The organism is Roseofilum halophilum BLCC-M91 (assembly GCF_030068445.1).
GTDB lineage: Bacteria > Cyanobacteriota > Cyanobacteriia > Cyanobacteriales > Desertifilaceae > Roseofilum > Roseofilum halophilum.
This window is the reverse complement of record NZ_JAQPOK010000141.1, coordinates 1-45419: the sequence shown is the minus strand read 5'-3', so window position 1 is coordinate 45419 and position 45419 is coordinate 1. Positions and strand designations below refer to the sequence as shown.

42 protein-coding genes are annotated in these 45419 nt (G+C 46.6%); 21 read left to right on the top strand and 21 right to left on the bottom strand.

The window, feature by feature from the left end:
- Positions 1 to 227 precede the first annotated feature (227 nt).
- Positions 228 to 512, top strand: coding sequence for a hypothetical protein (locus PJF56_RS18290; protein WP_283764142.1), 285 nt, complete (start codon positions 228 to 230; stop codon positions 510 to 512).
- Positions 509 to 733, top strand: coding sequence for a hypothetical protein (locus PJF56_RS18285; protein ID WP_283764141.1), 225 nt, complete (start codon positions 509 to 511; stop codon positions 731 to 733). The genes PJF56_RS18290 and PJF56_RS18285 overlap by 4 nt, the downstream gene beginning before the upstream one ends.
- A 6-nt stretch (positions 734 to 739) precedes the next feature.
- On the opposite strand, the gene PJF56_RS18280 is transcribed toward PJF56_RS18285, so the two are convergent.
- The 4 genes from PJF56_RS18280 to PJF56_RS18265 form a co-directional block, all read right to left on the bottom strand.
- Positions 740 to 1561: a DUF29 domain-containing protein gene (locus PJF56_RS18280; protein WP_283764140.1), complete on the bottom strand. Its 822-nt coding sequence runs from the start codon at positions 1559 to 1561 to the stop codon at positions 740 to 742.
- 67 nt (positions 1562 to 1628) lie between these two features.
- The gene (locus tag PJF56_RS18275; protein WP_283764139.1) at positions 1629 to 2270 is read right to left on the bottom strand and encodes a Uma2 family endonuclease; all 642 of its coding nucleotides are present in this window, start codon (positions 2268 to 2270) and stop codon (positions 1629 to 1631) included.
- Between the two features lie 83 nt (positions 2271 to 2353).
- A complete protein-coding gene (locus PJF56_RS18270) occupies positions 2354 to 4069 on the bottom strand; it encodes a serine protease (protein ID WP_283764138.1) in 1716 nt (571 codons plus the stop codon).
- Positions 4070 to 4111: 42 nt separating this feature from the next.
- Positions 4112 to 5584 (bottom strand): WD40 repeat domain-containing protein, encoded by a 1473-nt coding sequence (locus PJF56_RS18265; protein ID WP_283764137.1) that lies wholly within the window; start codon positions 5582 to 5584, stop codon positions 4112 to 4114.
- A 231-nt stretch (positions 5585 to 5815) separates the two neighbouring features.
- On the opposite strand from PJF56_RS18265, the gene PJF56_RS18260 reads away from it, so the two are divergent.
- Positions 5816 to 6580 carry a pentapeptide repeat-containing protein gene (locus PJF56_RS18260; RefSeq protein WP_283764136.1) on the top strand — a complete coding sequence of 255 codons (765 nt, stop codon included), beginning with the start codon at positions 5816 to 5818 and terminating at the stop codon, positions 6578 to 6580.
- A gap of 7 nt (positions 6581 to 6587) precedes the next feature.
- Here PJF56_RS18260 and ccmO read toward each other — a convergent pair whose 3' ends face one another.
- The 6 genes from ccmO to PJF56_RS18230 all read right to left on the bottom strand — a co-directional run bounded on the left by ccmO (position 6588) and on the right by PJF56_RS18230 (position 11234).
- Positions 6588 to 7328, bottom strand: a complete 741-nt coding sequence (ccmO, locus tag PJF56_RS18255) for a beta-carboxysome assembly protein CcmO (RefSeq protein WP_283764135.1) — start codon at positions 7326 to 7328, stop codon at positions 6588 to 6590.
- Between the two features lie 99 nt (positions 7329 to 7427).
- A complete protein-coding gene (gene ccmN, locus PJF56_RS18250) occupies positions 7428 to 8228 on the bottom strand; it encodes a beta-carboxysome scaffolding protein CcmN (protein WP_283764134.1) in 801 nt (266 codons plus the stop codon).
- 112 nt (positions 8229 to 8340) lie between these two features.
- Positions 8341 to 9990 (bottom strand): beta-carboxysome scaffolding protein CcmM, encoded by a 1650-nt coding sequence (gene ccmM, locus PJF56_RS18245; RefSeq protein ID WP_283764133.1) that lies wholly within the window; start codon positions 9988 to 9990, stop codon positions 8341 to 8343.
- A gap of 162 nt (positions 9991 to 10152) precedes the next feature.
- Positions 10153 to 10455 (bottom strand): beta-carboxysome shell vertex protein CcmL, encoded by a 303-nt coding sequence (ccmL, locus tag PJF56_RS18240; RefSeq protein ID WP_283764132.1) that lies wholly within the window; start codon positions 10453 to 10455, stop codon positions 10153 to 10155.
- Positions 10456 to 10479: 24 nt separating this feature from the next.
- The gene (locus PJF56_RS18235; protein ID WP_283764131.1) at positions 10480 to 10821 is read right to left on the bottom strand and encodes a carbon dioxide-concentrating mechanism protein CcmK; all 342 of its coding nucleotides are present in this window, start codon (positions 10819 to 10821) and stop codon (positions 10480 to 10482) included.
- A 101-nt stretch (positions 10822 to 10922) separates the two neighbouring features.
- Positions 10923 to 11234, bottom strand: coding sequence for a carbon dioxide-concentrating mechanism protein CcmK (locus PJF56_RS18230; protein WP_283764130.1), 312 nt, complete (start codon positions 11232 to 11234; stop codon positions 10923 to 10925).
- A gap of 457 nt (positions 11235 to 11691) precedes the next feature.
- On the opposite strand from PJF56_RS18230, the gene PJF56_RS18225 reads away from it, so the two are divergent.
- A complete protein-coding gene (locus PJF56_RS18225; protein ID WP_283764129.1) occupies positions 11692 to 13536 on the top strand; it encodes an NAD(P)H-quinone oxidoreductase subunit F in 1845 nt (614 codons plus the stop codon).
- Between the two features lie 148 nt (positions 13537 to 13684).
- On the opposite strand, the gene pdhA is transcribed toward PJF56_RS18225, so the two are convergent.
- Positions 13685 to 14716: a pyruvate dehydrogenase (acetyl-transferring) E1 component subunit alpha gene (gene pdhA, locus PJF56_RS18220; protein WP_283764128.1), complete on the bottom strand. Its 1032-nt coding sequence runs from the start codon at positions 14714 to 14716 to the stop codon at positions 13685 to 13687.
- A 221-nt stretch (positions 14717 to 14937) separates the two neighbouring features.
- Between pdhA and PJF56_RS18215 the strand changes: the two genes are divergently transcribed.
- The 5 genes from PJF56_RS18215 to accD are packed head-to-tail and all read left to right on the top strand — an operon-like array spanning position 14938 to position 19445.
- Complete coding sequence (locus tag PJF56_RS18215; protein WP_283764127.1) at positions 14938 to 17082, top strand: IMS domain-containing protein; 2145 nt, start codon at positions 14938 to 14940, stop codon at positions 17080 to 17082.
- Between the two features lie 29 nt (positions 17083 to 17111).
- Entirely contained in the window at positions 17112 to 17405 is a 294-nt protein-coding gene (locus PJF56_RS18210) for a hypothetical protein (protein ID WP_283764126.1), read from the top strand.
- Between the two features lie 33 nt (positions 17406 to 17438).
- On the top strand, positions 17439 to 18221 hold the full coding sequence (locus PJF56_RS18205; RefSeq protein WP_347179584.1) for a prepilin peptidase: 783 nt from the start codon (positions 17439 to 17441) through the stop codon (positions 18219 to 18221).
- Between the two features lie 4 nt (positions 18222 to 18225).
- Positions 18226 to 18441: a hypothetical protein gene (locus PJF56_RS18200; protein WP_283764124.1), complete on the top strand. Its 216-nt coding sequence runs from the start codon at positions 18226 to 18228 to the stop codon at positions 18439 to 18441.
- 35 nt (positions 18442 to 18476) lie between these two features.
- Positions 18477 to 19445, top strand: coding sequence for an acetyl-CoA carboxylase, carboxyltransferase subunit beta (gene accD, locus PJF56_RS18195; RefSeq protein ID WP_283764123.1), 969 nt, complete (start codon positions 18477 to 18479; stop codon positions 19443 to 19445).
- Between the two features lie 127 nt (positions 19446 to 19572).
- On the opposite strand, the gene PJF56_RS18190 is transcribed toward accD, so the two are convergent.
- A complete protein-coding gene (locus PJF56_RS18190; protein WP_283764122.1) occupies positions 19573 to 19968 on the bottom strand; it encodes a PadR family transcriptional regulator in 396 nt (131 codons plus the stop codon).
- Positions 19969 to 20454: 486 nt separating this feature from the next.
- On the opposite strand from PJF56_RS18190, the gene PJF56_RS18185 reads away from it, so the two are divergent.
- Positions 20455 to 21039, top strand: a complete 585-nt coding sequence (locus tag PJF56_RS18185) for a DUF3611 family protein (RefSeq protein WP_283764121.1) — start codon at positions 20455 to 20457, stop codon at positions 21037 to 21039.
- Between the two features lie 88 nt (positions 21040 to 21127).
- On the opposite strand, the gene PJF56_RS18180 is transcribed toward PJF56_RS18185, so the two are convergent.
- The 3 genes from PJF56_RS18180 to PJF56_RS18170 form a co-directional block, all read right to left on the bottom strand.
- Positions 21128 to 22021: an EthD domain-containing protein gene (locus tag PJF56_RS18180; RefSeq protein ID WP_283764120.1), complete on the bottom strand. Its 894-nt coding sequence runs from the start codon at positions 22019 to 22021 to the stop codon at positions 21128 to 21130.
- A 162-nt stretch (positions 22022 to 22183) separates the two neighbouring features.
- Positions 22184 to 22948 (bottom strand): HEAT repeat domain-containing protein, encoded by a 765-nt coding sequence (locus PJF56_RS18175; RefSeq protein ID WP_283764119.1) that lies wholly within the window; start codon positions 22946 to 22948, stop codon positions 22184 to 22186.
- 119 nt (positions 22949 to 23067) lie between these two features.
- The gene (locus PJF56_RS18170; protein WP_347179583.1) at positions 23068 to 24075 is read right to left on the bottom strand and encodes a potassium channel family protein; all 1008 of its coding nucleotides are present in this window, start codon (positions 24073 to 24075) and stop codon (positions 23068 to 23070) included.
- Between the two features lie 156 nt (positions 24076 to 24231).
- Here PJF56_RS18170 and PJF56_RS18165 point away from each other — a divergent pair, with 156 nt between their 5' ends.
- Positions 24232 to 25014 carry an HAD-IA family hydrolase gene (locus tag PJF56_RS18165; RefSeq protein ID WP_283764117.1) on the top strand — a complete coding sequence of 261 codons (783 nt, stop codon included), beginning with the start codon at positions 24232 to 24234 and terminating at the stop codon, positions 25012 to 25014.
- A 54-nt stretch (positions 25015 to 25068) separates the two neighbouring features.
- On the opposite strand, the gene PJF56_RS18160 is transcribed toward PJF56_RS18165, so the two are convergent.
- Complete coding sequence (locus PJF56_RS18160; protein WP_283764116.1) at positions 25069 to 26490, bottom strand: glycosyltransferase family 2 protein; 1422 nt, start codon at positions 26488 to 26490, stop codon at positions 25069 to 25071.
- A gap of 208 nt (positions 26491 to 26698) precedes the next feature.
- Between PJF56_RS18160 and ebsA the strand changes: the two genes are divergently transcribed.
- From ebsA to PJF56_RS18135, 5 genes are all read left to right on the top strand, one after another.
- Positions 26699 to 27082, top strand: coding sequence for a type IV pilus biogenesis protein EbsA (gene ebsA, locus PJF56_RS18155; protein WP_283764115.1), 384 nt, complete (start codon positions 26699 to 26701; stop codon positions 27080 to 27082).
- Positions 27083 to 27114: 32 nt separating this feature from the next.
- Positions 27115 to 28200, top strand: coding sequence for a phosphotransacetylase family protein (locus PJF56_RS18150; protein WP_283764114.1), 1086 nt, complete (start codon positions 27115 to 27117; stop codon positions 28198 to 28200).
- Between the two features lie 99 nt (positions 28201 to 28299).
- The gene (locus tag PJF56_RS18145) at positions 28300 to 28803 is read left to right on the top strand and encodes a DNA-processing protein DprA (RefSeq protein WP_283764113.1); all 504 of its coding nucleotides are present in this window, start codon (positions 28300 to 28302) and stop codon (positions 28801 to 28803) included.
- A 20-nt stretch (positions 28804 to 28823) separates the two neighbouring features.
- On the top strand, positions 28824 to 29237 hold the full coding sequence (locus PJF56_RS18140) for an MAPEG family protein (protein ID WP_347179582.1): 414 nt from the start codon (positions 28824 to 28826) through the stop codon (positions 29235 to 29237).
- A gap of 65 nt (positions 29238 to 29302) precedes the next feature.
- A complete protein-coding gene (locus PJF56_RS18135) occupies positions 29303 to 29794 on the top strand; it encodes a YajQ family cyclic di-GMP-binding protein (protein WP_283764111.1) in 492 nt (163 codons plus the stop codon).
- Positions 29795 to 29851: 57 nt separating this feature from the next.
- Here the strand turns inward: PJF56_RS18135 and PJF56_RS18130 are convergent, their stop codons facing one another.
- Complete coding sequence (locus tag PJF56_RS18130; protein WP_283764110.1) at positions 29852 to 30646, bottom strand: OmpA family protein; 795 nt, start codon at positions 30644 to 30646, stop codon at positions 29852 to 29854.
- Between the two features lie 244 nt (positions 30647 to 30890).
- Here PJF56_RS18130 and PJF56_RS18125 point away from each other — a divergent pair, with 244 nt between their 5' ends.
- Positions 30891 to 31742, top strand: a complete 852-nt coding sequence (locus tag PJF56_RS18125; protein WP_283764109.1) for a hypothetical protein — start codon at positions 30891 to 30893, stop codon at positions 31740 to 31742.
- 191 nt (positions 31743 to 31933) lie between these two features.
- Here the strand turns inward: PJF56_RS18125 and PJF56_RS18120 are convergent, their stop codons facing one another.
- The gene (locus PJF56_RS18120; protein WP_283764143.1) at positions 31934 to 34720 is read right to left on the bottom strand and encodes a CHAT domain-containing protein; all 2787 of its coding nucleotides are present in this window, start codon (positions 34718 to 34720) and stop codon (positions 31934 to 31936) included.
- A gap of 312 nt (positions 34721 to 35032) precedes the next feature.
- On the opposite strand from PJF56_RS18120, the gene PJF56_RS18115 reads away from it, so the two are divergent.
- Positions 35033 to 35779 carry a DUF4114 domain-containing protein gene (locus PJF56_RS18115; protein ID WP_283764108.1) on the top strand — a complete coding sequence of 249 codons (747 nt, stop codon included), beginning with the start codon at positions 35033 to 35035 and terminating at the stop codon, positions 35777 to 35779.
- Positions 35780 to 35948: 169 nt separating this feature from the next.
- Positions 35949 to 39212: a SpoIIE family protein phosphatase gene (locus PJF56_RS18110; protein ID WP_283764107.1), complete on the top strand. Its 3264-nt coding sequence runs from the start codon at positions 35949 to 35951 to the stop codon at positions 39210 to 39212.
- A gap of 68 nt (positions 39213 to 39280) precedes the next feature.
- On the opposite strand, the gene PJF56_RS18105 is transcribed toward PJF56_RS18110, so the two are convergent.
- The 3 genes from PJF56_RS18105 to PJF56_RS18095 form a co-directional block, all read right to left on the bottom strand.
- On the bottom strand, positions 39281 to 40948 hold the full coding sequence (locus PJF56_RS18105; protein ID WP_283764106.1) for a mechanosensitive ion channel family protein: 1668 nt from the start codon (positions 40946 to 40948) through the stop codon (positions 39281 to 39283).
- A 193-nt stretch (positions 40949 to 41141) separates the two neighbouring features.
- On the bottom strand, positions 41142 to 41969 hold the full coding sequence (gene psbO, locus PJF56_RS18100) for a photosystem II manganese-stabilizing polypeptide (protein WP_283764105.1): 828 nt from the start codon (positions 41967 to 41969) through the stop codon (positions 41142 to 41144).
- Positions 41970 to 42121: 152 nt separating this feature from the next.
- Entirely contained in the window at positions 42122 to 43453 is a 1332-nt protein-coding gene (locus tag PJF56_RS18095; protein WP_283764104.1) for a four-carbon acid sugar kinase family protein, read from the bottom strand.
- Between the two features lie 104 nt (positions 43454 to 43557).
- On the opposite strand from PJF56_RS18095, the gene PJF56_RS18090 reads away from it, so the two are divergent.
- Both PJF56_RS18090 and PJF56_RS18085 read left to right on the top strand, forming a co-directional pair.
- Complete coding sequence (locus PJF56_RS18090; RefSeq protein WP_283764103.1) at positions 43558 to 44709, top strand: AAA family ATPase; 1152 nt, start codon at positions 43558 to 43560, stop codon at positions 44707 to 44709.
- A 2-nt stretch (positions 44710 to 44711) separates the two neighbouring features.
- Positions 44712 to 45314, top strand: coding sequence for a DUF3226 domain-containing protein (locus PJF56_RS18085; protein ID WP_283764102.1), 603 nt, complete (start codon positions 44712 to 44714; stop codon positions 45312 to 45314).
- Positions 45315 to 45419 lie beyond the last annotated feature (105 nt).

Below are 45419 nucleotides of genomic sequence, written 5' to 3'. Positions count from 1 at the left end.
GATGTTATGAGGTACAGTAATCGAAATGTTCCTTGAGAGTGTTGTCCCATGAAAAGCCTGAAGAATGGGCACTCTAGCGTAAAAAATGGTTTTCCCATTACCCATTACCCATTACCCATTACCGCGCGAAGCGCTGTATCTTCTAATTTGTGCATCTATTTTCTTGATTGGATGTAACAGCGATGTACAAAGCGATACGCAAAAAGCAATAAGAGCTAGGGGAGAGCATGGCAGAGCAAAACGGGACAGATCCGAGTCATACAGAGGATCGGGGCAAATGTCTGATGGGTTTGAGTCTCAATGAACTGAGGGCGTTAGCCAGTTGTCAACTCGCACAGAGGGAGAGCGATCGCTTACAGGATTTAGTCACAAAAAATGCAGAATCCTTGCTCTGTGAGGAGGAAGTGAGTGAGTTAGATGAATTATTGGCTAAAGCTGATGGACTAATGCTGTTGAAAACTCGTGCCCGATATACCCTAAAACGTTTACAAGAAGGCGAAACAGCAGCATGAGTGCTTATATTCCGGTAGAGTTGCGACAGCAGATTCGCGATCGCTTTGGCAACTGTTGCGCCTATTGCCACACCGCAGAGTTTTTAACAGAAATGATAGGTTTAACTGAAGTCGGTAGAGCGGCGATCGCTACATTACAAATGAATCGCCCAGCATTAGTCCGTGCTAGAGAAATGTGGGTTGAATTAGGTGAACATCCACCAGTAACCGATGACTATTAATCAAATCTATGCCTCATTCTCTGGCCAATAGTCGCTATCTAAGGTTTCGGCGATCGCAAAGGGACACAGTTCTGGAAACTCATCCCTGTTCATTCCGGTTTCTAGAGCTGCCATGGTTCGCGCTTCTGTATAACAGGAGTCAAAAACTTGCTCAAAATATCCGCGTAAACTGGGGCTATCTTTGAAGGCTTTCTTGAGTCGTTTTCGATGTTCGTAAATGGTGTAGCGCCAGCTATTCGTCTGTTTTTCCGGTTGATATTGATATTTGAGTAAGTGCATCAGCAGGATTTCCAGGTTACTCTCGATCGCCCGTTTTTCTCTTTTCCCCATGTCTTCCAGTTCTTCTGCCAGATGCGACCCATCGATGCGCTCCAGTTGGCGATTGTGCAAGCGGACATGCACGCGCAACAACTGTGATGTCGTTTCCAACCACAGGTAATAGTCGCGATCGTAGAGATCGGGTAGAAGAAAGCGATCGGTTAAGGTTTCCATATTAAATTCGCGATCGATAGTGGCAAGCTCTTGTTGAATTTCCGGGTCATATGCCATGATCTCCAGTTGCTGTTGAATCATCGCTTTATCGGAAAACTTGCTATCATTTTGCGTCTGATAACCCAGAGTTTGATACTCTCCCGTTCGGTAAGCCATTCTAGCTCCTTCGATTTCCTCAAGAACTGTTGGATCATCTTCTAATTCGTCTTTTTCTAACTGAGATATTTCGGTTTCTAGAAGATTAAAAAGTTTAACTTTTTCTTCAATTTCCAGGGCGGTAATCGCATTCACTAAGGAATCAAAGGGAATTTTTAATTGAATGGTTCGTTGTGTCATTGGAGAATTAATGAATTGCTCTTATTTTATTATACATTGAAAATCTATTCGTCAGCGATGAGTCGCATTATCGCACTTCCTCTTCAAATTCCCGGATCGCCACACTCGACCCCATTTCCCAACCGCGCTCGATATATTTAGGAATGAGAGATTTTAGATCGCGATCGCCAAACCACCGACTGTTTTCGACTTCTTGATGACCTTCAGAACTAAAGTGATAAAAACGCAACGTATTGTCTCGATAAATCCATAATTCTGAGGGCGCAATCGCCTCATAATTTTCCGGTTCTGTCATAGATGTTAAATCGACTTCAATGACTAAATCTGGAGCCGGATCGGTTTCTAGATCGATCCGCTCCTTACCTAAAACGGCTAACCGATTATCGATATAAAAACAGTGGTCGGGTTCAATACCCTGGCGATCGATTCGTTTCAATGTTATGGGAGTAAAAGATTGCCAATCTTTGCCAGAATTGCGAAGTAAAATCTTTACAAAATCAGCCAGCAAGTCTACTTGATTTCCATGTCGGGGCAAGGGTGACATGATTCTAATTTCTTGAGTGTTACTATTATAGTCAATTCTTAATCCAGCCTTATCTTCGCGACGAGTTAATAATTCTTCGTAATCTTCCCAAGTCCGAAAGCGCAGAATTAATTCATCTCCCGGTTCCAGAGCAATACTATCTTCTGTGATTGTGGGTAATCTCATGATTTTTTTGTTATTTTTGGATATTGGGGTTTACCCGTTAAAATGATGTCAAGACCTTAAAGGATAGCTATTTTATTTTACTATCACTTTCCGGCGATGTCCTTTCCCAAAATGCCCCAAGCTTCGAGTTGTTCCTGAATTAATGCCATGGGATAAACCACACCGGTTTCTGTAATAGCTGGAGTAAAGGGGGTCTCGGTTTCTGGGTTAACGGCTCCCACATGGCCTAAGATGGCGATCGCCTGTTGGTCTTGATTCAATATTGGGCTACCTGCATATCCTTGGGCTAAATTAGCAGTAATTTTAACCGGTTGAGCATCTGTATCTAGGTTGCCGCTCACGGTTTGCCAAGGGTCAGTATTAAAAGGATGGCCAATTAATTCTACTTCCCGATCGCCTAATTCGGTACTGATCTCTAGGGGTTGAATGGTTTCCGGAAGTCCAGTAACTTGTAATACGACTAAATTGGTGGGGGCTTCTTCTGGGGTAATGTGCATCAGTTGGGCGCTATAGCGGGGTAAAATCCCCGTTTCTGAGGGCTGGAAAAATTCCACCTGAATCTGGTCATTTTCTAAGGAGGAGGCATGGGCGATCGCCTCCCGACTGGTCAGCACCAAGGCCCGATCTTCCGTGTTTTCCAATAACCAACCCGTACCAATATTCACTCCATTCGCTACGGGGGTAATAATGCGGGCGATGGGAGCTAAAGGAGAAGGAGTTTCAGGATCTTCTGAATTGACTTCATTTTTGTCATCTGAAGGGCTAGAGGTCTCTTCATTATCTGAGGGGTCATCTGAAGCGTTAGAGATGTTTTCGTCATTTTCGGCGTTAGAGGCATCTTCTAGAGCCAATAAGCGTTGGGATTCGAGCAAATTGTAGTGGGCCAGAACCCCATTGGGGTCTTCATTAATAGCACCTTCATAGGCAGCGATCGCCCGCTCCAGATTCCCCAACTGTTGCCAAGCGTAGCCCAAAGCCGTATACACGCGGTAATCTTCTTGGAGATTCACCCCCGCTTGGTACACTTCCACCACTTGCTGCCAATCTTGTTGTTGATAGTAAATATCCCCCAAGGCAACATAGGCAGAAGCATCAAAAGCATTGAATTGGATGGCACTTTTATAAGCTTCGATCGCCTGCTCGAGTTGATTATTTTCCCGCAGGGCATTTCCTAATCCCACATAACTGGAAACATACTGCGATCCCAGATCGATCGCCTCATTGTAAATGGCGATCGCCTCTTCCACATTCCCTAATTTCAGCAGCACATCGCCCAAATCATTGTAAACGGGCACAGAATCAGGCTTGAGCTTCAGGGCGATCCGAAATTGGGCGATCGCCTCCTCTAAATTCCCCAACTCAGCCCACACATTGCCCAAATTCCAATATACTCCCGGCAAATTGGGATTGAGTTCAATGGCTTGTTCATATTGGGTTTTAGCCGCTTCCAACTGATTGGCTGAACGCAGGACATTCCCCAACCCCACATAAGCAAAGGCATAATTGGGATCGAGTTCGATCGCCTTCTCATAGGCGGCGATCGCCTCTTCTAATTTATTCTGATCCCGCAAACGATTCCCCAACCCCAAATAGGCCGGGGCATTATCGGGATCTTGTTCAATCACCTGTCGCCAAATTTCCTCAGCGCCTCGATAATTTCCCGCTTGCCGTGCTTCTTCTGCTTGGCGAAATAAGTCCTGTAATCCTTGTCCCCAAGCCAACTGGGGACTCAACACCATGCCAAAGCTCAACAGCATTGCCCCAATTTTGATTAAACCCCGCTCCTTTTGTTTACTCATGATTGTTATTCCCTCATTTCAATTGCCAATTGTCTCCACTTTTTAAGCCACCACCCGCCAAATTTTCACCGTATGATCGAAACTTCCCGTGGCCATGGTGGCACCATTGGCACTGATGGCTACCCCAACCACATAATTCAGATGATCGGTAAAGGTTTGCAACAACTCGCCGGTCTGCAAATTCCATAACTTCACTGTACAATCATCGCTGGCACTAGCGAGAACCTTATTATCTGCCGTAATGATCACTGACGTTACGGCCGCTGCATGATCGCAAAGCACTTGTTCAGCTTCTCCGGTTTCCAAATTCCATAAGCGAATGGTTTGGTCACTACTACCACTAGCTAACCGTTGACCATCCGCACTAATGGCTACAGAGCGCACGCGATCGCTATGGCCGGTTAAGGTATAGAGTAACTCCTTACGGTCTAAATTCCACAACTTAATGGTTTGATCGTTACTCCCCCCAGTAATTTTATCTCCTTGGCCACTCATGGCGATCGATCGCACGCCTCCGGCATAGCCCGCTAAGGTACTGGTTAACTCTCCCGTTTTCCAATTCCAGAGCTTGATCGTCTTATCCTCACTGCCTCCAGCCACAATTTGATTGTCCGGAGTAATGGCCACCGTCCACACTTCCCCAGCATACCCAGCCAGGGTACTCATTAACTCACCCGTTTTCAGATTCCAGACCTTAATCGAGCCATCGCTGCTGCCACTGGCTAAAATTTCTCCGTCGGTAGAAATAGCCACGGATAAGACTGAACCACTATGGCCGGTCAGGGTTTGGTGCAGTTCCCCAGTTTCTCCGTGCCAAATTTTAATCGTTTGGTCATTACTTCCACTGGCTATCCATTGACCATCGGCAGAAACGGCGATCGCCCGTACCGGGCCATCATGGTTCCCGGTATACATACAGGAGAAAAGCTGATAACTCTGCAACTTAAAAGCTTCTATTGCTCTCTGAGCCTTGATCGAACCACTGCGTTGGAGTAATAAATAGGCCACTCGTTGCACTTGAACCGATGGATCTTGTAGGGCTTCAATGATTAAATCCAAGCCATCCGAACCAATTTGAGATTGGGCTAATTCCAGTAATTCCTGGGTTTGACTCAGTTCCTGTTGGAGTCGAGTTTGGGTTTGTTGCAACTCCACCAGGGTTTCTCCCCCATCCGTTTGATTCATGAGTAGGGCCTGGAGTTGGGCTGGGCTGATTTCCTCCATTTGCGAATATACTTGAGACAGTTGGCTTTGTAGTAGCGATCGCTCTTGGGTCGCCAACTCTAACTGAGACTGTAGATCCCCCAATGTTGACTGTAACCTCACCCGCGAAGCCAACTCCCTGGCCCTAGCCCAAACCCCTTTAGCCCAAGCCAAACGCAACCGTTCTCGTTGGAGGAGGACTTGTAGCACTTGGTCGGGGATCGACTCCGGGGTTAAATCCCAACCACAGGTTTTACACAGTTTCGTGGTTCCTTCAATATACTCTGTACCACAAACAGGACAATTAGTCACAGACCCTCCCTAGGCGATCGGCAACGAGACACAATTGAATCTTAAATTGGGGGGCCATAAACCCCACCTTTAAGACGTTAGCTTAAAGGCCAACCTCTTCTCATTTAAGATAAAGACTTCCAATCTGGCAAGCCTTTATGTTCCTATACAAGCCGAAATTCTAATAATCCGCAGGAAAAGACACCTTAAAAAATTGTAATCGACTCCTTACCTCTGTCTGTCATCTCAGTTATGGCTAATCAAGAACATTTAGATTTACTTCATGAAGGAATAGACACTTGGAACGCTTGGCGCAAGAGTCATCCTGAAATTCTACCGGATCTCAGAGGGGCAAGCTTGAAAGAGGGAAATTTCAATGGCATTAATTGGAGTGCAACCGATTTAGAAAAGAGCAATTTAAGTGGCGCTTTTTTGAGCAAAGCAGATTTAACTGGCGCGATTCTTCGCCATGCTTGTCTGAGTGGCATTAATTTAAGTGATTCCAATTTAAGTCATGCCCATTTGAGTGGGGCCTTAATTAATCAAGCCAATCTCAGACGAGTCAAGTTGAGCCATGGTATTTTACGCCGCACGAATTTAAGTCAATCTTTTTTGACTCAATCCAATTTATCCCATGCTAATTTGTTTCAGAGTAATTTAATGGGTGCGTTCTTGAATCAAGTCGATTTTTCCCATGCGAACTTAGTTGGGGTCGATTTAAATCAAGCCTTCTTAAATCAGGCCAATTTGACCGCCGCCGAGTTATTTCAAGGGGACTTAGAACGAGCCTTTTTAAGTGAGGCTCTCCTGTGTCGCGCTAATCTTTCTAAAGCTAATCTTTACCGGGCAGATTTAAGTGATGCGAATTTACGGGAAGCAGATTTGACTGGCGCTAATGTGCAGGATGTCACCTGGAAAGATACCATATTAACCCATACGGAGTTTAATCACACCAAGGGAATTCCGGCCCATTTGCGCTTTCAGTTTAAGAATTTAGGCGCTTTATTTTTCGATTAGGTGAATCTTATTTTTCTTCAATTTTCAGGGGCACTTTTTCCAGATCCGGTAACTTAATCAATTCTTCCTCCATCTCTTCCTGCTCGATGCTTATGGGTAACTTCAAGGGTTCTGATTCTTCTGTCATCAAAACACTGGCTACCGGTAGAATTTGTTCTAAGTCGTCTTGAGGTCTGGGGATAATATAAATGGCATTGAGTTCTCCAATGCGTTGGGCTTCATACACTCCCGATTCGATCGCCATGGCTACATCGGCAACTGAACCGCGAATAATGGCCGTACAGAGTCCAGAACCGATGGTTTCAAAAGACATTAATTCTACATTGGCCGATTTCAGCATCGCATCGGCCGCCCCAACCATGGGCGGAAAGCCAATGGTTTCGAGCAATCCTACCGCTTGACGGCTATAGCGATTTTCCTGGTTATAAGCCGCGACTTCCATAAACTGGGGATTAATGGGGAAGATGACTTCTAAATTCGGTAATGGTCTGGGAATTACGCTACTACTGACGAGTTGCTCCGGGCCAAAGTCGCGGGCCGTTTGCGAGCCATATTCCACCGCTAACCGAATATCGGCAATCCTCCCCCTGGCGATCGCCGTACAATAGCCATTACCAATTTTTTCAATGCCCACCAAGGTCACTTCCGCTGCCTTAATCATGGCATCTGCTACCGCAATCACTGCGGGAAAGCTCCGGGTTGACACCAAACCTAACGAACTTCCATGGAGAGTATCGGGTCTACTCATGCTTTTGACTTCAGAGGGCTATCGATCATCTTCACTCCTCTATATTTACGCTATCTTTCTTAAGTATAAAGGTTCGATCGCCAAACCTGACGGAATCTCTTAATCGGAATCCTCAGAAACGGGGGCATCCTGTATCTCCCCATTCAAGGCCTGACGATGGGGAAACAACGTCGCCATTAACCGTTGCAGATGTTGATGTCCATACACCGACGGGTTGAGTGCATCAGACCCCTGAGCTTCTTGGGGTTCAGTGGCTTGAGCTGGCTCATTGGCTAAAGGTTCCTCTGAGTTGGGAGTTTCCGGATCGGGCTTGGTTCGGGTCGGGGGGGGATTGGCGATTAAATTACGGGCGATCGCCGCCTGAGCCGCATGAATCGAAGATTGCATCGCCGAAGGATTCGATGGAGGGTTATAGGTCTCAACCTGAGAGTCTTGCGTTTGAGGCTCTAGCTCTTTTGGAGCCTCTTCCACAGGCTCCACTGTCGCCACAGACTCAACCGTTTTCTCCACCACCTCAGCCTCCATTCCCGAACGTCCCTGGTCTCCCAACAACGAACCTGGAGCCACCACTTGTTCTGAATCCACTGAGCAATTAAACACCGTTGAAACCGGCCCGACACAAGCCCTTGCTCCAATCGTTCCCGCGCCCACCATCAACACTCCCGCGCCCAAGATTGCCCCATCTTCAACCTTCAACGTTCCGCGATCGGCATGAAGCACCACCCCCATACCAATACAAACTCCCGCCCCAATCACAATCCGACTTTCGGGATTCGCAATCAACGCTACCCCCGAAGCCACCACCGCGCTAGGGTCAATGCTCACCTCCCCATCAATACAAGACGCTTGGTTATGAAGAGGTTGCCAAGGCATCACCGCCATAATATTCTCGAACCTCATTGTTGCAGCACATTTTTAGATCGAACAGAGTCGAAGATCCATCCCTTGGAGGAGGTCAACCTCCCCCAGGTTTTACACTCTGCTAATTCCCTTGAGGGAATTCAATCCGGGCTTACGGGCGTTGAATTACCGATTCAGCCATGCGCCGTCTCACTTTCGGATCAATGCCCAACATCCGTACATACTCCCCTTCATGTTCGGCCAAGCAAGCTTCTAAAGCGGCAACCACTTCCGATTCACGGTTCGAGTCAATGGGAGAACAGCTCTTCCACGATCCCGTTTTATAGCGCCGTTTATCCGCATGTTCTGTGCCAATCTTGTAGCCTTGGGCCAGCAAAGCACGCACTTGTTCGATCGCCTCGGCACTCAATTTTCCAGAACCGACTGCTACTGGACGACTGGCACGAGGTGCTGAAGCCGAAGGACTGGCCATACTCGACGCACCATTACTGCTCGAAGCCACCCTACCATCCGGTCGCTGAATAATTTCCTCTAAAACCCGACGTTTGGCATTGGGGTCAACCGCAATCAAGCGTACATATTCCCCCTGATAATCTTTCAATACAGATTCAATGCCATTCAAAACGGCTGTAGGGCTGCTTCCACTAATCGGAGTCCCGGTTAGCCAGGAACTGGTGCGGAAGCGTCGTTTATCCGCATGTTCGGTTGTAATTCGGTAGCCTTGATTGACCAATTGTTTCACTTGTGAAGCCAAGTCAGCGCCCATTCCTGCACCGTTGGAGGAGGAGCCATTTTGATGGCTCGGAACTCTAGAGGAGGCTGGAGCGCTGGCGCTAGGGGCCACCGGTTGGTCACCCGGTCTTTGAATAATGGTTTCTAGGACGCGCCGTTTGGCTTGGGAATCGATACCAATCAGGCGCACATATTCACCCCCATGGGCCGCCATACAAGATTCAACTGCCGATAAGACGGCTCTTGTATCGCGCGAATCAATCACAGGGCAGCTCTTCCAAGAGCCAGTGCGGAAACGGCGTTGATCGGCATACTCTGCCCCGATTTTATAGCCTTGGGCGAGTAAATTTTTAATTTGGTTTACGGTTTCTGAATTAAGAGCTGTCATATTGCTTTGTACTTGACCATTACTAGAGTTGCCCGATGAGTTGCCCGATTCATCGCGAATGGGCGTAATACATTCGATATTGTCGGCACATCGATAGCCAGCTCTGAGGGCATCATTAACGCCGACCACGTGACTGGCAAAGGCCAAATCACTTTTTTGCACATCTGGCAGGCGATCGGCCTGCTGTTGATTGGTAATAATTGATCCAGAAGGAACATATTTTCCGGGGGGAATTTCCACATCCTGGATCAGAGCGTGCATCATCACGATGCAGCCATTGCCGATTCTGGCATTGAATACTGTAGAGCGGAAACCAATAAAACAGTTATCTCCCACATAGGCTGGCCCATGGATCAGAGCCATGTGGGTAATAGAAGAATGATCGCCAATCCATACGGAGTATTTTTTGCCATCATCCCCAACCACTCGGCCTTCTTCAAGACCATGGATCACTACACCGTCTTGTACATTGGTGTGATCCCCAATATAGAACGGAGCGCCCTCATCGGCCCGGATGGATGTTCCGGGAGCGACTAAGACATTGGCTCCTATTTGGACATCACCAATTAAATTTGAGAAGGCGTGGACATAGGCACTACTATCAATTTTCGGTTCCGCTAAGTCTTTTGACCAAGGGGTGGGGGGAGCCGCACTGCTCCCTGTATGGCTACGCACAACCATAATAATTTTCCTCCTATAGCGAGAGTTTTGTCTCTAGTGTCATGGGGTTTATGGGTCGAGTTTAGGATGGTATCCGACCTCACAAGGGTTTTGATGGATTGAATGGAGATAGAAAAGTGCATACCGCCCTCGACCAACCCTTTGACCCTTGAGGACTGAATATTAATAGGTATCTTTTTTGCTATAGATGCGGGCATTACTTACGGTTACCGTGTCAATAATTCCGATAACCGTAGCATCTACAGGGCGGTTTTGGGTTCCTTCAAGTTGGCGAGCCGCACTGCCACGACTCACCAGTACCCATTCATCTAATCCAGCTCCCACGCTTGGATCTGCGGCTACCTCATATTCAGGCAGAAGACGGCCTTGCTCATCTATCAACTGCAACAGCAGAAATTTCGACCCTCTAAGACTCGGGTCTTTTTGGGTGCTAACGACTGTGCCACAAACTTTAGCAATTTGCATGAATGTAATCGTTCTATCCCACCATTACGGACGATTAGACGACCGAATGGCATTGGTACTTTCGGCAAATTGCTGCACATCTTCGGTGTAACGAATGGGCAGAACGTACTCCAGGTTTTCGTGGGGACGAGCAATAATATGGGTGGATAGGACTCTACCCCCATTGACTCGCTTGATGTTATCGACTCCGGCAGCAACGGAAGCTTGGACTTCAGATACGTCACCTCTGACAATGACCGTGACTCGACCACTACCAATTTTTTCATACCCGACGAGGGTGACGCGAGCGGCTTTTACCATTGCGTCGGCTGCTTCTACAACGGCAGGAAACCCCAGGGTTTCTACCATTCCAACTGCAATTGACATTTAAAGACTCCTAAAGTGTTCAAGGAAGGTGGATCGGTTTGAGGATGAAGTTGAGCGATGGTTATCGACTCAACCTCCCCCAATGCTGGATTTCAAGGGTGCTAGTAGTTTCGGAACTGATCCACTGCTTCGGTGTAACGAATGGGCAGAACGTACTCTAGGTTCTCGTGGGGTCTGGCAATGATGTGAGTCGATAGCACTTCACCACCATCAACCCGCTTGGCGGATTCAATCCCGGCAGCAACTGAAGCTTGGACTTCGGATACATCTCCTCGAATAATGACGGTTACCCGACCACTACCAATTTTTTCATACCCCACCAGAGTTACACGGGCAGCTTTTACCATCGCGTCAGCAGCTTCGACGACGGCAGGAAAGCCTAGGGTTTCTACCATTCCAACGGCTATGGGCATTGTTAATCTCCTGATCTGAAAAAGCGAAAGATAGCACTAGGACACCCAAATTTCCTAGTTTGCAAAATAGTTTTTTTTGCTTCTCTATTAAGGATATGGGAAGCATGACTCTCCTGGCAATAGAATTAATCATAATAACCCTTGATTTGATTAATTAATTTTTGTGATGTCTTAACAGAAATTAATTTTTTATTAACAAAGTTCAGATATAATGGCGCATCGACTCATGATGTAGATAAGATATGTAAATATACTTAAGGGAACGGGGAAGGGAAGAGAGGCGATCGCCATCGGCTCTGTTCAGGAGATAGACTCCATTTTAGGGTAGGCTAAGGATTGGGATCGTCACCGAGCCGTTAAGCAAGGGGAAGATCGAGGGTCTCAAACTGTCCAGAAACTAAGCTTAAAACTTTAACTGAATTCTTAAAATACAGCAGATTAGCCCATTAACTCATTTATGTCTGAATATTTCCTAGAAACCAGTTGGTGTATTCCATTCTATGGTTTAGTCGGAGCCATCCTTACTCTGCCTTGGTCAACTCGGATCGTGCGTCGTACCGGGCCCAGGCCAGCCGCCTACTTTAACCTTCTGATGACGGTTTTGGCCCTAGGCCATGGATTAATTGTCTTTAATCTCGTTTGGGACACAGAACCCTATTTAATTGTTTTTCACTGGCTCAAGGTGATGGAGATTGATTTTTCCCTCACCTTGACCATTTCTGCTGTCAGTTTAGGGGCAATGTCCCTGATTACGGGATTAAGCTTGTTAGCCCAACTCTATGCTCTGGGATATCTGGAAAAGGATTGGGCCTTGGCGCGATTTTTTGCCTTAATGGGCTTTTTTGAAGCCGCCATGAGTGGTATTGCTGTGAGTGATTCCCTGTTGCTCACCTATGGTTTGCTGGAAATGCTTACCCTATCGACTTATCTGTTGGTGGGGTTTTGGTATGCGCAGCCTTTGGTGGTTACGGCTGCTAGAGATGCGTTCTTAACTAAGCGGGTGGGCGATATTTTGTTGCTGATGGGGTTAGTTGCTTTGGGAACGACGGCAGGAACCCTGGATTTCGATCGCCTCTATATCTGGGCAGAAACGGCCCAGTTATCCCCCTGGTTTGCCACTGCCCTAGGATTAGCCCTGATTGCGGGGCCAACGGGCAAATGCGCCCAATTTCCCCTGCATTTGTGGCTCGATGAAGCCATGGAGGGGCCTAACCCTGCCTCGATTTTGAGAAATTCGGTGGTGGTGGCTTGTGGCGCTTATGTGTTGATTAAGCTGCAACCGATTTTGGCTCTGTCTCCGGTGGCTTCGGCGACTTTAGTGGCGATTGGGATGGTAACGGCGATCGGAGCGTCTTTGGTGGCTTTAGCCCAGGTGGATATTAAACGGGCTTTATCCCACAGTACCAGCGCCTATTTAGGCTTGGTGTTTATGGCGGTGGGGACTCAGTGGACGGGATTTGCTCTGATGTTGCTGTTTGCCCATGCGATCGCCAAAGCTTTATTGTTTATGAGTGTGGGTTCGATTATCCTCACCACCAATAGTCAAGATTTAACCGAGCTGGGGGGACTCCAGTCGAAAATGCCCGTTACGACCACTTCATTTCTGGTGGGCAGTGCGGGTTTAGTGGGCCTTTTTCCCCTAGGAGGCTTTTGGGCCTTGCGCTTAGGTGCAGATGATTTTTGGTACACCGAACCTGGGTTACTGGTGGTTCTGCTCTTGGTGAATGGTCTGAGCGCTGTAAATTTAACACGGGTCTATCGTCTGGTGTTTGCCGGAGAGACTCAACCGAAAACCCGCCGCGCTCCTGAAGTGGCCTGGCCCATGGCTGTACCTATGGTGAGTTTAATGATGATCGCCTTGGTCTGTCCCTGGTTATTACATCAATTGTCCCTGATTCCTAATTGGAATTATGTACATAAAACTACTGTATTTCTAGTTATCCTTTCAGGGATAGTAGGCTGTGTGATTGGTGCAAAGATTCCCCTACAGAGAAGTTTAGCCCGGTCAATTCTCAAACCGGTTAAGTTTATCCAGGATCTGTTAGCCTATGATTTTTACATCGATCGCCTCTATCGGATGACCGTTGTCTTTGCCGTAGAACAATCCGCTCGACTCACCTCTTGGTTTGACCGCTATATCGTCGATGGTATTGTCAATCTGGTGGGGGTGGTGACCCTGTTTAGTGGAGAAGGGTTAAAGTATAGTTCCGCCGGCCAATCCCAACTTTATGTTCTCACGATTTTGTTAGGGGTTAGCGTTCTCGTGACCCTAGTGGGCTGGTTTGTCTATGTTCACCCCTAAGATATAGGGCTTTCCGCTTCGCGGACATCTTTCGGACGAAAGTCCGAAACGCACGGCAGAAGGGTAATAGGTAATGGGTAATAGGGAAAAAGCCGCCCTGGAAGGGCGGAAACTCTAGAGCTAACTTTTCCGATCCAGACCAATGGTATTAATCCTCGACAAACACATATTTGTAGAGTTCACTCGGATCGGGTTCGGGACTGTCGAGGGCGAATGTCACCGCATCATCCACAACTTCTTGAATTTGGCGATCGATACCTTTTAACTCTTCCTCAGTGGCTAAACCCTTATCGGTTAAATAACTGGCAAACCGTTTGATCGGATCTCTGGGGAACCAAAACTCTTTCTCATCTTTAGAGCGTAGTTCATCGGGATCGGCTAAGGAATGGCCTCGAAACCGATAGGTTAAAGCTTCAATCACAGTCGGGCCTTCTCCAGCTCTAGCACGGGCGATCGCCTCTTTGGCCACTTCCCGCATCGCCAACACATCCATTCCATCCACCTCAACCCCATGCATTCCAAAGGCATGAGCCTTCTTGTAGATTTCGGGAACTGAAGTAGCTCGGTCATGGGCCATGCCAATTGCCCACTTATTATTTTCCACCACATACAGAATCGGCAACTTCCACAAGGCCGCCATATTTAAGCATTCAAAAAACTGGCCATTATTACAAGCCCCATCGCCAAAAAAGCAAGCCGTTACCTGATCGGCACTTTCATCCCCCATGGTTTCCCGGCGATACTTACTCTGAAACGCTGCCCCCGTTGCCACAGGAATGCCTTCAGCCACAAATGCATAACCTCCTAAGAGTTTATGTTCAGCCGAAAACATATGCATGGAGCCACCGCGACCTTTAGAGCATCCCGTGGCTTTCCCAAACAACTCAGCCATCACCTCCCGTGCAGGAACTCCAGCACTCAGAGCATGAACATGATCTCGGTAGGTACTACAGACAAAATCTTCATCTGGACGCATGGACTTAATTACGCCAGAAGCCACCGCTTCCTGACCGTTATACAGATGGACAAAACCGAACATTTTGCCCCGGTAGTACATTTCTGCACATTTATCTTCAAATACCCGCCCTAATACCATATCTTCATACAATCTGAGTCCTTCTTCTTGACCCAGTTGTACTGAAGACGAATCAAATTCTGGTACGATCCTCTCTTGAGCCATGAATGCGTCCCTTACTACCACTACAAGCTGATGTTATTGTTGTGCAAAGACTCAGTATACGTCAATGGGGAGATAGGGGGATAGGGGGATGGGAGAACTTGATGAAAAAATCTAAAGGAGGACAAGACAAGAATCGTTGCGCGAAGTATAATTCTAAGGGTTAACAGGGGGCAAATTTTCCCGGCCCTAAACTGTAAGCATTGCTGCTGAGGGAGTAGACTGTGCGTATTCCGCTCGATTATTACCGAATTTTAGGCGTACCACTACAGGCAACTGCCGAACAGTTGCAGCAGGCCCATCGCGATCGCATGATGCAACTGCCTCGGCGGGAATATTCGGAAACGGCGATCGCCTCTCGAAAATCCCTGCTCGATCAGGCCTACAACATTTTATCTAATCCGGAAGCCAAAACCGCTTACGACCAAAAGACGTTTCACGATCTTCCCGGCCAAGGAAAAGAAGAAACCCAGATTCAGGAAACCCTACCGTCACTGGAGGTGGAAGACCATCAAACCCTAGGGGCACTGTTGATTCTTCTAGAGTTAGGTGAATATGAACTGGTCTTAAATCTGGGGCAAGAGTATCTTGACTCCCTCTCGTCCCAGGATGAAGAAGGAGAACCAACCCATACCATTCCTGAATTATCCCGTGCTGATGTAGTCTTAACCTTAGCCCTGGCGGGTCTAGAGTTGGGACGAGAAGAATGGCAACAGGGAACCTATGAACAAGCGGCATTATCCTTAGAAAAGGGCGAAAAACTGCTGTTGAAAGAAGGGGTATTTCCTAGCCTGCGGGGAGAAGTGCAAGCTGATTTATATAAATTGCGTCCCTATCGCATTCTAGAATTATTATCCCAAAAAAATGACGATGCCCTCGCCCATCGCCATGGCATTCAGATGCTGCGGGATATGCTGCAAGAACGGGGGGGACTCGATGGGACGGGAGACGATCAGTCAGGGCTGAATATTGATGATTTTCTGCGCTTTATTGAACAATTACGCAGTTATCTGACTTCCTTAGAGCAACAAACCCTATTTGAAACGGAAGCCCAACGCCCATCGGCTGTGGCGACCTATTTGGCGGTTTATGCCCTATTGGTGCGGGGATTTGCTTATAAACAACCTGCTCTGATCAACCGAGCTAAACGAATGCTGATGCGGTTGGGATCTCGGCAGGATGTGCATTTAGAACAGGCGGTGTGCTGTTTGCTCTTGGGACAAACGGAACAAGCGAGTCAGTCCCTAGAATTGAGTCGGGAATACGAACAATTAGCGTTTATTCGGGAAAATTCCCAAGGCGCTCCCGATTTATTACCGGGCTTGTGTTTGTATAGCGAGCGTTGGTTACACGAAGAGGTGTTTCCCCATTTTCGTGATTTGACCGATTGTCAGCAAACCCTGAAAGAGTATTTTGCTGACGATCGGGTACAAGCGTATTTAGAAGCCCTGCCTTTAGAGAGTAGTCAGAAGAATCAATGGAGTGTGGTGCAATCTAAACCGGAAGCGACTCCGAAGCGCGAGGGTGAGGGAGGGATTTCTATCGAGAAAGCGGAAGACGCTCAAGCTGTGCCCTCAAGCTCACTCCGGGAAAAGGCTGGGAGTTCGTTAGAGCGTTCGACGACGACAACGGCAACCTTAAGCCGCTCTGAGCCTGCGGGAGTGGGCGATCGCCCCCCAAATAGCCCATCGAGAAGCCAAAGAGTCAGTCAGCGTCAAGGTTCTGGGGGTCGGGGACGGGTTCAAAGTCGGCGAGGGAGTGGGAAAACGGGACGTTCTTCTATCCATTGGGGACGATTAGTCTTATTAGGAGCAGGTGGCTTACTGGGATTAGGGATTCTGATTTGGCTGATGGGCCAAGTGTTGGGACTGATGGGTTCGTTGTTTAGAAATACTCCCGCTTTGGAAGGGGAGCAGTTACAATTGATGCTCAATCAACCGCCCCTAGAGATTCCGGAAGGGCCTCCTGAAGCAACGGCAGATACGGGGCCGTTGACTCAAGAGAAGGCAAAAATCGTGATTGAAACTTGGTTAAGTACGAAGGCTAAGGCCTTTGGATCTAATCATGAGGTGGATCAGTTGTCCTCGATTTTGGTCGATCCGGCTTTGAGTAGACAAAGACAACGGGCAACGCAAGATCAGCAAGATAATTTCTATGGTGAGTATGAGCATCAAGTGACGATTAATGAAGTCACGGTGAATCCGGATGACGAAGATCGGGCAATGGTTGATGCGACGGTGAATGAATCGGTAGAGTTTTATCGTAATGGTGCAGTGGATGGGTTGCTCTCCTATAGTGATGACATTCGAGTTCAGTATCAGTTGATTCGTCAGGAGGGCCAATGGCGAATTGAGGATTGGTCGGTGTAGATAGCCCATAATGCTAGGAAAGTTGCTCTGTGGTACAAGTCCCTTTAGAATCCCCAAGTTATCCGAATTATCCCATTTATGTCCCGAAGGGTATGGATGTCTTCGATCCAGCCTTAGTCAGGGTTGCTCGTGATACCTATGGGGTCTATCGCACGGTGGCTGATGAGGCAGCCGAGAAACATGCAGACCAGTTTCAGCAACCGTTAGGGGTGGTGGTGAATCAGTTGAGCTATCGGGCGGTTTTGGTGTTTCAGGAAGGGTTGGCTCTCCTGCCGACAGAGGTGTTTATCCCTTTTAACCATTTGGAAACCCAACTGTATTAAGGGAGGTGCGGGGTGTGGATTGAAATTCCGAGTATGACGATCGCCTTGGTGTTAGGATTGGCGATCGGCAGTTTCCTGAATGTGGCGATCTATCGCATTCCGGCTGGTTTATCGATTCTATTTCCTCCGTCCCATTGTCCCCTCTGTTCCCATCGGTTGAGTGCAGCCGATAATATCCCGGTGTTCGGTTGGTTGGCTTTGGGTGGAAAATGTCGCTATTGCCACAGCCCGATTTCTTGGCGCTATCCCACCGTTGAAGCCATTACAGGTTTACTGTTTCTAGGGGTGTATCTCCAGTTTGGCCTCTCTTGGGAAACGGTGGGCTATTGGTTCTGCTTGAGTTGGCTGTTGGTGTTAGCCATGATTGATTGGGATACGTTCACTTTACCCAATAGCCTCACTCAGTTTGGCTTGGTGGCCGGTTTGCTCTATCAACTGGTTAGGGGTGGAGGAGCGGCCGATCCGTTGCTCGATGGCATGTTTGGAGCGATCCTAGGCTTGTGGTTATTTGAAATGATTATTATTTTGGGGTCGTTTCTGCTCGGTCAAGCGGCCATGGGAGAGGGAGATGCGAAACTGGCGGCGGCGATCGGGGCTTGGTTGGGGTGGAAATTGCTGTTATTATCAGGGTTTCTCGCCTGTTTGATTGGGGCTGTAGTGGGGTTAGGGGCGATCGCCTCTGGCCAACTTAAACGCCGCCAAAAAATGCCCTTTGGCCCGTTTCTTGCCCTGGGCGGGGCCCTGACTATCTTCTGGGGCGATCGGATGATATCCACTTATATACAGTTATTTTTCCCGCCGAACCTGATAGGATAATCGAGTGTCTTGGATTACAATTCGCACGACCTCAACTCGCTGGGAGGCAGAACTGATGGAACAGTTGCTCAGTGCCCAGGAAATCCCCACTCGCCTGGTTGATTGTGGGGTAGTCTCTTATTTAGGTATGGGGTCTCCAACTGCCGTGCAAGTTTCCCTCGAACATCGTTGGAGTGCTTTGTTGCTTCTGAGCGAAATAGAGGAGACCTCGGACGAATAATTTAACGTTCCATTTAGAGAATCTCTTTATTTTTCATGTCTTTATTTGATTGGTTTGCCAACAGACAAAAAACTTCTCCCATCAGCCCAGAACGCCAAGAACGGGAAATTGCTGATGGCTTATGGACGAAATGCCCTATGTGTGGGGTTTTGACCTATACGAAGGATTTACAGGGCAATCAAATGGTGTGTTTGGAATGCGAACACCATTTTCGGGTCGATAGTAATGAACGGATTGCCCAATTGATGGATGGTAAGACTTGGACTCCTTTGGATGAGGATCTGCGTCCAGACGATCCGTTGAAGTTTAAAGACCGCAAACGCTATAGCGATCGCCTCAAAGAATATCAAGGGAAAACCCATCTCAATGATGCGGTACAAACGGGTTTAGGTCAATTGGATGGCCTGCCCGTTGCCCTAGCTGTGATGGACTTTGGGTTTATGGGCGGTAGCATGGGATCGGTGGTTGGGGAGAAAATTACCCGACTTCTGGAAAAAGCGACTTTAGAGGGCATACCGGCGATCGTGATTTGTGCCTCCGGAGGCGCAAGAATGCAGGAAGGAATGCTCAGTTTAATGCAAATGGCCAAAATTTCAGGAGCGCTTGAACGACATCGAGAAGCGGGTTTACTCTACATTCCCGTTCTTACCCATCCCACCACAGGCGGCGTAATTGCTAGTTTTGCCATGCTCGGCGATCTGATTTTAGCTGAACCGAAAGCGACTATTGGTTTTGCTGGGCGACGGGTAATTGAGCAAACCCTACGGGAAAAGCTCCCCGATGATTTCCAAACCTCGGAATATTTGCTCCAACATGGCTTTGTGGATTTAATTGTGCCCCGTACCCAACTGAAGAAAACTTTAGCCCAGTTGGTGCGTCTCCATGGAAGGGAAGAAGAGACCCCTAAACCGGTGGATAAAGTACAGCACAATGGAGATGCTCCCAGCTATCCCCTGCCCCCCGATCCAACCCTCAACACCCATCATTTGGCTGTTGAGAATTGAAAGTTTAATTCAACCCTGACAATAATAGAGGTAGGGGCGATCGGGCGATCGCCCCTACAACCATGGCTGATGGTTATCGGTTATGTGAAATAACTTAACCTAACTTCTCTAAAGGGCATAAAGTTGCCTAGGATTGAGAGACACTTTTACGCACACTTAAAGCAGGAGCTGCCATTTCAAGGGGGCCATCACTGGTATATTCTTGCCACAAGAGCGCCAATTCTTGAGCTTGAGCGCGTCCCCGATATTGGATCTGATACATCCTGCGAGGCCGTCCCCGTCGGGCGAGTTTCTTCCAATATCCGGTGATCATCTCTTCTTCTTCTAAGAATTTGAGGGCACTGTAAAGCACTGTATCGGATAGGCGATATTTGGGATACTGCTTTTTCAGGAGTCGGATGAGTTCGGTTCCATAGGAGTCTTTATTGAGTAAGACGGATAAGACATAACAGACGGCTAACTCGGTATTCAAGTGAATGGGCGGTGGGTCTTGAAAAAAACGATAAATTTCTTCAAATGTCATAGCTTTTCTCTGCACAAGCATGAATGAACTCAAATCAGGTCAATGAACTGGACTTGAGTAAATGCAGCCCTGGTTATGAAAATTCCCTTACAAAACGTTAAAGACTGGCTCAGGTTAACTTGAAAAGAGATTTTGGGTAATTTTGAGATGCACACCCGGTAGAAGCTCTAAATAGTCTGACCCAAATGCCAGTGGTTTTGGGTTGAGTCGTTGATGGTTACCCCGATTGGTAGGCGAAATCCTTTGAGCTGAGGACTAAAGCCCTGTATGACAACAGGGAGATTCACGAGTTGACTAACCTACATCAATAGATACAGGCGCTTCCCTTAAAATCCAGAATTGGATGCTCTAAGATATACGCTTAGTCCCTATCAACCATGCAGGATAACACAATTATTCTTGAGCCTACAAATAATTCTCGATTGCAAGGCGATCGCCTCTTCAAGTTTCCTGCTAGATTAAGGAATGGAGCTGTAGCGAATCACTATGCCTGATAACGACCAATTCTATGCCCTCCCCCCCGCCGTAGAGAAATTTTCGGGGAACTTGCGTCTGACGGCTTGGATTAGCTTTTGGACTCAAGTGGTGTTAGGGGCGATCGCCACGATTATCTTTCTGTTTGCCTTAATTGGTAAAGAGACACGAGCAGGAGTCCAAGATCCCGGTCGTGGAGGAGGGGCATTTTTTGCTATTTGCGGTCTTCTCGTGCTGTATTTCAGTATCGTGCAAGCGTTTCGCTACACTCGGTTAGCTCGACAATTGCGATCGCCCGATAGCAGCGTCCGTCCCTCCAAGGCTACCACCATCCAAATGATTAAATTTGGCCTGGTCTGTAATATTGTCGGTATGAGTTTGTCTCTATTGGCTGCCGAAGCCATTACTGGCATTCTACTGGGTAAATCCCTCTTTCAACCCCAAGGCTTAATTCCCACAGGAGCGGATCTGGGCAGATTTATTGAACCGATTGATTTATTTGTCTTGCTGGGCAATACTCATACGACGGTCTCCCATTTTGTCTCTATTGTCGGTAGTCTCTGGCTATTGAATGTCATTAACCGCCCGAAATCCTAACGGTTCATAAAAAGACACTGGGTTTATTCAATGCTTGAATACACCCAGTGAACGTGAGGATTAGCCACCGAGAAACCCAAGGGTTCAATTAACCTTTCCCTAACATTAGCTGAGTAATATTTTCGCGAAGCTGGTTCATTGCTCCTAGTTTTTCAATTACCAATGCTCCAGATAAGCCCCTCTGCCCTGCTAGAGTTGCTGTTCCACTATAAACAAAAGTAGCTTTACTGCGTTCTGGGTAAGGTTGAAATGACTTAACATATTTTTTCATTCCTGTAGTAAGTGACTTATATTCATCAGAAGCCAAGTAAGTTCGTAAAGCCAGACGATTTCTAAAACCGATTTCCATAGCGGCTTGAACATCCATAGCAGGATCTTGACTATAAGATACGCCATCCCCATCTGTACGCGTTTTGTCAGCTTCAAGCATCAAGTTTAAGCGTAGTTTGATAACCGGGGCACTCTTCGCTAACTGAGGAGCAAAAGTCCCTTGCATCCATTCATGAAAATCCTGTAAGCTGACACCATCATTTTTACGGATCATGATGTGAAATGTATCGTATTCTGCTTCCCAAGTTGGTGCAGGATTTTCAATTTCATCATAGTAAGTAATAGGAGTCGTGACATAGGCAATATTTCTACGCAGGAAGTTAGGATCGTCATCTCCCAAATACTCCATCCCTAGTTTTATATATGTTGGGATTTCTTCTTTGCTTTTGAATGTTAATTCGCCAATAGCATCAAAGTTTTCTTCTGGCATTGAGGTAGTGGTAACTCCCTCAATCGGATTCCAAATATCTCCATAATTCTTGCAAGTACGAATTTGCCAGTATTGGTATAGAGCAGATAGGCGAGCGCCTACGGGGCCGTGAACATTACCCCAGTAACTATCAAACGTTTCTAAATCAACATGATGACGCTTCCACGTCATAAAATAAAGACTAATGGTTGCTTCTTGATCTCGGTCTGCATAATTGGGCATGATTTGTTAGGTCTCCCTATCGATAATTTTGGCCAAACATCCTAAATACGATCAAGTATATACCAAGTCTAGTTCGGGAGAGGTTTTAAGTTATATATCTAGATCATAAATTTAATGAAGTGATTAGAGATATCCGATCGCCAACCCCTTGCTCAAACCTAATTAAAACCATCCTTCTTGTTCCAATTCTTCAATCAGTTGCAAAGCTCTGGGGTCTCCGACTTTCAAAAGAGCCGATCGCGCATCTTCGCGTACTCCTAGGTCTTCATCTTCGACAAAGGCTTCAATCAGACCATCAATTGCCCCCGCATAAACTACATTTGAGGGCAGTTCGCGGGCGAGTTGACCTAATGACCAGGCGCAGTTACTGCGAATAGCGGGAATGGGGTCTCGTCTTAATCCTTCGATCAGGGGAGGAATTGTGCTAATAATCGCTTCATAACTGACTTGGGTCATTTGCGCTAAGGCACTAGCGGCCCAGAGGCGCACGGCCGGGATATCGGTACGCAGGGAATCAATTAAAGGAAATAAACTGCGGCTATCTCGATTATTGCCTAATGACCAGACTAACCCCTTGCGGACATAACCATTCCAGTCCCGTTGCAGTTGGTCAATAATGGCTTCGATCGCCTCTGGAGAAGGATTCCGACCGAGAGCATAGGCAGCGCTGACGCGCACCAAAGGACAGCGATCGCCCAATAGGGTAATTAAATGGGGAATCGCGCGATGGTCTTGGATTTCACAAAACGCCCTCGCTGCCAACATCCGCTCTTGGGTGACTGGGGATTCTAGCAAGGGCAACATTTCCTCTGGATCGGGTGGGGGGGCGCTCTCTGGAGTTCCATCGATGGGCCCTAGGTTATCCAGGGGACTACTCAAGTCAACGTTGTCGTTGAGTACAGATTGGTCGCGATCATTGATTTCCATAATAGAGAGTGTACTCAATCTTGGGGGTCAGACTCAACTAGGTTCACAACTGTGATGGGTGAGAATCTGAAGTATCCATCAATTTCCATCGTTTTATCCATTTCCTATGTCCCCATCCTTTACAGAGGGTTTAGGGGAGAGAGGAGTTGTTTTAATCGGCGAATTTGTTCAGAGGTTCCCATACAAATGAGTAGGTCTTGGGGAAATAATAAGGTTTCCCCGGTTGGCGCACCGATGACGGTTCCATCTTGACGACGGATGGCGAGGACGAGAACGCCAGAGCGCGATCGCAGTTGCATTTGTTGTAGAGATTGGCCAATATAGGGACAGCGATCGCAATCAATCACGAATTCTTCAATTAATAAGGAGCGATTTTTACCGGTGATCATGCCATCGACAAAATGCATCACTTGGGGTCGTAAGGCGGCTGTGGCCATTTTGCGTCCAGCCGTAGTATAAGGAGAAACCACGGCATCCGCTCCGCCTCGATAGAGTTTCACGGCTGCTTCATCGGTACTGACGCGGGCGATCGTCCTGATTTGGCTCTTAAGGGTTTTCGCGGATAAAACCGTGTAGAGATTCTGGGCATCAGAAGGTAGAGCCGCAACTAAGCAACAGGCTTGATTGATCCCAGCTCTTTGCAATGTATCATCTAAGGTGGCATCTCCTTGGAGGACGAGATAGCCTAAACTTTGGGCCGCTTCTAGGGCTTCCGGTTTAGAATCAACAATTACAAATGGAACGGCTTCCTCATGAAATTCCAGGGCAATCTGTTGTCCCGTGCGACCAAAACCGCAAATAATATAATGGTTGACTAAGTTTTTCAGCACTTTCTGTTGTCGTCGCAAACGCATTCCTTCTTGAAAATAGCCTTGAAGGAAGGCTTCTGTAAATCGATTGACAATATACCCAATGCTAATCACTCCCAGAAAAATGAGGGCAATGGTAAAGATTCTACCCCGTGCCTCCATGGGTTCTACTTCCCCATAACCTACCGTAGTCAGGGTGATAATGGTCATATAAAACGCATCGGGAAAAGACCATTTTTCAATGACCATATAGCCAATGGTTCCCCACATGCAAACGAATGCTAGGGCAAGAACACCCACCAGGAGTTCTCGTTGCATTCGCTGATACTGTTGTTCGATGGAAGACACGCTTTATGGGCAGAAGGGTAATGGTTAATGGGCAGAAGGGTAATGGGGAGAGTCCCCATTGGTTGCCGATCTATAACTAGAATAATATCTTAGACTTGTGGTATTAAATTAAAATTTAAACTTTGTATGGGGCAACTGAAAGCGATTATTTTTGATGTGGATGGAACCCTAGCGGAAACGGAACGGGATGGCCATCGTTTGGCGTTTAATCAAGCCTTTTCTGAGGCAGGATTACCGTGGCAATGGTCTGCCGAGTTTTATGGGAAACTTTTAGAAGTGTCGGGAGGAAAAGAGCGTCTGCTTTCCTACGTTCGCCAGTATCATCCCCAGTTTGAGCCTCCGGTAGAATTGGCAGTTTGGGCAGCCCAATTGCATCGTCAGAAAACCAAGTATTATCGACAGTTGCTGTTAGAGGGTTCGATTCCTTTGCGACTGGGGGTTGAACGGTTAATTGCAGAGGCTAGAGGTAAAGATGTACGCTTGGCGATCGCCACCACGAGCGCCCTACCCAATGCCATGGCCTTATTGGAGAAGTTTTTTCATCCTACCGTGTTTGAACTGATTGCAGCCGGGGATATTGTAGCCCAGAAAAAACCTGCTCCAGATATTTATCACTATGTTATCGAGCAAATGCATGTATCGCCCAGAGAGTGTATCGTGATTGAGGATTCCCAAGCTGGGGTACAAGCAGCCACTCAAGCGGGTTTACCGACTTTAGTCACCCAGCATGAATATACCCAAAATCAGGACTTTCCTGGAGCGATCGCCGTTTTAAGCGATCTAGGGGAACCGGATTCTCCCTTTGAAGTTATTCGGGGCGATCTGGGCAGTTTTACATATACCACCCTGGACACCCTCGCCTTTTTGCAACAGCAAGCAGTGGGTAATGGGCAGAAGGGTAATGGGTAATGGATCGCCTCCGCATCCCCGTGTCCCCCTATCTCCCCATCCCCCCATCTACAATCATTCAACCACCACCGTACCTTCATGGCTCGTTTTCACCCATTTTAAGGTTTTCGGGCGTACCGCGATTCGGGCGGATGTACTGGCCACAATTAAGAGCCAATGGAGCATATAAACGGTTCCTTTCAAGGTTTGCCAGAGGAGAGTAGGTAAATTGGAGACCACACCATTAACTCGATTGACACGGCGAATACCTTGAATCATGGCAATCACAGACATGCCAATCATCAGGGCTGTCATGGGAGTATAAACCGGCAGCCGATTTTTGGCGATCGCCATTAAACAATCGGGAATTGCCGCATTGGGGAGAAAATATTGGATGATCCAAAACGTCAACATATCCCAAATTTTCATCCACGATATCCGCCCGCTAAAAATCAAGCGCCAATAATCCATATATCGTTGATATCCCCCCTCTGCCCAACGATTGCGTTGATGCCATAGGGCGAAAGGAGTGGTTACCCCTTCTTCCTGTACGGGAGGATCGAGGATAAAGTCTACATCCCACTGTTCCAGATGTAGGCGTAGGGTTAAATCCAAATCATCGGTAATCGTCTCCTCATTCCATCCGCCGCATTGTTCAAGTGCCGTGCGTCGGACAAATTGACCATTACCTCGCAGCTCTCCAATTCCTCCCAGGGCAATTCGTTGTTGCTGGAAATAGGAATCGAGGGCCATTTCCGAGGCTTGACCTTGAGTCCAAACATTCACCGAAGCATTGGCGATCGCCTTTTGTAGTTGAATTGCACCCACTCTGGAGCGATCGAACCCTGGCAGTACCCGTCGCAATAAATCCGGGGAAACTTGGGCATCCGCATCAAAGACCGCCACTACCTCACCTTGAGTTAAAGGTAAGACCTGATTGAGCGCTCCCGATTTCCCTCCTGTCGCGCCAGCCGATCGCCGCATGACATGCAGATGGGGATAGTCTGGGCGGAGGCTCTCCAGCACTTGGGGGGTGCGATCGCTGCTGTTGTCATCAATGACCCAGACTTCATAGCGGTCTAAGGGATATTCCTGACTACAGAGCATTTTCACTAAACGAGCAATCACCGTTTCCTCATTTTTGGCCGCCACCAACAAAGAGACAAACGGCACATCTGCACCAGGCTCTCGATCCAGGGATTCTAAAGGTCTTCTCGGTTTAGCCATTAAGACTCGAAGGCAATGAATCCCCATCAGGGCAAAGATGCCCCAGATCAGCCACAGACTCCACGAGAGCAAATGGAAAGCGATCGTCCCACTCCAAATTACAATTAGTAACACTGCCGCTTTTCGTCTGCGGCCCTCATAGACCACTCCATCGAAACAGGAAACATTTATCTCCTCCTGCACCGCATCTGTAGAAATGGATTGAAAGACTTGACGATCTTCATTTAGGGACTTCTGACGATCGTCGATAGAATTGGATTTCTCCGACATAAGGTTATGGACGCTCTTAATCCTGACTGAATATTTGATCGATCCCCTCCGCAAGCAGAGGGTCTGTGCTTTATTGTAACGAACTGTGGATTGCTGCTTAGAGATCGGGCTAAGGAATCACTTGACAGTTGCTCAACTGCATGGGTGACAATGTAAGATAAACTGAGAAATCTTTATTGTTAAGACCGGGCGTGTAAGTAAAACGTTTATGACTACCGATCTCAGTGCAATTGAACCCGCTCAAGGTGGAGTGGTTGGGGTTTATCAGCCTTACTACCAAGGTAACAAGCGTGCTGCCTTGCCCTATGCCATAAGTGTGTATGAGAAAACCTCTCTAGAAGGGGAACGCCGGATTGAGAAAGGAGAGAGTATTCCTTTTTTGGCCACTTGGTTTATTGTCTCCAAACTCCCCGCAGATGAGACGGTCTGTCGGATGCAGTTTGATGGTCAGTCGGAACTGACCTACGAGGTAAAACTGCCTAATCATGAATTTATCGAGTTTTTGATTGAGTTGTATGTCAATTGGCGCAGAACGAAAATGATTGATTTTTCCCAAACGTTCTACCGAAAGCTATTACGATTAGATGACTAATTAATGATGATTAACAAGTTGGGAGTGCGTGTGTGACGGGTATCAGCCAATATCTACTAATAGGTTCCCTAGAATCCTACAGTGGTAAGTCAGCAACATTATTAGGGATGGGAGCGCAACTAAAAGAGCGAGGCTTCGATATTGCCTATGGTAAGCCTTTATCAACGGGGAATGAAAACCTGATGTTTAAAGGAATGGATAAGGATGGGGCCTTTATTGCACAGATCCTAGATTTACCTGCCGATCGCCTCTATCCAACGTTGGTTTCCATGGATCGACAGACCATTCAACGGCGATTATCCCAGGGCAATGCAGGTAATGGCCAGGCCAAGTTTCAGCCCCATTATCCCCCGTCTCCGGAGCAGTTGGTGCTATTGGAAGGGCCGGGGACTTTGGATGAAGGGCGATTGTTTGGTTTGTCTTTAGCGCAGATGGCCGATCAACTCTCGGCGGGAATTGTGTTGGTGATTCCGTTTGATGGCCAAAAGGTGATCGATCAGGCCCTATCTGCACAAGAGCGTTTGGGCGATCGCCTACTCGGAATTGTGGTCAATGATATTACTGCCGACTTTATCGAACCCTTTGACCAAGAGTTTGCCCCCTATCTGGAATCTCAAGGCATTGCGATCCTCGGCCAGCTCCCCCGCAGTAATTTATTGCGCAGTATTAGTGTCCGGGAATTGGTCAGTCGTCTAGAGGCAACCGTGCTATGTCGAAGCGATCGCTTAGATTTGATGGTCGAGAGTTTGCGGATCGGAGCCATGAACGTTAATTCAGCTCTGAAATATTTCCGTAAAGCGGAAAATATGGCCGTGGTGACTGGGGGCGATCGTACCGATATTCAATTGGCAGCTCTGGAGACTTCGACCCAATGTTTAATTCTCACCGGCCATCTGTCTCCCTCAGAACTCATTATTAGTCGAGCTGAAGAGTTGGAAATCCCCATTCTTACAGTAGATCTTGATACGTTAACAACTGTGGAAATCATTGATAATGCCTTCGGCACAGTGCCGATCCAAGAACCGGTTAAAGTCAAGTGTATGTCGGAGTTGACTGCTGCCCATGTTGATCTAGACCGGTTGTTAGGTTACCTCAAGGATAGGGGTATGGGGGGATAGGGGGATAGGGGGATGGCAGTCCATTCCCTGTTCCCTGTTCCCTGTTATGCAAATTATCTGCTAGAATATCTCAGTTGTAGAGCCTAGTTGTTATTGGCATTGAGTCAATCCTTAGAAATTCCTAAATTTGATACCCTAGAGCAAGAACTGGCAACGATCCAGCAAACTGGATCAAAGCGGCTGGCCCTCCTCGGTTCTCGCCATGTCCCCATAACTCATCAACATTTGATTGAAACGATGAGTTATTCCCTGGTTCTATCGGGAAACCACATTATTACCTCTGGAGCAACGGGCACAAATTTTGCCGCAGTCCGAGGAGCGATGCGGGCAGATCCCAATTTGTTGACGGTTATTTTGCCTCAAAGCTTAGACCGTCAACCGAGAGAATCGCGAAAATTACTCGAACAAGTGATTCACTTGGTGGAAAAACCAGAGAACAATGAGTTGTCTTTGGGTGAAGCGAGTTCGTTGTGTAATGGGGAAATTATTACCCGATGTCAGCAACTGATTTGTTTTGCGTTTCATGATAGCTGGACTTTATTGCAAACTTGCCGTGATGCGGAAGAGCAGCGTAAAGTGGTAACCTTGTTTTATTTTGATTGATGATCCGTGAGGTGATGAGTTTGTCCGTTTCTGTTTCTGCGCTGTTACTCTATGGGATCGCTGGAGCAGCGTTTTTAATCTATTTTCCCTTTCTTTGGGTCGCCTATGCTCGCTTTCAAGGGGGGATGGCTTATTTAGAAACCCCTAGAGCGTTGTCGGATCAATTGCCAGATTACGCTAAACGAGCCAATTGGGCCCACCAGAATTCGATTGAGGCCTTTATGCTTTTTGCGGCGGCTGCGGGGATGGCCTATGCTACGGGAGTAGACTCAATGGTGGCCGGTTGGGCAGCCTTGGTGTTCTTGGTGGCTCGTGGATTATATAGTATATTTTATATTTTCAACATTCCCTTGGGGCGATCGCTGATGTTTGGCATTGGCTCCCTGTGCAATTTAACTTTGTTTGGCTTAAGCTTTCTGCAAGTAAGCAGTTAGGTTTTGGCTTTCCCCGAAATGGGGGATAAGCTGATATGGTGTTTGATAGTGTCTCATTAGTTCCTATGGCTTCTTCCTATTCCTTTGATGTAGTGAGTGACTTTGACCAACAAGAGTTAGTTAATGCTCTAGACCAAACTCAACGGGAAATTAAATCCCGTTATGATTTAAAGGACTCGAAAACGACGGTGGAGTTGGTGGACGATACGATTACCATCAATACGGATAGCAATTTAACCTTAGAGTCAGTGACAACGATTTTGCGGACTAAAGCTGCCAAGCGCAATTTATCCTTGAAAATTTTCCAATTTGGGGATATTGAGGCCGCTGGAGGTAACCGAGTCCGTCAGGAAATTAAGCTTAAGCGCGGTATTGACCAAGATTTAGGCAAAAAGATTAATAAACGCATCCGGGATGAGTTTAAGAAGGTACAAGCTTCGATTCAAGGGGATTCTTTGCGGGTTTCATCCAAGTCGAAAGACGATCTGCAACAGGTGATTCAGATGTTAAAACAGGAAGATTTACCGGTGGACTTGCAGTTTACCAATTATCGTTAAGTTGGGCAGAAGGGTAATGGGGCATCTGCGCGTCACCGTGTCCCCCCATCTATTTCCCTATTCGATAATAATCTCCACGCGGCGGTTGCGTTGTCGTTCCGAGTCAGAGTCATTGGGGGCTAAGAAGTGAGTTTCTCCATAACCGACTCGGAGGAAATGGTAATTATCTCCTAACCCAGCATAAAGATATTCATAAACTGATTCTGCTTGTTGTAAGGAAAGGTCTAGGTTTTCTTGAGTATCGCCTAAATTATCGGTATAGGCGTTAATTTGAATGGTAGTGTCGGGAAATTTGCGTAAGTCAGCGATGAGGCTATCGAGTAACTCCGATTGTTTGGGATTGAGCGTTGTGCGATCGCCTTCAAAGAGTAAGTCACTCGGTAGGGTTACCATGAAGACCTTGGGAGAAGCGTGACCGGATAACTGTTGCTCTAGTAAGTTCAGACGAGTCTTAATCGGTCTTTGGGGAAAGGGTTGATTGAGTTGGACTTCTAACTGGGTGAGGCGATTTTCCCAGGTATTGAAGTCTAATCGAAGTTGATTGAACTCTTCTCGGGCCTGTTGGCGCTGTTGTAAACTGACGGGAGGTGCGGTGGCTGAAGGGCGAAACTGCCACCATTGGGCACTGAGGGGATTAAACGGTTGCTGCAAAACTCGTTCAATCCAAGGCATTTGGGGATTGGGATCGGGGTAAAAGAAGGCGATCGCTATACCCAAGATAAACGCCATAGAGCTGCTCACCCCTAGCAATAACAGGCGAAATATCGTTACCAAGAGAAACGTAACCAGATTTCCCTGGGATGGGGGAGTTGGGGGAGTTGGGGGAGTTGGGGAATCAGATACTTCAGTCACAGATTAGGTTATCCACAATTAACCGAATGGGTCAGCCCCGGATCGAGAGACCAAAAGAATCGTAACGCAAAATCGTAACCTGAACAGTGCGATCGCCACCCAAACACAAAGAAATTTTAAATCTCTTGAAGCCCCCTTCCTTTTAAAGCCCAATCCCCTGTATTCTAGTAAAGACAGGAAGGACTTATACTCCTCACTGGGGCTTTGCTTCTCACCCATCCCCCATACGCGAGATTGAAGTTCGATGCCTAAATTCCTACAGAGCCTAAAATCGCTCTTAACTAATCCCTCGGTGCTGCTGTTTGTACTGTTACTGGTGCTGCTGCCTAAATCTGCAATGGCTGGGGCCATGAAAGATTCGGCCTCTGGTAATCCTACCCCTGAAGCTGCTGCAACCCCCATGAACCCAACTTCAGAATATAGCGATCCCCTCGATAGTCCCTATCCGATTCCCTGGAATTGGGTCATAAATACCCATGCAGAAGTTTCTGCGACGGATGGTTCAGGACTGCGCTATTATCGGACTCCTTCCTTGGTGTCTCCCGATGGTCAGTATGCGGCCTATAGTCGGATTCAGTTTAAAATCCGAGCGCAACTGCATTCGAGTCGAGTCACGAGTGTGATGTTTTTGGAGAATTTACAAACCGGTAATCTAGAGGTGGTGACGGCTGGTTCTCCGTTGGCCAATAATCCCTTTGATGGGAACCCAGAAGCGCAATTACCAGGGGTGATTACCCTGTTAGTGCCGGTGTCTTGGTCAGAGTTGGGCGATCGCCTCCTGGCACGGCAGTTTGAAGGCTTGTTTAGTTCTTCTACGGTATCGGATTATGCCGTAATTTGGAACCGTAATTTGAATAAAACAACCACCATCGCCCCGGCTCAGGTGGATTATAGCCATGCGGTACTTCTGGGTTGGTCGGAGAATAATGCCAACCATGTACTATTTAAAGCCGGTATTCTCGGAGATGAGAATTGGCCGATGTGGGCAGTGAATGCAGAGGGTAAAACGCTACTAGCAACCGGCGATCGGCCTCAGACCTTCGGCCGTTCTGTCGCCGAGGCTTGGGCTGGCCCCCAAGCCCATTATCGCCGTTAATGTCCTTTACTGAGGATAATGCGCTTCATAAAGGTTGTACCAGGGGGCTTAAGCCCCCTATTTTGACTCTTATCAAAATCAAATCTGGTGGGAGAGGGCGGGTTTACTTGCAATAGTTGTCAGTCTACAAGATTTGGGTATAACCCGCCCCTACTGATAATTACCCATTACCTATTACCGCGAGCAGCGCTCTATTTCCTCCCTTCTCCCACTAACGTAAAAGCTGCCCAAGCTTGAGGATTGGGAAAGGTTTCCAGGGTGGTTAACATGGCTTGGCGCAAGGCGGCGGCGCGATTATTGGTTGTGGGCAATTCCCGGTAAAAGGCTTGCATTAACTCTGACGTGGGAGCATCGGGAACTGCCCAGAGGGAAACTAACACGCTAGGGGTTCCCGCCGCAATCAGGGAGCGGGATAAGCCAATAATGCCATCTCCAGTAATATCCCCTCGTCCCGTGTTGCAAGCACTGAGAACCACCAATTGAGCGGTTAAATTCAGATCGAGAATTTCCTCGGAAGTGAGCCAGCCATCGGTAGCGCGGGTATTGCCGGTGGGAGTCAGGGCTAAGGCTCCGGGGGTGCGAAATCCGAGGACTTCGAGTTCGTCCAATAAGCCATGGGTGGCTAAATGAATTAAAGAGGCGTTTTCCATCTGTTGGGCGATGTTTTCCTCGCTTGCTTCGGCTCCAATCAGGGCTTCAGTGCCCAGTAACTCGGCGATGACAAGGGCTTCGGCTTCGGCTCCGGGGAGGGGGTCAAGGGGTTCGGGTTTGGCTTCGGGAGACTCGGCTAGGCTGGGCATTTTGGGGTTGCCGACGACTAATGCACCCTGGAGATCGGAGGATAATTGTTGAGCGCGTTGGCGAGCAAGTCCTAAGACTTGAATGGAGGGAGCGGTGAGTAGGGTATGTTTCTCGATGAGGTATACGCCTTGTTGATCTTGCAAGGCGGGAAAGGGGACGAGAAATAGACTCCCTTGGGGTATAAAAATCACTTGTTCCTGGGGATCGCTGGGCAGTAAATCGACGATGGGTTCAATCAGGAGTTCGTAGCTTTTCTTGAGGCGACGGTTGACGCGCCGTTTCTGGGTGTTGGCAGGGGGTTCTAGTTCGTTGTTTTGGACTCCGGAGCGGGTGGCTTGTACCCACTGATTGACTCCCCGTTGAATGCCGCGACTTCTGCCGGTGACGGCGGCGACGCGGGTACGTTCGGCGGCATCTTCTAGGGTAATGCCTAAGTCTTCTAGGTTTTGCGATCGCAACTCGATTAGTCCATTGGGCTGAATTACCCAAATATAGAGCGTCTCTCCGACGATGGAATATTGCACCAGGGTGGCTTGTTGTTCCTGGGCAATGCGGCGGATTTCCGCTAATGTGGGCGGATTGGGAGTCTCAAAGGTTTCTGCGGGTTCGCCACTGAGTCGAGCGGCGAGAAGTTCTACAAATGCCCTGGCTCTGGCTCGTTCGGCGATTTCTAGGGCGGCTTCGGTTTGCTCTTCGGCAATCAGTGCCTGTTGCAATTGTTCGTAGGTGGTAATTTGAGTTTCAAATAGGGAAACTTTATCGCTATCGCGTAAACCAGGGCGCAGAGATTCCCAGAGGGTAATGGCTTCTTGTAGGGGAGCAATGGCGCGGCGATAATCCTGTTGACTGAGATAGAGTGCGCCAATTTGATTGAGGATTATACCCGATCCGGCGCGATCGCCAATTTCTTTCCGTATCTCCAATGCTTGCTGATAATAGTCCAAAGCGGTTTGGGTTTCTCCTTGGCTGCTGGCTACTTCGCCCAAATGGGTTAAACTACTGGCTATACCGGCGCGATCGCCCATTCGTTGCCCTAGCTCAAGGGCTTGATTAAGAAAAGATTCGGCTTGTTGGAACTGCTCCAAATAGCCATAGGTGATGCCAATTCGATCGAAGGTATTGCGCACTCCAAAGTCTTTCCCATCATAGCCATCCGGGAGCAAGTTGTAATACTTGAGCGCCGTTTGTGCAGATTTGAGCGCTTCCTCATGCTCTCCCATCTTATTCTGCACCCGTGCCAAAGAATTATACAACTCGCCTTGATCCTTGGGCAGTTCATAGAGTCCCCCTTCCAAGGGAATACCCCCCTGTTCCTGCCCTTGCATATTCTCCAGCGCTGCTTGCAAAATCGATCGCGCTTGGGCATATTGTCCCAATTTTTCATAACTATCCGCTAAACTGGTCAGAGAGGCTCCAATGCCGGGTAAGTCTTGCAATGAGCGACGAATAGCTAAGGCTTGCAGACGAATGGTAATCGACTTAGCATATTCGCTCAGTTGGCTGTAGATATCCCCCATGCGATTGAGACTATCGGCTTGCTTGCGGCGATCGCCACTCTCCTGATACACTTCCCTAGCCTGGGCAAACCGGGTTAACGCTTCCTCAAAGTTCCCCTGTTGATAGGCTTGTTCCCCTTGAGCAAACACATCCAAGGCATCATCGCTAAATAAACAGACGGTTGCAGGAGTAACGGGGCAGTTTTTCTCCACTAGCGGGTTATTTTGCAGATCTAACGCCGTTAATTGCCGTAAATTGGGGAAAGATGGGGGTAGAGTCCGGATTTGGTTGCGATCGACAATCACATAACTCAGATTCGTTAACTCACCTAAAGCCGTAATATCCTCAATTTTATTCCCCGACAATAACAAAAAACTAAGCTGGGTCAAATTCCCCAAGGGCGTAATATCTCGAATCTGGTTAAAACTCAAATTCAGCCCCTTCAAATGCGTCAAACTCGACAACGGAGTAATATCTTCTATCTCTCGGTTACCCAAATCCAGATTCACCATCCCCGATAAAGCTTCTTGCGCTTCCCCACAGTCCGAAGTTTCCGCCATCTGCAACAACACAGACACCGTATGCTGTTGAGCTGCGGAGAGATCTCCCCTTTCACACCACTGCTGAAACAATCGCACAGGGGAACTCGCCCCACTCTTGTGGGCTAAATCGCCCCACATCACAGCACTTAAGAGCGTTGAAACTGCCAATAAACGTAATCTATTCCATTTAATAAATAGCATAATTTATACTTTTAAGTCCCTATCTTTGAGTAGGCAATAATGCGGATAGCTTAACTGAATCTTCATAATGGAGAAGCTCAAACTTCAGTTAAGCTCCCGAAGACAAGCCCTTAGATTCCATCCTAAACTGGTATTGTAATAGCCCAATTGCTTAAGGTTGCTCGGAAGAAACACAAAACTTGCATTATTATTCAAGTTCTTCCCTACAAACAAAACTAATTTAATTCACACAGAAACGGAGCTTATACCATGAAACTCAACACCACCCTAGCCCTCGCTGCTGCCACTGCCACCGGTTTACTCTCTGCCACCTCTGCCTATGGTTTCAATCTGAAGACTGAGCGCTCAGATTTGTTTAACCTGTTTAACGAAAGAGTCAATCAGGAACGCTTATGGATGGAAGATTCCTCTGCTAAGATGTTGGAACTTGACCCAGAAACTCTACGCTGGACAGGAGGTGTAGATCCAGTTGATGTCTTCTTTATCAATGAAGGTGCAGGATATCGCAATCAACTGTTTTACTCAGCCAATGGTGGCACAGCAGAAATGATTTTTGCTGATATTGCTTCTCCAGAGAGTATTCTCAAAGAAGCAAATGGGCCCATGAAGCTAGGTGATGGAGCCAGCTTAGGAACTTTTGCGGGCGATACTTCCCTAGATTTCAGGATTAAAGCCAATGGCGCAAACAACAGTAATGGTAAGATTTACGGTGCTGATATTTCCGCAAATGCTGATGGACTACAGCATGTGGTTGCTTATGAGTATTTCGATAAAGTTGCCAAAGAAAATTGGGTCATCCTAGGATTTGAAGACCTCTTCGGAGTCCACTATAACGAAGGAGGAAGTTCAGACCGAGATTTCAATGATGTGGTGATTGCTGTTCGTGGAGTTACCGGCGATCGCGTTTCCGTTCCTGAACCCTCCAGCACTGTGGCCGTTTTGGGATTAGCTGCATTGGGGATGGCCGGTCTGCGTAAGAGCAAGAAAGAGCTTTAATCGAGTCTGAAGCTAAAGATTAGACGCTGACCATACCAGATCTAGATGTAGGGGTGAACGGCCGTTCACCCCTACAGATTTTTTAATTACCTCTTGATAAGATAGGTGAGAGCCTAAACCTTCTAGAGAGGAGATTTTTCCCAATTCGATGATAGTGCTAAACCGATGGATGAATAAAGCATCTGGTAAATTGCCGTTACGGATGGTGTTAATTGTACCCTTCTTAGTCCAAATTTTTGCTGTGGTTGGATTGATCGGATATTGGTCTTATCGCAATGGCCAACAGGCAGTTGAAGAATTAGCGACCCAGTTACGGAAAGAAATTACTCATCGAATTCAAGAACATTTGAATACTTATCTAGACACACCCCATTTAATCAACGAAATTAATACCCATGATTTAGAATTAGGGAAACTCGATTTAGAAGATATTACCGAATTAGAGCATCATTTTTGGCAGCAAATTCAACTTTTTACAGAAGCATCTTATATCTATTTAGGCACGCCATCAGCATTATTTAGTGGTGCAGAACAAGTGGTTGATGGCATTCCCAATGTTGCCTATTCGACAGCCGAGAATCCGGATCGAAGCTTTGAAACTTATGCCACCAATAAACGCGGCGATCGCACGGAGCTATTATCTGAATTTCCTGATTATGATGTATTAACTCGACCTTGGTATTTAGCGGCGAAAAAAGCAGGGAAACCCGTTTGGGGAGATATCTATGTCTGGGTAGCACCCTATCCCAATGTAGCCTTACCTGCGGTGCGGCCCTATTATAATCAGGACGGTGACCTAGAAGCGGTCTTTGCGGTAGATTTATCTTTGCTGGCGATCGCCGATTTCCTAGAAAACCTAGAAGTCGGCAAAACCGGGGAAACCTTTATTATCGAGCGCAACGGTTTATTAGTGGCATCCTCCACGGGAGATTTACCCTTTATTGAAGAAAATCAAGAACAAAAGCGAATTCAAGCTGAACAGATTTCCGATCCGTTAATTCAAAATACAGCTCTATTTTTAAAGTCCAATTTTGAAGACTTAAAAGATATTTATGAATCTCAACAATTACGCTTTAAACAAGAGGGGAAATGGCAACTCGTCCAAGTAACTCCCTATGCCGATGAATATGGATTAGATTGGCTCATTGTCGTAATCGTCCCCGAATCCGATTTCATGGCTAAAATTCATGAAAACAATCGCACCACAATTTTTCTCTGTTTAGCTGCGTTGGGGGTAGCGACTGTCGTGGGAATCATTACCTCGCGATGGATTGTCCAAGCCATTTTTAATCTCAATGAAGCGGCCAAAAAAATCTCCAGTGGAGAATGGCAAAACAGTGTGGATATCAATCGGACAGATGAATTAGGAGATTTGGCCCGTTCATTTAATTCTATGGCAAATCAGCTCAAATCTTCCTTTGAAACCCTAGAGAGCCAAAAAGAAGATTTAGCGCGAAAAAATGAAGAACTAAAACAACTCGATGAAATCAAAAACACATTTTTAGCCAATACTTCCCATGAACTGAGAACCCCCTTAAATGGGATTATCGGCATTGCTGAATCTTTGATTGACGGAGTTACGGGTGAACTACAGCCAGCGACTCGTTCTAACTTATTTACGATTATTGCCAGCGCTCGTCGGTTGTCTAATTTGGTCAATGATATTTTAGATTTTTCTAAGTTACAACATCAGACCATTAGCTTGCAACTGAAAGCGGTTGATTTACATTCAATTGTCGAAATCGTATTAACTTTATCTAAGCCATTAGTCGGTCAAAAAGATTTACAACTGATTAATAGTATTCCCGAAAATTTCCCCCCCGCAGAAGCGGATGAAAACCGTCTGCAACAAATTTTATATAATTTAGTGGGTAATGCGATTAAATTTACGCCATCAGGAACCGTAGAAGTGAGTGCAGAATTGATTTACTCTGGTAATCATCATTCTCATCTATCGATTTCAGTGTCGGATACGGGAATTGGAATTCCGGAAGATAAGTTCGATCAAATTTTTGCCTCTTTTGAGCAAGCAGATGGTTCCACGGAACGGGAATATGGCGGAACGGGATTAGGGTTAGCAATTACCAAACAACTGATCGAACTCCATCAGGGAACGATTAATGTCACTTCTCAGATTCATCAAGGATCGAGGTTTACATTTACCTTACTCATTGCTTCGGGGACAGTCGAGAAGTCTTCTTTAAGTCTGTCGATCCAAAATTTTGATGCCCTGTCTGCGATGTCAGACGAGGAAGGGTTGATGGTTTCTGAATCGATGGAGCAGGTAGAAATAGAGGATCAGTTAAAAATTCTGATTGTGGATGATGAGCCGGTTAATCGCCAAGTGTTGGTCAATCATTTATCGTTGAAAAATTATGGGATCTGGCAAGCGAGTACGGGTCAAGAAGCTTTAGATTTAATTAGTAATGGGTTAAAACCGGATGTGATTTTGCTGGATGTGATGATGCCGAAAATGACGGGATATGAGGTCACGCAGCGATTGCGGAAAAGGTTTAATGCGACGGAATTACCGATTTTATTGCTGACGGCAAAAACGCAAATTCAAGATATTGTTACGGGTTTAAATATGGGGGCGAATGATTATTTAAGTAAACCGATTGCTAAGGATGAGTTACTGGCGCGGTTGCAGACTCAGCTTAATTTGAAGCGGTTGAAGGCGGAAAACTTGTATTTAAGTGCGGAGTTGGATATTATTCGCCGGATGCAAGAGATGGTGTTGCCTTCTGCTGATGAGTTAAAGGCGATCGCCGCTTTGGACATTGCTGGCTATATGCAACCGGCTGAAGAGGTGGGTGGAGACTACTATGATGTTTTGGTTGAGGGCGATCGCCTGAAAATTGGTATCGGCGATGTTACCGGCCATGGTCTCGAAAGCAGTATCATCATGATTATGGCTCAAACGGCTGTCCGTACCCTGCAAGAGAGCCAACAAACCGATCCCGTTGAATTCCTCTCGATTCTCAATCGTACCCTTTATCGCAATGTTGAGCGCATCAATTCCGATAAAAGCATGACCCTTGCCCTGCTCGATTATACCAATGGAGTGATTCAACTGAGCGGACAACATGAAGAAGCGATCGTTGTTCGCAGGGAGGGAACAGTTGAACGAATTGACACCATCGATCTAGGGCTTCCCCTGGGTTTAGAAGACAACATTAGTCAGTTTATTTCCCAATGTCAGATTCCCCTCAATTCTGGGGATGTAGTCGTTCTCTATACCGATGGCATTCCAGAAGCGCAAAGTGCGGATAAAAGTCGATATGGTATAGAAAGACTCTGTGAAGTGGTGCGAGCCAATCACCGGCGATCGGCCGAAGAAATTCGCCAAGCCATTATTTCAGATGTTCAGGATCACATTGGCGAACATACCGTATTTGATGATATGGCTCTGGTGATCCTGAAACAAAAATAACCCACTCCCTCTACTGATATCAAAAGCGCAAAGCGCTGTATAGGCTACGATTCTTTAGAATAAATAATTCAAATCACAGACTGATCGTCAGGTTTGAGAAGATTTATTTTACTATCTTCTGGGGACTTAAACCGAATAATTCGTTGGGGTAAAAGTGGGGGAATTCCAGCTTGGTCAAAAGCCGCTTTAATCATGTCCCGCACAACTCCCTGAATTTCGTCATGGATACCCCTAGGGTTACTCGTAGGTCTGAGCTTAGTCATAGTACGAATTGTCATGTGGGAGGGGGTGAATTCCTCAATCCCATTGAAATCAATCGGTTCTAAAACTTCGGGGTGATTCGCTTGTAAATCCTCACTGACTTGTTGCAAAATTCCATAGATTTTCTTGACATTGGCTTCATAGGAAATGGGGATATCGACTACGGCATAAATGTAATCCCTGGAATAGTTCACAACCTCTTCAATATTTCCATTGCGGATAATATAAACTTGACCATTGGGATGGCGGATGCGGGTGGTTCTGAGTTCAATGGCTTCTACGACTCCGGAAGCATCTCCTGTTTCGATAAAGTCTCCCACTAAATAATAGTTTTCAAACAAGATGAAGAACCCACTCACCATATCATTAATCAAATTTTGCGCTCCTAACCCGACGGCTAAACCCAATAACCCGGCTGCGGCTAAAATGGGAGTGGGGTCGATTTCAAACACATCTAAAATCCAAACGCCAGCGCCAAAGTAGATCAGGTATTTCGATAAACTTTGCAGCAGGGGAGTGATAGTCATTCGGCGTTGTTTTTGGGTCTCGGATAAGTCTTGATCCGTGAGCATGACCTCTTCGAGAAGAAGTTGGGCAAGTTCAATAAAGACTCGACTCAGGAGAATAATGACAATTAAGTTGACCAGTTTTTCGCCAATATTAGCAAACCCAGTAATGGTCTGAATTAATCCAATTACTTGAGTCACCATGTTGACATAAATAACGGCTTCTAAGCACCGCTTGGCAAAGGGAACGAGATGCTTTAGGTTACTGTAGTATCGATAAACTAAAGTTCCTGGTTTAAAGTGGGATTCAACTAAGTTATCTAGGCTATCAATGATTGCTGTTGCGGCTTGCAATATGAGGATACTAAAGGCAATGATTAAATAACCAATTAATAGGATCTGTAGGTAATTTAATCCTGTTGGAGGCAATTTAAAAAAGTATCCACTCAGATAGAGTGTAACCAGCCAAAGAATATTGGTGAAGTGAAATTTAGCTTTCTCTAAAAAAGTATCAGTTTGATCGTAAACCGAGGTTAATTTAGCAAAAACCGCAAAATCTTTTACTTGTTTGCCAGCGTTTTTCAGCAAGGGATCGAGGTAACGGCTGATGGTTAACGTGATGATAATGAGACCGCCAGTTATGAAGATTCCATAGAGGATCGTTTGCCATAGCTGCTTAGGAATATTTTGAAATAATTCCAGGGTGTACTGAGGTAGATTTTGTTCTCCTCGATAGATCAGAAAAACATTAAATAGAATAATGGCAAGACTGAGTATTAACCAAACAAATGCTAGAATTTTTTTGGAGATTTTGCGAATATTGTTAATTTGGCTTTTTTTGTCTTTAAGCCATGATAAATGGTGACTTTTTTTGAATACCCAGTTCAGCAGCCATTGCAGGACAATAAATATGACTAAAACAATGAATAATTCCGCAAAAACAACCGATAGATTGTAGAAATTGATCATGATCTTTCCCCAAGATGATCGTATAAATATAGAGTAGTAATTTTAACTTGGGCATAGAATTACTAAATCTTAAGTATAAAACACAAGAGTGAATCAAAATGTAAAGTTTAATATCAATTTAGGGTTTTTATACAAAAAATATAGGGGTGAACCAGGGTTCACCCCTACAACAGGCTTTAGTAATTGAATTAAACTAGCTCAAGTCTTCTTCTACACGACCATAGAAGAGTCCTTTGATTTTCACCTCTACAGCCTCTTTCGCGCCTAAGTCAGTATCAGAGGGTTGGACACTCACAAAAATTCCACCAAATTCTCCTGTGCTGGGGTCAACTTTCGTGACTTGTAAAGAAATTTCTCCTTCACCGACTTGAACCCGTTTCACATTGGCCAAGGTGAAATCTTCAGCATCTGCACTAGAAGGTAAGGCAACGGCATTATCATAACCTGTGGCTACCCCTCTGCCTTTGGGATCGAGGAACGTAGCTCCCCGATAGGAGGGAACGCGGAATTTCCCTTCAAAATCAGTTGAAGTATTGACACTATCTGCACCCGGTTCAGTTTGAGCGACTAGATTTTTGATGGTGAAGAAGAACGGTACTTCTTCGCCTCCGGGTAGGAGTACGGTAATAATTTGGAAATCAATTCCGCCTTTTTCTGAGAAAGTCAGAGTGTTTTCTGGGCCAAAGGTCAGGTCTCCATAGACTTGCGTAAGGCTGGACGTTTTACGGGTTAGCACTTTACCCGGTACAAATTCTGCTTGCTTACGCTTGCTGGTGGCTTCTTCTTTGACAAAATAATCATTAGGCTGCAAGCATAAATCAGTCAAGACGTAGCTTTTGCTCGTATCTAGGGGAATGGAACCTCTAGCGGTTTCTTCCAATTGAGGACAGTTGTTTGCTAAACCTGTGTTTTTAATATCATCGTAGGTGTAGTCGCTACCTACGGCTGGGCCTTCACTACAGGCTGTAATTAGACTCAAACACAAGGCTAGGATGACAGCAATAAAAGCGCGGTATTTCATAGTTGAGTTTTTAGCGTTGACCAAGTGTGTTTTCCTCCAACGGAGTCCTGCCGCTCCCGAACTCAGCACTGATGGCTTGGGGTTGGGGATCGGCAAAACTCTTTTAACCATAATTTCATAAAATGGTACGGCTAAGATCCCCTTAAGGACGTTCAGTGAGCAGATGGCTGGTTTAATCGTTGATAGACGGTGGCTAACCCGTGGCGATCGCCCACATTTCCGGGAAAGAGAACCACGGGTAAGTTGGGGAACCGGGGATGATCGATGGGGGTACGCACGAGGGAGCATCCGGGGAGAATTTGCCCAAGCAGACGAGCCGATCGCAACTTTAACCCGCGACTGAGGACATCGTTGGAGGTAATTCCGCCTTTGCTAATTAAATAGCCCATATCTGCGGGGAGGTTCTCTACCACACTCATTAGCACGTGGGACACCTGTTTACCAAAGTCGAGTCGCGCTTGAATGGTGGGAAAGGTGAGTTCTTGGCGGGAGGTGTAGATAACGGGGGTTCGGTCTTGGCTGTGGATGTCCTGAACTTGGCGTAAAATGCTCTGTATCAGGTTTTCTTGGGTCTTCGGGTCATTTTTGAGTAGCTGGCTGACATCCACTTCTATGCCGCTAATTTCTGGCTCTTCCAGCAGTTGGGCGAGTTGTTCGGTGGTTTTTTTCACATGGGAACCGACCAAAATTACGCCGGGTTTGCCTTCGCGCACATATTGATTCATGTGTTCAGCCATTACGGGTTGCTGAGGCAGTTGGGCTAGGGAGGTGAGAATGCTGGCAGCGCTACGGAGCAGGAAGCGTTTACCATGGGCACTGGCTCGCAATAGGTCACCGGCAAACCAGTCTAGGTCAACTTGGTGTTCTGCGTCTACGACTCCACATTGATTATCGCTCAGGGACATCAGGCGGTCAAAGCTGCCTTCGCGAATTTCTTCGAGTAGGAACCGTTGGACGCGATCGCGGACAATTTGACCTTGGGTTTTTTGAGCCACATAATCGGGAAGATAGGAGTGGGAGTAGCCAAATACGGAATCTTTGGCGAATTCGGTTTCATGGACGGGGGTAGGCGTGCCGTCAACGATCAGATAATGGATGCTATCGCGGGTGATCCGTCCCCCTTCAAAGAAGGCGGGAATGAGGAAATGGGCATCAAAGGGGCCGAGTTCGGAGGCGATCGCATCGGTTTCAATGGGATAATGGCCCCGGAGGGTGGAGTCTGAGCGACTGACGACTAGGAAATTTTCGATGTTTTCTGCGGCGATCGCCTGTTTCAGATTTTGGCACACCTCCACCGTCACCGCCTTAGCTTCCTCCGGAGTCAGTGCCCTAGTATTCGTCAAAATAAACACAATCGGCGAATCATCCGTTAAGCCAAACCGCAGGGTTTCCACATCCCACTGCATCAGCAACAAACAACTATGCACCGTTTGCGATCCGGTGGGATCGTCGTCAAGAACAATTATTTTCGGTTGGGTACTCATGGGTTTGGGTCGAGCAATAACTCGTCAAATTATACCAAACTCTGACCTATTCCCATGTTAAACTTGAATTCGTTTTCTCTTCGTTCTTCCAGCGAGTTCCATCTATGCTCAGAAGCGTCAAAATTGAGAATTTTCGCGGCTTGCAGTCCTTAGAGTTGCCAGATCTAGGTCGCTTAAATCTGCTCGTCGGAGCTAATAATTGTGGCAAAACCTCTATCTTAGAAGCCATCCAACTCTTGTGTTCAAAAAATAATCTTGAGCCGATACGAGATTCGATGATAAGACGAGGTGAATATTTTTTTGAACAACCCAATCAGTCCCTTGATTTTGACATTCGTCACTTATTTTATAGTCATCTTATCGATCCAAATATTGAATTTAAAATATCAGGACTCAATAATGATATTTGTGAAACGGTCATTGCCACAATAATTTTAGATCCCGATCGATTTAAATATTCAACAAAATTCAGGGATCGAACGTTTGAGTACATCAACCCTGATGCCGATATTTTCGATGAGTTGAGTCTGGTGATAACCTGGAGAACAGGAGAAATTAGAAAAGACTGGGAAAAAGAAAAATATTTTGATAACTTTCGTTTTCCCTTATCTGTTGATGAAACAATTCCTGATAATTTAATCGTGAAATTTACCAGGTATAGTAAATCCCACAAAAAAACAGAAGGTCGAACAAATTTCATTGAATCGTCTTCACTCACTTCAGAAAAAATGATTGAGTTGTTTAATAATATTGTTTTAACATCAGAAGAGCAACCCGTACACCAAGCCCTTCAAACTATTGAGCCTAAATTTAAGCGGATTGCTGTATCATCTCAGTTCACTCGGTTTTCGCAATCGCGGGAGGGTTTCCTCGTGCGTCTTTCCGATCGCGATCGCCCGGTTCCCATTGGCAGTCTAGGCGATGGCATCTGGCGCATGTTAGGACTCGCCTTAGCCATTGTCAATACCAGAGATGGATTTTTATTCATTGATGAAATCGACACCGGTTTGCATTACACAGCCATGGCGGATATGTGGAAATTAGTCTGGGAAACCGCTAAACGCTTAAATGTACAAGTGTTTGCCACCACCCATAGCAGTGACTGCTGGCGCAGTTTAGCCACCATTGCTAGTGAAGTAGATACCCCAGAAGAGGGCATCAGAATTCACCGCATCGAACGGGATAAACCTCAAAGTATCGTCTTTACCGAAAAAGAAATGGCGATCGCTGCAACTCAAGACATTGAGGTGCGTTAACCATGGCACGTCATTCCAAAAAACTAATTGTTGAAGGACAAGAAGATAAAAGAGTTATCCCCTGGTTGATGGAAGCCAATGGAGTAATTTGGGAACCCATTAAACATCAACCCGTTGTACACATTACAGCCCATGATGGCTATCAAAACATTAACCAAGATTTTATTTCAACTCAGCTAAAAGAATCTGGATTAACTGCCCTAGGATTAATCATAGACGCAGATCTGGATTTAGAAGAACGTTGGCAGAGCATTAGAAATTTTTCCTTACCCAGTATTGCCAATATTCCTGAACAATTACCCCCATCTGGACTAATTCATGTAACTCCTATGGGTATTCGATTCGGAGTTTGGATTATGCCAGATAACCAAACCCAAGGAATGTTAGAGACGTTCCTAAAATATCTAGTTCCAGATAAAAGCCAGTCCCTTTGGGAATATGCACAAGAAGTAACGCAACAAGCCAAGCAAAAAGGGGCAACCTTTAAAGATCCTCATCATGTAGATAAAGCGAACATCTATACTTGGTTGGCTTGGCAAAATCCACCGGGAAGACAGTTACATGATGCAGTTACAGCGCTTCGCGCGGTAATGGGTAATGGGTAATTGGTAATGGGAAAACCATTTTTCACGCTATAATCCCCATTTTTCAGGCTTTTCATGGGACAACACTCTCAAGGAACATTTCGATTACTGTACCTCATAACATCG

What these genes read in the sequence shown, in the direction of transcription:
- PJF56_RS18290 (WP_283764142.1), top strand. Translation starts at nt 228, where the DNA reads ATGGCAGAGCAAAACGGGACAGATCCGAGTCATACAGAGGATCGGGGC.
- PJF56_RS18120 (WP_283764143.1), bottom strand. Translation starts at nt 34,720, where the DNA reads ATGTGGGGCGATTTAGCCCACAAGAGTGGGGCGAGTTCCCCTGTGCGA.
- PJF56_RS18115 (WP_283764108.1), top strand. Translation starts at nt 35,033, where the DNA reads ATGAAACTCAACACCACCCTAGCCCTCGCTGCTGCCACTGCCACCGGT.
- PJF56_RS18090 (WP_283764103.1), top strand. Translation starts at nt 43,558, where the DNA reads ATGCTCAGAAGCGTCAAAATTGAGAATTTTCGCGGCTTGCAGTCCTTA.
- PJF56_RS18105 (WP_283764106.1), bottom strand. Translation starts at nt 40,948, where the DNA reads ATGATCAATTTCTACAATCTATCGGTTGTTTTTGCGGAATTATTCATT.
- accD (WP_283764123.1), top strand. Translation starts at nt 18,477, where the DNA reads ATGTCTTTATTTGATTGGTTTGCCAACAGACAAAAAACTTCTCCCATC.
- PJF56_RS18185 (WP_283764121.1), top strand. Translation starts at nt 20,455, where the DNA reads ATGCCTGATAACGACCAATTCTATGCCCTCCCCCCCGCCGTAGAGAAA.
- PJF56_RS18165 (WP_283764117.1), top strand. Translation starts at nt 24,232, where the DNA reads ATGGGGCAACTGAAAGCGATTATTTTTGATGTGGATGGAACCCTAGCG.
- PJF56_RS18235 (WP_283764131.1), bottom strand. Translation starts at nt 10,821, where the DNA reads ATGTCAATTGCAGTTGGAATGGTAGAAACCCTGGGGTTTCCTGCCGTT.
- ebsA (WP_283764115.1), top strand. Translation starts at nt 26,699, where the DNA reads ATGACTACCGATCTCAGTGCAATTGAACCCGCTCAAGGTGGAGTGGTT.
- ccmN (WP_283764134.1), bottom strand. Translation starts at nt 8,228, where the DNA reads ATGAGGTTCGAGAATATTATGGCGGTGATGCCTTGGCAACCTCTTCAT.
- PJF56_RS18175 (WP_283764119.1), bottom strand. Translation starts at nt 22,948, where the DNA reads ATGGAAATCAATGATCGCGACCAATCTGTACTCAACGACAACGTTGAC.
- PJF56_RS18275 (WP_283764139.1), bottom strand. Translation starts at nt 2,270, where the DNA reads ATGAGATTACCCACAATCACAGAAGATAGTATTGCTCTGGAACCGGGA.
- pdhA (WP_283764128.1), bottom strand. Translation starts at nt 14,716, where the DNA reads ATGGCTCAAGAGAGGATCGTACCAGAATTTGATTCGTCTTCAGTACAA.
- psbO (WP_283764105.1), bottom strand. Translation starts at nt 41,969, where the DNA reads ATGAAATACCGCGCTTTTATTGCTGTCATCCTAGCCTTGTGTTTGAGT.
- PJF56_RS18230 (WP_283764130.1), bottom strand. Translation starts at nt 11,234, where the DNA reads ATGCCCATAGCCGTTGGAATGGTAGAAACCCTAGGCTTTCCTGCCGTC.
- PJF56_RS18170 (WP_347179583.1), bottom strand. Translation starts at nt 24,075, where the DNA reads ATGCAACGAGAACTCCTGGTGGGTGTTCTTGCCCTAGCATTCGTTTGC.
- PJF56_RS18280 (WP_283764140.1), bottom strand. Translation starts at nt 1,561, where the DNA reads ATGACACAACGAACCATTCAATTAAAAATTCCCTTTGATTCCTTAGTG.
- PJF56_RS18085 (WP_283764102.1), top strand. Translation starts at nt 44,712, where the DNA reads ATGGCACGTCATTCCAAAAAACTAATTGTTGAAGGACAAGAAGATAAA.
- PJF56_RS18135 (WP_283764111.1), top strand. Translation starts at nt 29,303, where the DNA reads ATGGCTTCTTCCTATTCCTTTGATGTAGTGAGTGACTTTGACCAACAA.
- PJF56_RS18260 (WP_283764136.1), top strand. Translation starts at nt 5,816, where the DNA reads ATGGCTAATCAAGAACATTTAGATTTACTTCATGAAGGAATAGACACT.
- PJF56_RS18270 (WP_283764138.1), bottom strand. Translation starts at nt 4,069, where the DNA reads ATGAGTAAACAAAAGGAGCGGGGTTTAATCAAAATTGGGGCAATGCTG.
- PJF56_RS18180 (WP_283764120.1), bottom strand. Translation starts at nt 22,021, where the DNA reads ATGCCCAATTATGCAGACCGAGATCAAGAAGCAACCATTAGTCTTTAT.
- ccmL (WP_283764132.1), bottom strand. Translation starts at nt 10,455, where the DNA reads ATGCAAATTGCTAAAGTTTGTGGCACAGTCGTTAGCACCCAAAAAGAC.
- ccmO (WP_283764135.1), bottom strand. Translation starts at nt 7,328, where the DNA reads ATGAGTAGACCCGATACTCTCCATGGAAGTTCGTTAGGTTTGGTGTCA.
- PJF56_RS18190 (WP_283764122.1), bottom strand. Translation starts at nt 19,968, where the DNA reads ATGACATTTGAAGAAATTTATCGTTTTTTTCAAGACCCACCGCCCATT.
- PJF56_RS18205 (WP_347179584.1), top strand. Translation starts at nt 17,439, where the DNA reads ATGACGATCGCCTTGGTGTTAGGATTGGCGATCGGCAGTTTCCTGAAT.
- PJF56_RS18160 (WP_283764116.1), bottom strand. Translation starts at nt 26,490, where the DNA reads ATGTCGGAGAAATCCAATTCTATCGACGATCGTCAGAAGTCCCTAAAT.
- PJF56_RS18110 (WP_283764107.1), top strand. Translation starts at nt 35,949, where the DNA reads ATGAATAAAGCATCTGGTAAATTGCCGTTACGGATGGTGTTAATTGTA.
- PJF56_RS18095 (WP_283764104.1), bottom strand. Translation starts at nt 43,453, where the DNA reads ATGAGTACCCAACCGAAAATAATTGTTCTTGACGACGATCCCACCGGA.
- PJF56_RS18225 (WP_283764129.1), top strand. Translation starts at nt 11,692, where the DNA reads ATGTCTGAATATTTCCTAGAAACCAGTTGGTGTATTCCATTCTATGGT.
- PJF56_RS18285 (WP_283764141.1), top strand. Translation starts at nt 509, where the DNA reads ATGAGTGCTTATATTCCGGTAGAGTTGCGACAGCAGATTCGCGATCGC.
- ccmM (WP_283764133.1), bottom strand. Translation starts at nt 9,990, where the DNA reads ATGGTTGTGCGTAGCCATACAGGGAGCAGTGCGGCTCCCCCCACCCCT.
- PJF56_RS18125 (WP_283764109.1), top strand. Translation starts at nt 30,891, where the DNA reads ATGCCTAAATTCCTACAGAGCCTAAAATCGCTCTTAACTAATCCCTCG.